Annotated in this window: 55 protein-coding genes (2 of these 55 cut by a window edge); 16 read left to right on the forward strand and 39 right to left on the reverse strand. The window is 69.9% G+C overall.

The annotated features are described in order from the left end of the window. A protein-coding gene (locus ABD235_RS09330; protein WP_344172052.1) for an MFS transporter crosses the window boundary here: on the reverse strand, positions 1-494 show its start. 928 nt of this gene lie to the left of the window's left edge; only the first 494 of its 1,422 coding nucleotides appear in the window; its start codon is at positions 492-494; its stop codon lies off the left edge, out of view. Between the two features lie 229 nt (positions 495-723). Between ABD235_RS09330 and ABD235_RS09335 the strand changes: the two genes are divergently transcribed. Then, a complete protein-coding gene (locus ABD235_RS09335; protein WP_344172057.1) occupies positions 724-1,182 on the forward strand; it encodes a PGPGW domain-containing protein in 459 nt (152 codons plus the stop codon). 4 nt (positions 1,183-1,186) lie between these two features. Here ABD235_RS09335 and ABD235_RS09340 read toward each other — a convergent pair whose 3' ends face one another. Further along, positions 1,187-1,633 (reverse strand): TetR/AcrR family transcriptional regulator, encoded by a 447-nt coding sequence (locus tag ABD235_RS09340; protein WP_344172059.1) that lies wholly within the window; start codon positions 1,631-1,633, stop codon positions 1,187-1,189. Between ABD235_RS09340 and ABD235_RS09345 the strand changes: the two genes are divergently transcribed. Then, positions 1,626-2,279: a DUF2867 domain-containing protein gene (locus tag ABD235_RS09345; protein WP_344172061.1), complete on the forward strand. Its 654-nt coding sequence runs from the start codon at positions 1,626-1,628 to the stop codon at positions 2,277-2,279. The genes ABD235_RS09340 and ABD235_RS09345 overlap by 8 nt on opposite strands. Here the strand turns inward: ABD235_RS09345 and ABD235_RS09350 are convergent. Beyond that, on the reverse strand, positions 2,198-3,133 hold the full coding sequence (locus ABD235_RS09350) for a helix-turn-helix transcriptional regulator (protein ID WP_344172063.1): 936 nt from the start codon (positions 3,131-3,133) through the stop codon (positions 2,198-2,200). The two genes, ABD235_RS09345 and ABD235_RS09350, sit on opposite strands and share 82 nt — an antisense overlap. A gap of 124 nt (positions 3,134-3,257) precedes the next feature. On the opposite strand from ABD235_RS09350, the gene ABD235_RS09355 reads away from it, so the two are divergent. The 4 genes from ABD235_RS09355 to ABD235_RS09370 are packed head-to-tail and all read left to right on the forward strand — an operon-like array spanning position 3,258 to position 9,180. Then, positions 3,258-6,047, forward strand: a complete 2,790-nt coding sequence (locus ABD235_RS09355) for a family 78 glycoside hydrolase catalytic domain (protein ID WP_344172065.1) — start codon at positions 3,258-3,260, stop codon at positions 6,045-6,047. Positions 6,048-6,070: 23 nt separating this feature from the next. Continuing rightward, positions 6,071-7,399 (forward strand): ABC transporter substrate-binding protein, encoded by a 1,329-nt coding sequence (locus tag ABD235_RS09360; RefSeq protein ID WP_344172067.1) that lies wholly within the window; start codon positions 6,071-6,073, stop codon positions 7,397-7,399. 6 nt (positions 7,400-7,405) lie between these two features. Next, positions 7,406-8,332: a carbohydrate ABC transporter permease gene (locus tag ABD235_RS09365; protein ID WP_344172069.1), complete on the forward strand. Its 927-nt coding sequence runs from the start codon at positions 7,406-7,408 to the stop codon at positions 8,330-8,332. Then, a complete protein-coding gene (locus tag ABD235_RS09370; protein ID WP_344172071.1) occupies positions 8,329-9,180 on the forward strand; it encodes a carbohydrate ABC transporter permease in 852 nt (283 codons plus the stop codon). The genes ABD235_RS09365 and ABD235_RS09370 overlap by 4 nt, the downstream gene beginning before the upstream one ends. Here the strand turns inward: ABD235_RS09370 and ABD235_RS09375 are convergent. The 9 genes from ABD235_RS09375 to ABD235_RS09415 are packed head-to-tail and all read right to left on the reverse strand — an operon-like array spanning position 9,177 to position 17,534. Further along, positions 9,177-9,815, reverse strand: coding sequence for a class I SAM-dependent methyltransferase (locus ABD235_RS09375; protein WP_344172073.1), 639 nt, complete (start codon positions 9,813-9,815; stop codon positions 9,177-9,179). The two genes, ABD235_RS09370 and ABD235_RS09375, sit on opposite strands and share 4 nt — an antisense overlap. Before the next feature lie 33 nt (positions 9,816-9,848). Continuing rightward, complete coding sequence (locus ABD235_RS09380) at positions 9,849-10,586, reverse strand: RraA family protein (RefSeq protein ID WP_344172075.1); 738 nt, start codon at positions 10,584-10,586, stop codon at positions 9,849-9,851. Between the two features lie 16 nt (positions 10,587-10,602). Further along, positions 10,603-11,568 (reverse strand): amidohydrolase family protein, encoded by a 966-nt coding sequence (locus ABD235_RS09385; RefSeq protein WP_344172077.1) that lies wholly within the window; start codon positions 11,566-11,568, stop codon positions 10,603-10,605. Next, the gene (locus ABD235_RS09390; RefSeq protein ID WP_344172079.1) at positions 11,565-12,338 is read right to left on the reverse strand and encodes an enoyl-CoA hydratase; all 774 of its coding nucleotides are present in this window, start codon (positions 12,336-12,338) and stop codon (positions 11,565-11,567) included. The genes ABD235_RS09385 and ABD235_RS09390 overlap by 4 nt, the downstream gene beginning before the upstream one ends. After that, positions 12,335-13,567: a CaiB/BaiF CoA transferase family protein gene (locus ABD235_RS09395; RefSeq protein WP_344172081.1), complete on the reverse strand. Its 1,233-nt coding sequence runs from the start codon at positions 13,565-13,567 to the stop codon at positions 12,335-12,337. Before ABD235_RS09395 ends, ABD235_RS09390 begins: the two co-directional genes overlap by 4 nt. Next, positions 13,567-14,901 carry an ABC transporter substrate-binding protein gene (locus ABD235_RS09400; protein WP_344172083.1) on the reverse strand — a complete coding sequence of 445 codons (1,335 nt, stop codon included), beginning with the start codon at positions 14,899-14,901 and terminating at the stop codon, positions 13,567-13,569. The genes ABD235_RS09395 and ABD235_RS09400 overlap by 1 nt, the downstream gene beginning before the upstream one ends. Positions 14,902-14,914: 13 nt before the next feature. Beyond that, positions 14,915-15,796: a carbohydrate ABC transporter permease gene (locus ABD235_RS09405; RefSeq protein WP_344172085.1), complete on the reverse strand. Its 882-nt coding sequence runs from the start codon at positions 15,794-15,796 to the stop codon at positions 14,915-14,917. Beyond that, on the reverse strand, positions 15,793-16,689 hold the full coding sequence (locus ABD235_RS09410) for a carbohydrate ABC transporter permease (protein ID WP_344172087.1): 897 nt from the start codon (positions 16,687-16,689) through the stop codon (positions 15,793-15,795). The genes ABD235_RS09405 and ABD235_RS09410 overlap by 4 nt, the downstream gene beginning before the upstream one ends. Beyond that, positions 16,686-17,534, reverse strand: a complete 849-nt coding sequence (locus tag ABD235_RS09415) for an NAD(P)-dependent oxidoreductase (protein WP_344172089.1) — start codon at positions 17,532-17,534, stop codon at positions 16,686-16,688. Before ABD235_RS09415 ends, ABD235_RS09410 begins: the two co-directional genes overlap by 4 nt. 94 nt (positions 17,535-17,628) lie before the next feature. Between ABD235_RS09415 and ABD235_RS09420 the strand changes: the two genes are divergently transcribed. After that, complete coding sequence (locus ABD235_RS09420; protein WP_344172091.1) at positions 17,629-18,315, forward strand: GntR family transcriptional regulator; 687 nt, start codon at positions 17,629-17,631, stop codon at positions 18,313-18,315. Here the strand turns inward: ABD235_RS09420 and ABD235_RS09425 are convergent. Beyond that, complete coding sequence (locus ABD235_RS09425) at positions 18,276-19,409, reverse strand: aminotransferase class V-fold PLP-dependent enzyme (RefSeq protein ID WP_344172093.1); 1,134 nt, start codon at positions 19,407-19,409, stop codon at positions 18,276-18,278. The genes ABD235_RS09420 and ABD235_RS09425 overlap by 40 nt on opposite strands. Before the next feature lie 26 nt (positions 19,410-19,435). Between ABD235_RS09425 and ABD235_RS09430 the strand changes: the two genes are divergently transcribed. Next, positions 19,436-20,188 carry a glycerophosphodiester phosphodiesterase family protein gene (locus ABD235_RS09430; protein ID WP_344172095.1) on the forward strand — a complete coding sequence of 251 codons (753 nt, stop codon included), beginning with the start codon at positions 19,436-19,438 and terminating at the stop codon, positions 20,186-20,188. Between the two features lie 54 nt (positions 20,189-20,242). Further along, entirely contained in the window at positions 20,243-21,616 is a 1,374-nt protein-coding gene (locus ABD235_RS09435) for an MFS transporter (protein WP_344172097.1), read from the forward strand. On the opposite strand, the gene ABD235_RS09440 is transcribed toward ABD235_RS09435, so the two are convergent. The 11 genes from ABD235_RS09440 to ABD235_RS09490 all read right to left on the reverse strand — a co-directional run bounded on the left by ABD235_RS09440 (position 21,613) and on the right by ABD235_RS09490 (position 33,643). Then, on the reverse strand, positions 21,613-23,016 hold the full coding sequence (locus tag ABD235_RS09440; RefSeq protein WP_344172099.1) for a polysaccharide lyase 6 family protein: 1,404 nt from the start codon (positions 23,014-23,016) through the stop codon (positions 21,613-21,615). The two genes, ABD235_RS09435 and ABD235_RS09440, sit on opposite strands and share 4 nt — an antisense overlap. Positions 23,017-23,026: 10 nt before the next feature. After that, positions 23,027-23,878: an AraC family transcriptional regulator gene (locus ABD235_RS09445; protein WP_344172101.1), complete on the reverse strand. Its 852-nt coding sequence runs from the start codon at positions 23,876-23,878 to the stop codon at positions 23,027-23,029. After that, positions 23,875-25,179 carry a polysaccharide lyase 6 family protein gene (locus ABD235_RS09450; protein ID WP_344172103.1) on the reverse strand — a complete coding sequence of 435 codons (1,305 nt, stop codon included), beginning with the start codon at positions 25,177-25,179 and terminating at the stop codon, positions 23,875-23,877. Before ABD235_RS09450 ends, ABD235_RS09445 begins: the two co-directional genes overlap by 4 nt. Positions 25,180-25,296: 117 nt before the next feature. Beyond that, positions 25,297-26,523, reverse strand: a complete 1,227-nt coding sequence (locus ABD235_RS09455; protein WP_344172105.1) for an alpha-L-fucosidase — start codon at positions 26,521-26,523, stop codon at positions 25,297-25,299. 5 nt (positions 26,524-26,528) lie between these two features. Continuing rightward, positions 26,529-27,395, reverse strand: coding sequence for a carbohydrate ABC transporter permease (locus ABD235_RS09460; RefSeq protein WP_344172107.1), 867 nt, complete (start codon positions 27,393-27,395; stop codon positions 26,529-26,531). Next, complete coding sequence (locus ABD235_RS09465) at positions 27,392-28,402, reverse strand: carbohydrate ABC transporter permease (RefSeq protein WP_344172109.1); 1,011 nt, start codon at positions 28,400-28,402, stop codon at positions 27,392-27,394. Before ABD235_RS09465 ends, ABD235_RS09460 begins: the two co-directional genes overlap by 4 nt. Next, on the reverse strand, positions 28,399-29,724 hold the full coding sequence (locus tag ABD235_RS09470) for a sugar ABC transporter substrate-binding protein (RefSeq protein WP_344172111.1): 1,326 nt from the start codon (positions 29,722-29,724) through the stop codon (positions 28,399-28,401). The genes ABD235_RS09465 and ABD235_RS09470 overlap by 4 nt, the downstream gene beginning before the upstream one ends. 100 nt (positions 29,725-29,824) lie before the next feature. Further along, positions 29,825-30,367 (reverse strand): DUF5666 domain-containing protein, encoded by a 543-nt coding sequence (locus ABD235_RS09475; protein ID WP_344172113.1) that lies wholly within the window; start codon positions 30,365-30,367, stop codon positions 29,825-29,827. A 12-nt stretch (positions 30,368-30,379) separates the two neighbouring features. Continuing rightward, entirely contained in the window at positions 30,380-31,609 is a 1,230-nt protein-coding gene (locus ABD235_RS09480) for an ABC transporter permease (protein WP_344172115.1), read from the reverse strand. Further along, positions 31,609-32,346: an ABC transporter ATP-binding protein gene (locus tag ABD235_RS09485; RefSeq protein WP_344172117.1), complete on the reverse strand. Its 738-nt coding sequence runs from the start codon at positions 32,344-32,346 to the stop codon at positions 31,609-31,611. Before ABD235_RS09485 ends, ABD235_RS09480 begins: the two co-directional genes overlap by 1 nt. After that, positions 32,336-33,643 (reverse strand): efflux RND transporter periplasmic adaptor subunit, encoded by a 1,308-nt coding sequence (locus ABD235_RS09490; protein ID WP_344172119.1) that lies wholly within the window; start codon positions 33,641-33,643, stop codon positions 32,336-32,338. The genes ABD235_RS09485 and ABD235_RS09490 overlap by 11 nt, the downstream gene beginning before the upstream one ends. Positions 33,644-33,881: 238 nt before the next feature. On the opposite strand from ABD235_RS09490, the gene ABD235_RS09495 reads away from it, so the two are divergent. Beyond that, complete coding sequence (locus tag ABD235_RS09495) at positions 33,882-34,268, forward strand: RNA polymerase-binding protein RbpA (RefSeq protein WP_344172121.1); 387 nt, start codon at positions 33,882-33,884, stop codon at positions 34,266-34,268. 154 nt (positions 34,269-34,422) lie between these two features. Here ABD235_RS09495 and ABD235_RS09500 read toward each other — a convergent pair whose 3' ends face one another. The 8 genes from ABD235_RS09500 to kdd all read right to left on the reverse strand — a co-directional run bounded on the left by ABD235_RS09500 (position 34,423) and on the right by kdd (position 42,782). Then, a complete protein-coding gene (locus ABD235_RS09500; protein ID WP_344172123.1) occupies positions 34,423-34,704 on the reverse strand; it encodes a hypothetical protein in 282 nt (93 codons plus the stop codon). Next, positions 34,701-35,252 carry an FxsA family protein gene (locus tag ABD235_RS09505; RefSeq protein ID WP_344172125.1) on the reverse strand — a complete coding sequence of 184 codons (552 nt, stop codon included), beginning with the start codon at positions 35,250-35,252 and terminating at the stop codon, positions 34,701-34,703. The genes ABD235_RS09500 and ABD235_RS09505 overlap by 4 nt, the downstream gene beginning before the upstream one ends. Before the next feature lie 33 nt (positions 35,253-35,285). Beyond that, complete coding sequence (gene lnt, locus ABD235_RS09510) at positions 35,286-36,851, reverse strand: apolipoprotein N-acyltransferase (RefSeq protein WP_344172127.1); 1,566 nt, start codon at positions 36,849-36,851, stop codon at positions 35,286-35,288. 566 nt (positions 36,852-37,417) lie between these two features. Further along, positions 37,418-37,807 carry a 3-aminobutyryl-CoA ammonia lyase gene (gene kal / locus ABD235_RS09515; RefSeq protein ID WP_344172129.1) on the reverse strand — a complete coding sequence of 130 codons (390 nt, stop codon included), beginning with the start codon at positions 37,805-37,807 and terminating at the stop codon, positions 37,418-37,420. Beyond that, on the reverse strand, positions 37,804-38,562 hold the full coding sequence (kamE, locus tag ABD235_RS09520) for a lysine 5,6-aminomutase subunit beta (protein WP_344172131.1): 759 nt from the start codon (positions 38,560-38,562) through the stop codon (positions 37,804-37,806). Before kamE ends, kal begins: the two co-directional genes overlap by 4 nt. Then, entirely contained in the window at positions 38,559-40,127 is a 1,569-nt protein-coding gene (gene kamD, locus ABD235_RS09525) for a lysine 5,6-aminomutase subunit alpha (protein WP_344172133.1), read from the reverse strand. The genes kamE and kamD overlap by 4 nt, the downstream gene beginning before the upstream one ends. Next, positions 40,124-41,725, reverse strand: a complete 1,602-nt coding sequence (locus tag ABD235_RS09530) for an amidohydrolase (protein WP_344172135.1) — start codon at positions 41,723-41,725, stop codon at positions 40,124-40,126. The genes kamD and ABD235_RS09530 overlap by 4 nt, the downstream gene beginning before the upstream one ends. Positions 41,726-41,729: 4 nt before the next feature. Next, on the reverse strand, positions 41,730-42,782 hold the full coding sequence (gene kdd / locus ABD235_RS09535; protein WP_344172137.1) for an L-erythro-3,5-diaminohexanoate dehydrogenase: 1,053 nt from the start codon (positions 42,780-42,782) through the stop codon (positions 41,730-41,732). 158 nt (positions 42,783-42,940) lie between these two features. Between kdd and ABD235_RS09540 the strand changes: the two genes are divergently transcribed. Next, positions 42,941-44,395, forward strand: a complete 1,455-nt coding sequence (locus ABD235_RS09540) for a KamA family radical SAM protein (RefSeq protein ID WP_344172139.1) — start codon at positions 42,941-42,943, stop codon at positions 44,393-44,395. Between the two features lie 108 nt (positions 44,396-44,503). Next, positions 44,504-45,130, forward strand: coding sequence for a class I SAM-dependent methyltransferase (locus tag ABD235_RS09545; RefSeq protein WP_344172141.1), 627 nt, complete (start codon positions 44,504-44,506; stop codon positions 45,128-45,130). Position 45,131: 1 nt separating this feature from the next. Here the strand turns inward: ABD235_RS09545 and ABD235_RS09550 are convergent, their stop codons facing one another. Next, a complete protein-coding gene (locus tag ABD235_RS09550; RefSeq protein WP_344172143.1) occupies positions 45,132-45,572 on the reverse strand; it encodes an Lrp/AsnC family transcriptional regulator in 441 nt (146 codons plus the stop codon). 71 nt (positions 45,573-45,643) lie between these two features. Between ABD235_RS09550 and ABD235_RS09555 the strand changes: the two genes are divergently transcribed. Both ABD235_RS09555 and ABD235_RS09560 read left to right on the forward strand, forming a co-directional pair. Continuing rightward, entirely contained in the window at positions 45,644-46,570 is a 927-nt protein-coding gene (locus tag ABD235_RS09555; RefSeq protein WP_344173697.1) for a 5'-3' exonuclease, read from the forward strand. 43 nt (positions 46,571-46,613) lie between these two features. Further along, the gene (locus ABD235_RS09560; protein ID WP_344172145.1) at positions 46,614-47,822 is read left to right on the forward strand and encodes a M20 metallopeptidase family protein; all 1,209 of its coding nucleotides are present in this window, start codon (positions 46,614-46,616) and stop codon (positions 47,820-47,822) included. A 101-nt stretch (positions 47,823-47,923) separates the two neighbouring features. On the opposite strand, the gene ABD235_RS09565 is transcribed toward ABD235_RS09560, so the two are convergent. Both ABD235_RS09565 and ABD235_RS09570 read right to left on the reverse strand, forming a co-directional pair. Then, a complete protein-coding gene (locus ABD235_RS09565; RefSeq protein ID WP_344172147.1) occupies positions 47,924-48,571 on the reverse strand; it encodes a response regulator transcription factor in 648 nt (215 codons plus the stop codon). After that, a complete protein-coding gene (locus ABD235_RS09570) occupies positions 48,564-50,618 on the reverse strand; it encodes a sensor histidine kinase (RefSeq protein ID WP_344172149.1) in 2,055 nt (684 codons plus the stop codon). The genes ABD235_RS09565 and ABD235_RS09570 overlap by 8 nt, the downstream gene beginning before the upstream one ends. A 173-nt stretch (positions 50,619-50,791) precedes the next feature. On the opposite strand from ABD235_RS09570, the gene ABD235_RS09575 reads away from it, so the two are divergent. Continuing rightward, positions 50,792-51,556 (forward strand): hypothetical protein, encoded by a 765-nt coding sequence (locus ABD235_RS09575; RefSeq protein WP_344172151.1) that lies wholly within the window; start codon positions 50,792-50,794, stop codon positions 51,554-51,556. On the opposite strand, the gene ABD235_RS09580 is transcribed toward ABD235_RS09575, so the two are convergent. Beyond that, a complete protein-coding gene (locus ABD235_RS09580; protein WP_344172153.1) occupies positions 51,484-51,867 on the reverse strand; it encodes an ArsR/SmtB family transcription factor in 384 nt (127 codons plus the stop codon). The genes ABD235_RS09575 and ABD235_RS09580 overlap by 73 nt on opposite strands. A 63-nt stretch (positions 51,868-51,930) precedes the next feature. On the opposite strand from ABD235_RS09580, the gene ABD235_RS09585 reads away from it, so the two are divergent. Beyond that, complete coding sequence (locus ABD235_RS09585) at positions 51,931-52,941, forward strand: zinc-dependent alcohol dehydrogenase family protein (RefSeq protein WP_344172155.1); 1,011 nt, start codon at positions 51,931-51,933, stop codon at positions 52,939-52,941. 9 nt (positions 52,942-52,950) lie between these two features. On the opposite strand, the gene ABD235_RS09590 is transcribed toward ABD235_RS09585, so the two are convergent. The 3 genes from ABD235_RS09590 to ABD235_RS09600 all read right to left on the reverse strand — a co-directional run. Beyond that, positions 52,951-53,895 (reverse strand): nucleoside hydrolase, encoded by a 945-nt coding sequence (locus ABD235_RS09590; protein ID WP_344172157.1) that lies wholly within the window; start codon positions 53,893-53,895, stop codon positions 52,951-52,953. Then, the gene (locus ABD235_RS09595) at positions 53,867-55,219 is read right to left on the reverse strand and encodes a hypothetical protein (RefSeq protein WP_344172159.1); all 1,353 of its coding nucleotides are present in this window, start codon (positions 55,217-55,219) and stop codon (positions 53,867-53,869) included. Before ABD235_RS09595 ends, ABD235_RS09590 begins: the two co-directional genes overlap by 29 nt. Positions 55,220-55,312: 93 nt before the next feature. Then, positions 55,313-56,738: the 3' portion of an ABC transporter ATP-binding protein gene (locus ABD235_RS09600; RefSeq protein ID WP_344172161.1), read on the reverse strand. Its footprint extends 668 nt past the window's final position; only the last 1,426 of its 2,094 coding nucleotides appear in the window; its start codon lies off the right edge, out of view; it ends in the stop codon at positions 55,313-55,315.

Here is a 56,738-nt window from a genome sequence, read left to right on the forward strand (position 1 = left end):
ACGCCGAGAGCGCTCGCTCGGCGGCGAGGGTCGGGAAACGCTTCGCGGACCAGCGCCATCGAGGCCGGCAGCATGACGGCCGCGGCGGCGCCCTGGGCGCAGCGGGCGGCGATCAGCCATCCGATGGTGGGCGCGGCCGCGCAGGCGGTGGAGGCCAGACCGAACCCGAGGATGCCGACCGCCAGGGACCTCTTCGCGCCCATCCGGTCCGAGAGGTTCCCGGCGAACAGCAGCAGGGCCGCGAACAGCAAGGTGTAGCCGTCGATCGTCCACTGCTGGCCGGTGGTTCCGCCGCCGAGCTCGGCCCTGATCCGGGACAGCGCGACGTTGACGATCGAGATGTCCAAGGTGATCAGGAAGAAACCCAGCGACGCGACCGCGAGCACGATGCGTGCGTGCGGGGCGTCGGGGACGGCGGTCGCAGGTGTTCGGTCCGGTGCTGGTGGTCCGCCGGTCCCGTGCGGGTGGCTGGACACTGCGCCGAGCTCGGGCAAAGCGCTCCTTCTCGCGTGCGGGCAGGTGGCGGGGTCGGGCCGCCAGCAGGAAGTCTGTCAAAGCTGTCCGGGACGAGGCAGGTACTGCAATTACCCCGTTGGGCACGCGGCGAGGGTTTCTGGCGGTGTGTGACGGAGTGCTGAGCGGTCGGTGACCGGGGTCGATTCAGGGCCGAGTCAGGGGTCGCAGATCCCGGGATGGGCCCTGTGCAGGACGTACATTTGGGATGTGGCCGAGCAGACCAGTCCGGACCGCACGGACGACAACATCACGCTGGACGCCCAGGACGACCGGTGGGAGTGGCGGCGGAAGATCCGTGCGAACCCGCGCAAGCACCTGATCTACCGGATCGGCGTGGGCGTCGTCGGTGGCATCCTGATCATCGCCGCTCCGCTCACCGGCTGGTTGCCGGGGCCGGGCGGGATTCCCTTGTTCATCGCGGGTCTGGCCGTCCTGGCCAGCGAGTTCGAGTGGGCCCAGCGCCTTCTCTACCGGGTGAAGGAGTGGGTCAAGGAGCTCACGGCCTGGACGGGCAAGCAGCCGGCCTGGCTGAAGGCCCTCGGTACGGCGGCGCTCTTCGTCTGCGTACTCGTTGCCATCTGGCTCTACCTGGCCGTGCTCGGCGTACCGGGCTGGCTGCCGGACTCGTGGGAGTCCTTCCTGCACACGATTCCGCTGCTGAAGTAGGCGCTCAGCGCAGGAGCCACTGCCTGGTCAGCTCGAGGACGTCCTTGCGACTGCGCCCGGGGTGCTCGGCGGCGATCAGCGGGCTTCCGATCCGCAGCGAGAAGACCAGCAGGCTGCGCACCTCGACGTCCTCCTCGTCGGCACAGAACTCGCCGAACAGGGCCCGCAAGTAGTCCATCCGGCGGTTGTCGACCCGCTTGAGCTGTACCGCGACCTGCTCGTCGCGGCGCGCCCACTCGCGAATCGCGAGGTCGGCCGCGGCACCGGTCATCAAGCCGTCGCCCGAGGCAACCAGTGTGAACAGCCGGTCCAGCTTGGTCCGCCCGTCACCGCCCGCGGTCTCGACCTGGTCGATCAGCGCCTCGGTCGTCTCGCGCTCCCAGGTGTCGAGGATCTCCGCGAGCAGCACGTCCCGGTTCTTGAAGAACCCGTAGAACCCGCCCTTGGTCACGCCGAGCACCTGCGCCAGCGGCTCGATCCGGACCGCCACCGCCCACACCGGCCTCCCCTGGCGCATCCACGAGATCGCGCCCGACTTCCAGCTCGAGGACGTCTGGGCCTTGCCCACTCCCGGCGGCCCCGACGACTTCGGCCGCCTGATGAGCCGCTTCACGGTGGCCGATCCCGACGCGCCGGCCCTGATGTCGTCGACGATCGGCCGGTTCCTGATGGCGCTGCGCTGGAAGCTCGGCGCCCTCCTCGGCTGGGACCGCGACAAGACCGGACTCGGCGCCCGCGTGCACACCTTGCGCGACCGTCTGCCCGCCGACCTGCTCGACGGTCCCCGCGGGCCGGAGCTCGAGGGCGTCCCGTTCCAGTCGGTCTTCCTCACCGACAACGAGTGGGCGGCCGAGATCGCCAACAGCACGGTCCACGCCGTCCTGCACCTCGGCTGGGTCGCCGATACGACCGTCGAAGGCGGCTACCGCGGCCAGATGGCCGTGCTGGTCAAGCCGAACGGCCGCCTCGGTACGGCGTACATGGCGCTGATCAAGCCGTTCCGCTACCTGTGGGTCTACCCCGACCTGCTCCGCACCATCGCCCGCGGCTGGGACGCGGGCTTCGGGAACGCCGCGTGGGTGAACCGCGCGCGGTAGCCCGAGGCGGTCAGCCCGTAGTGCAGCTTGAAGCGGCGGGCGAAGTAGTTCTGGTCCGGCCAGCCCACCGACTCCGCGATCCGGCTGATCGAGTGGTCGGTGTGCAGCAGGAGGTCCGCGGCCAGCTCGACGCGATGCCGCGACAGGTAGGCCATCGGCGGTAGCCCGGTCGACGACTTGAAGAGCCGGACCAGGTACCCGGGCACCAGGTGCAGTTCGTCGGCCAGCTCGGTCAGCGTCCACTGGTGCGCCGGCGCCGCCTCCAGCATCCGCATCGCGGTCAGTACGGCGGGATGTATCTGCGTCTCCCGGCCGACTACCCCGGTCGCCGCCACCGCGCGGGCCAGGCAGCTCAGGAACAACGACAGCCGCCCGACGATGTCGCCGCGGTGCAGGTGAACCGATTCATGTCGCAGCTCGCCGAGCCCCTGCAGGTGCCCGATCGCCTCGGCCAGGGTGACCCCGTCCAGATGCGTGGTCAGGATGCCGCGGCGCTGCGCGGAGAACGGCCCGGTCCACAGCAGGAACCCGAGCAGCGGATCCTCGCGCATCCAGGCCAGCTCACGCTGCATCAGGTCGGCCGAGAAGCAGCAGTTCCACAGCTCCAGGTCCACGCAGCCGTCGTACGCGTGCCAGACGCCGGGCCGGAGCAGGATCACGTCGCCCACTTCGAGTTCCTGCCGCCCGGCCAGGCTCTCGTGGTAGCCGGTGCCGCCGGTGATCACGGCGACCTCGAAGAAGCTGTGGGTGTGCACCGGATGGCCGGTCGGGTGCACGTACGGGCCGGCGTACGCGACGGCGCCGTCGACGAAGTGCAGCAGCGTGCGGGTGTTCCCGACCGGTGGATCCTCCATGCCTCAACCTAGGCGGCAAAGTGCGTTTTGTGCTAGGTCCGGTGCACTCCGTTCTATCGCCCGCGCGGCGACGGCCCCAAGATCGGACCTACCCAATGAATCGTTTCATCCCGTTTGGAGTGCCATGTCGCGATCCGCCGCACCGACACACCTCCGCTTCGACCACCACAGCACCACCGGTCCGGTCCTGGGCATCGGGACCGCCGCTCCCCGCCTGTCCTGGCAGACCCCCTCCGCCGACGCCGACTGGGCGCAGACAGCGTACGAGGTGGAGATCGTCCGGGGCGACGCGGCCCCGCGGACCCACGTCGTCGAGTCGGCCGATCAGGTCCTGGTCGCGTGGCCCGACGATCCGCTCGCGTCGCGGGAGCAGGCGACGGTCCGGGTCCGGGTCCGCGGTGTCGAGTGGAGCGACTGGAGCGAGCCGGCCGTCGTCGAGGTCGGACTGCTCAGCACCGACGACTGGTCCGCGCGCTTCGTCACCCCGCGCGAGATCGGCGACCACGACTCCCCCGCTCCCCTGGTCGCCGGCGAGTTCGACCTGCCGGAGGGCATCGTCAAGGCCCGGCTGTACGCCACGGCGCACGGCACCTACATCCCCACGCTGAACGGCGAGCGGGTCGGCGACCTGGAGCTGGCGCCGGGCTGGACGGCGTACCAGTTCCGCCTGCGCTACCAGACCTACGACGTGACCGACCTCGTCCGGTCCGGCACGAACCAGCTCGAGTTCCTGCTCGGCAACGGCTGGTACCGCGGGCGGCTCGGCTTCAAGAACCAGCACGCCCTGTACGGCGACCGCCTGGCCGTCCTCGCCCAGCTCGAGGTGACGACGGACTCCGGCGAGGTCGTGGTGATCGGCTCCGACGGTTCCTGGACCGCGCGGGAGAGCGCGATCACCGCCGACGACCTGTACGACGGCCAGTCGACGGACCTCCGGCTCACGCCGCAGGCGAAGACGCCGGTCGACGTGCTCGACGCCGATCTCGGGCTCCTGGTGGCGCCCGACGGTCCGCCGGTCCGGATCACCGACGTCCTCCCGGCCCGGGAGGTGACGACCTCTCCCGCGGGCAAGACCCTGGTGGACTTCGGGCAGAACGTCGTCGGCCGGGTCCGGCTCCGCGTCCGCGGCGGCGCGGCCGGAGACGAGATCGTGCTCCGGCACGCCGAGGTGCTGGAGCACGGCGAGCTGGGCGTCCGCCCGCTGCGCACGGCGAAGGCGACCGACACCTACGTGCTCGCCGGGCCCGACGAGGTGACGCTCGAGTCGGAGCTGACCTTCCACGGCTTCCGGTACGCCGAGGTGACCGGCGTCGCCGAGCTTGTTGCCGAGGACATCGAAGCCGTCGTCGTCGGCTCCGACCTGACCCGGACCGGCTGGTTCGAGTCGTCGAACGAGACGCTCGACCGGTTCCACGAGAACGTGGTCTGGGGCATGCGCGGCAACTTCCTCGACGTCCCGACCGACTGCCCGCAGCGCGACGAGCGGCTCGGCTGGACCGGCGACATCCAGGTGTTCTCGCCGACGGCGAGCTTCCTGTTCGACAGCGCCGGGTTCCTCACCAACTGGCTGGCCGACCTGGCCGCCGAGCAGCACAAGGACGGCTCGGTGCCGTACGTCATCCCCGACGTCCTGCGCGATCCCGGTCCGTCGACGGCGGCCTGGGGTGACGCGGCAACGATCGTCCCCTGGGTCGTGTACGAGCGGACCGGGGACACCGCGCTGCTCGCGCGGCAGCTGCCGAGCATGAAGGCGTGGGTCGACCGGATGGTCGACCTGGCCGGCGACAACCTGCTGTGGACCGGGGGGTTCCAGTTCGGCGACTGGCTCGACCCGACCGCGCCGCCGGACAACGCGTTCGCCGCCAAGGCCGACCCGGACGTGATCGCGACCGCGCACCTCGCGCGGTCGGCCGAGGTGGTCGCCCGGGCCGCCGAGGCCGTCGGCGACGCCGACCTGGCGCGCGAGTACGGCGAGCTGGCGGCCCGCGTACGACGAGCCTTCGCGGCGGAGTACACGACCGAGGGCGGCCGGGTCCTCAGCGACGCCACGACGACGTACGCGTTGGCTCTGCAGTGGGCGCTGCTGCCGACCGGCGAGCAGCGTCAGGGCGCGGCCGTACGGCTCGCCGACCTGGTCCGCGCCTCGGGTTTCCGGATCAGCACCGGGTTCGTCGGGACCCCGCTGATCGCCGACGCGCTGGCCGATACCGGACATCCAGACCTCGCGTACCGGCTCCTGCTGCAGACAGGGTGCCCGTCCTGGCTGTACGCAGTGACCATGGGCGCGACGACGGTGTGGGAACGCTGGGACAGCATGCTGCCCGACGGGAGCATCAACCCGGGCCAGATGACGTCGTTCAACCACTACGCGCTCGGCGCCGTCGCCGACTGGATGCACCGCCGGGTGGCCGGGCTCGCGCCGGGCGACCCGGGGTACCGCACGATCGTCGTCGACCCGTTGCCGACGGCCCGCCTCACCAAGGCGTCCGCGCGCCACCTCACGCCGTACGGCGAAGCGGCGGTCGGGTGGAGCCGCGCCGACGGGCAGCTGAAGCTCAGCGTCACCGTGCCGGTGGGGTCGACGGCAACGGTTCACGTGCCGGGGGCAACTGAAGCGGTCAGCGTCGGCCACGGCACGCACGAGTGGACCGCCGACGACCCGTACGCCGACGAGCCGGCGCTGCCTGCCGACGCCAGCATCCGCCAACTGATGGACCACGAGCCCAGCTGGCAGTCGCTCGTGGCCGTCGCCGTCGAGAAGGAGGTCGTCACCGACGACGCCGAGTTCGCCACCCGGCTCACCCGCTACCTCGACCAGCCCGCCGCCCAGCTCGTGGACGCCGTCGGCCCGCGGGGGTTCTCCCCCTCGGCCGAGGCGTTGCAGGCCGAGCTCGACCGACTGCTCAACCGCTGATGAACATCCCCTGGAGGTCACAGATGACGTTCCGACGACGCACCTCAGGACTGGCCGTGGTCGCGGCCTGCTCACTCGCGCTGGCCGCCTGCAGCGCGGGCAGCCTCGGCTCCAGCGACGACGCGGGCGGCTCCAGCTCGGTCTCCATCACCTACCTGGCCGGCAACCAGGAGCAGGACGTCAAGGAGGCCCAGCAGCTGATCAAGGACTTCAACGCCAAGAACCCGGACGTTACGGTGAAGCTGGAGAGCCGGCCGGGCGGCACGGAGGGCGACAACATCGTCAAGACCCGGCTGTCCACCGGCGACATGAGCGACGTATTCAGCTACAACACGGGTTCGCTGTTCCAGGCGATCGCCCCGCAGAAGAACCTGGTGCCGATCACCGACCAGCCCTACATCGGTGACGTCGACGAGAACTTCAAGAAGACCGTGACGGCCGGCGACCAGGTCTACGGCGCGCCCGCCGGCGGGTTCATGGCCGGGGCGGTGCTCTACAACATCCCGGTCTACACCAAGCTCGGGCTGAAGGTGCCGAAGACCTGGGCCGAGTTCATGGCCAACAACGCCAAGATCAAGGCCGCCGGCGGGGTCGCGCCGGTGATCCAGACCTACGGCGAGACCTGGACCTCGCAGCTGTTCGTGCTCGGCGACTTCCACAACGTCGCCGCCACCGAGAGCGACTTCGCCGACAAGTACACGAAGAACCAAGCGAAGTACGCGAGCTCGGCGCCGGCCAAGAAGGGCTTCGAGCACACCCAGCAGGTGCACGACGCGGGCTACCAGAACAAGGACTTCGCCTCCGCCAAGCTGCCCGACGGACTCCGGATGCTTGCCCAGGGCAAGGGTGCGCACTACCCGATCCTGACCGGCGTGGTGAACGACATGGTCGACCTCTACCCGGCCGCGGCCAAGGACGTCGGGCTGTTCGCGTTGCCTGGTGACGACGCGAGCACCAACGGCCTGACCGTGTGGACCCCGAACGGCGTCTACATCCCGAACACGACCACCGGTGAGAAGCTCGACGCGGCGAAGAAGTTCCTGGCCTTCATCGCCAGCCCCGACGGGTGCGCGTCGCTGGCCAAGGCCGGCGTCCCGACCGGCCCGTACGCCGTCAAGGGCTGCTCGCTGCCGGCCGACGTACCGCAGTCGATCAAGGACATGCAGCCGTACCTGGACAAGCCAGGCGGTTCCAGCCTGGCGCTGGAGTTCCTGTCGCCGGTCAAGGGTCCGTCGCTGGAGCAGATCACGGTCGAGGTCGGGTCGGGCATCCGCAAGGCCCAGGACGGCGCCGCCCGGTACGACGAGGACGTCAAGAAGCAGGCCCAGCAGCTCGGACTGGCTGGCTGGTGATGGCCCGTGGCAACCACCTCGGTCACCCCGCGCTCACGTAGCGCCGTGTCCCCGGCCGCCTCGGCGGCCGGGGGGAAGGTCTACTCGCCGTACTCCAACTGGTTCTACCTGCCGGCCGCCGTGATCTACGGCGTGCTGTTCGTGATCCCGACCTTCGCGTCGCTGTACTTCAGCCTGACCCGGTGGAGCCTGTTCGAGTCCAAGTTCATCGGGCTGGAGAACTTCCAGCTGTTCTTCCAGGAGCCGCAGCTGATCAAGGGCTTCACCAACACGCTGATCTTCGCCGTCGTCACGTCGGGGTCGAAGGTGGTGCTCGGGCTGCTGCTCGCCGTCCTGCTGACGTCCCGGATCGTCGGGCGCGGCTACCTGCGGTCGGTGGTGTTCTTCCCGGTGCTGGTCAGCACGATCGGCGTCGGGCTCACCTTCACCGTGCTGATGAACCCCGAGCGCGGCCTGATCAACGGCGCGCTCGAGGTGATCGGCATCAACGGCCCCGGCTGGCTGACCGACCCGAAGTGGGCGCTGCTGTCGGTCGCGCTGGTCGACGTCTGGAAGGGCGTCGGGCTCGCGACGCTGATCTACATCGCGGGCATCGTGTCGATCCCGCGGGAGTACATGGAGGCCGCGCGGGTCGACGGGGCGGGGGCGTTCGAGACGTTCCGGCGGATCGTGCTGCCGCTGTCGCGCCCGGCCACGGTGACCGTGATCATCTTGTCGCTGATCGGCGGCCTGCGGTCGTTCGACCTGATCTGGGCGATGACGCGCGGCGGGCCGGGGTTCACCTCGGACGTGATCGCGTCGGTGATCTACAAGCAGTACCAGGCCGGGTTCTACGGGCTGTCGACGGCGGGCAACGTCGTGCTGTTCGTCGTGGTCACCGCGGTGATCCTGCCGCTGTTCTGGTTCCTGAACCGCAAGGAGGTGGACATGTGAGTACGGCAGAGCTGGTCAACCACAAGCCGGGCCGCAACTACCTGCTCAGCGCGGTCGCGATCGTCGCGTCGTTCGTGGTGTTCGTGATCCCGTTCGTCTTCATCGTGCTGACCGCGGTCAAGGACCGGCAGCAGGCCTCGCTGCTGGACTTCTCCTGGCCGCACCAGTTCCAGTTCGTCCAGAACTTCGTCGCGGTGATCGAGGCGCGCGACTACATGCTGGTGATCGCGTTCATCAACTCGACCGTGCTCACCGTGGTCAGCGTCACCGCGATGGTGGTGCTGGCGGCGATGGTCGGGTTCGTGCTGCAGCGGCGCCGGTCGCGGTGGAACCCGTTCATCAACTTCATCGTGCTGTCGGGCCTGATCATCCCGCCGGCCGTCGTCCCGACGATCTGGGTGCTGCAGGGGCTGCAGCTGTTCCGGACGATGACCGGGCTGATCCTGATCGAGATCGCGTTCGGGCTGTCGTTCTGCATCCTGCTGTTCCGGGCGTTCGTCGCGACCATCCCCCGCGAGCTGGACGAGGCGGCGGTGATCGACGGCGCCGGTCCGCTGCGGCTGTTCTTCCGGGTGATCTTCCCGCTGCTGCGGTCGGTGATCGTGACGGTGGTCGTCGTGCAGTCGGTGAACGTGTTCAACGACTTCGTGAACCCGCTCTACTTCCTGCCCGGCGACCAGAACGCCACGGTCCAGCTGACCCTGTTCAACTTCCAGAGTCAGTTCAACACCCAGTACAACCTGCTGTTCATGAACATCCTGTTGATCACGGTGCCGCCGCTGATCATGTTCCTGTTCTTCAACCGCCAGATCGTCGCCGGGATGACGTCGGGCGCGGTGAAGGGCTAGGCGGGCTTCCGGTAGATCAAAAAGGCCTGGTCGGTCTTCTCCGGCGCGATCGCCGGACGGGTCAGCCGGGTCACCTCGGCGAAGCCGGCCGCGACCAGCAGTGCGTGGATCGCGGCCGGCTCGTAGGCGTAGACGTCGAGTTCGATCGGGTGACCGTAGCCCTCGGTCAGGTGGTAGATGCCGGTGCCCGCCTTGAAGCCGTAGAGGAACAGGCCGCCGGGCGCCAGTACGCGGTGGATCTCGGCGAACGCGGTCGGCAGGTCCTCGGCCGGGGTGTGGACGAGCGAGTAGAACGCCAGCGCGCCCGCCAGCCCGTTGTCCGCGATCGGCAGGTCGAGCAGCGAGCCGACGTCGAACTTGAGGTCCGGGTACTCGCCCCTGGCGAAGTCCACCATGGCCGGCGACAGGTCCAGCCCGAAGGCGTCCATGCCGAGCTCCGCCAGGTACGCCGTGACGTGGCCCGGTCCGCAGCCCAGGTCGCCCACCGGCCCGGCGTCACCGGCGGCCAGCAGGTCGCCGTACAGGGTGATGATCGCCCGGTGGTACGGGTCGTCGAACCGCGGCGCGACGAGCTGGTGGTAGTCGGCGGCGACGGTGTTGTAGGAGTTCCGGGTGCTCTCCAGGTACGAAGTCATGGCCCGGGACCCTAACCGTCGCCGCCGACAGTTTCACACGCCGTCGTAGTACCGCTCGATGGCCTCGTGGTCGACCGAGCTGTCGGGCTTCATGCCGAGCGCCTCGTACTTCTTCCGGCGGGCCCGCATGTCGGCGAGCAGGATCGCGCGGGCGTGCACCGCGACCTCCTCGGCGACCTCGGCCGGTACGACGATGACGCCGTCGTCGTCGCAGCCGATCATGTCGCCCGGGCTGACCTGGGTCCCGCCGCAGGCGATCGTGGACTGGGTCTCGACGACCTTGATCCGGCCCGGGATGATCGTCCGCCCGCGAGCGCGCGAGCAGATCGGCGTGCGCTGGGCGACGATCTCGGCGGTGTCGCGGCAGTACCCGTCGGTGACGATCCCGGCCGCGCCGTTCTGCACCGCGCCCATCCCGTTCTCCGAGCCCCAGAAGCCGACTTCCTTCCCGCCGCCGGCGTCCATCACCACCACGTGCCCCGGCGCGAGGTCGCCGGGCAGCTTCACGTTGCCGGTCTCCTCGAACCAGATCCGGTGCGCCTCGACGATGTCCTGGGTGCTGTCGAGCTTCCACATCGGCCGGTTCGAGGGCACCGCGCGGATCGTTGCCGCCGGCCCCCAGAACTTCATCCCCAGCCAGAGCGGGCGCACGTCCGGCGCCATCAGCCCGATGTCGAAGTACCCGATCCCGTCGAGCGCGTCGGCGACGTCCACCACCCGCAGGTGCTTGTACAAGCTGCTCAGATCGTTGGCGTTGGCTGTCTCGGTCACAGTCACTGGAAGCCTTTCAGTTGATCCGGTAGTAGTCGGCGGCCGTACCTCCGAGCACGGCCGCGAGTTCGTCCTGGTCCTGCACCACGTCCTCCAGCGCGGTCCGCAAGTTGGTCCACGCCTGTTCGTACGACGCCCGCAGCAGCACCACGGGCCAGTTGCTGGCCACCATCAGCCGGTGAGCGCCGAAGCACTCCACCACCCACGCGAGATACCGCCGCAGCTCCGGCCACTCGTCCAGCTCGGTCAGCAGATCGATCCCCAACGAGACCTTCATCCCCACCCGAGGACACCCCGCCAGCTCCCGCACGAGCCCCGCCCACGGCTCCCATCCCCCGCTGTCGACCGGAGGCCGCCCCAAGTGGTCCACCACAATCCGAAGGTCCGGCACGGCATCGGCTAACCCCAACACCGCCTTGGTCTGAGCCGCGGTCACCGGCACGACATCCCAGGCGATCTCCGCTTCGGCAAGCTCCCGAAACAGGTCCACGGTCGCCGCGTCGCCCAGCCAGCCGAGCGGATCCCGCCCCACCAAACACCGCACCCCGCTGAACTCCCCCGCAAACCGCCCCAGCCCGGCGGGCCAGGCGGGTGGGGTGTGGGGGTGGTGGAAGCGGCCGCCGCCCCCGGCGACGCTTCGCTCGCCGGAGATCCCCGGGCCGGCGCCCCGCACCTCACTTCGCTCGCCGGCGAGGGCTGCCACTCGGTCGATCTCCCGTCGCGCCGCCTCCGGGTCTGACAGCGGTAGCCAGCCGACGACCGCGCCGACGTACGGCGCTTCGGCGTACTGCAGCAGGCGGTCGTTCTCCGCTGGTTCGTCGACCGACTGGATGAGGACCGTGCGGTCGACGCCTGTGCGGGACAACTCGGCGGCCAGGTCTTCGGGGGTGTAGTCGCGGGCGATGGCGTCGTGGCGGTTGTCTCGCCACGGTTGGTCCTGGGCGGCGACCTGCCAGAAGTGGTGGTGCGCGTCGACGATCATCGGCCCTCCCACTCGACGTCCTCGTGGGCCAGGAACGCCTTGACGCCGGCCTGGAAGTCGCGGCTGGCGTAGACCTCGGACAGGATGTCCTCGCCGTCGGCGAAGGCGCCGTCGCGGAGTATGCGCCGGTCGAACTCCTTCAGCGACGCCAGGGTCAACGGTGCGTTCGAGCAGATCACCCGGAGCAGTGCCTCGACCCGCTCGTCCAGGTCCTCGCGCTCGATCACCTCGGTGACGAAGCCGGCGATCGCCGCCTCCGACGCCGGCATCAAACCCGCGGTCAGCAGGAGCGCCATCGTCCGGCCGGCGCCGAGGCGTTGCTGCAACCGCGCGATGACCAACGGCGGAAGCGTGTTGCCGAGGGTGCGCGCGACAGGAGCACCGAAGACGGCGTCCGGCGTAGCGACCACCAGGTCACAGCACGCCGCCAGCGCGAGCCCGGCACCAACGGCCGGCCCTTGAACCACGCCGACCACCGGCACGCGGATCCGCAGCAAGCTCGTCAGCACCGCGGCGATCCGCCGCTCGTACTCGACGCCCTGCTCCCCGGTCGTGAAGTCCGCGAACTGCCGGATGTCCGTCCCCGCGGCGAACGCCTTCCCGCCGGCGCCGCGCAGTACGACAACCCGGATCCCACGGTCCTCAGCGACGAGCGACTCGATGGACGACAACCCGTCGTACATCGGCCAGGTGATGGCATTACGCCGTTCGGGATTGGACAGCGTGAGCCGCAGAACGGGGCCGTCACGGTCGATCTCCAGTTTGCTCATTCGCCCAGCACCTCGGCCGTGTGCTCGCCGAGCAGCGGTGGGTGCCGGCGGATGCTTGCCGGCGTCCCGCTCAACCGCACCGGCGACCCGAGCACCCGCACCTTCCCCTCGACCGGATGGTCGATCTCCTGCACCATCCCCCGCGCCTGCACGTGCGGGTCCTCGTCCAGCACATAGGCGTAGTCCCGGATCGGCCCAGCCGGCACTCCGGCCTCCAGCAGCAGCGCCACCCACTCGTCGGTCGTCGCCGCGGCCAGCCGTTCCTCCAGTACGCCGGCCAGCTCGTCGCGGTGAGCCATCCGGTCGGTGTTCGTCAGGAATCGTTCGTCGGTGAGCAAGTCGGTGACCTCCAGAGCGGTACAGAGTCGTTGCCAAAGGCGCTCGTTGTTCGCCCCCAGCGTGAGGTGACCGTCCTTCGTCCGCAACGCCTGGTACGGCGCCGACATCCGGTTCGCCGAGCCGAGCGGCTGCGGCACCGTGCCCGTCGCCCAGTACTCGGTCGACTCCCACACCGACATCGCGAGCGCCGCCTCGAACAGCGACGTCTCGACGTACTGCCCGACCCCGGTCCGCTCCCGCGCGTGCACGGCCGAGACGATCCCGAAGGCGCAGAACAGCCCGGCTCCGAGGTCCCCGACCGGCAGCCCCGACTTCACCGGCTCGCCGCCGGGCGTGCCGGTGATGCTCATGACCCCCGACATCGCCTGCGCGATCAGGTCGTAGCCCGGGCGGTCGGCGTACGGGCCGGTCTGGCCGAAGCCGGAGACGCTGGCGTAGATCAGTCGCGGGTTCAACTCGGCGAGCGTCGCGTAGTCGACCCCGAGCCGCGCGGTCACGCCCGGCCGGAAGTTCTCCACGACGACGTCGGCGGTCTCGACCAGCCGCCGGAACGACGCCAGGTCGTTGGCCGCCTTCAGATCCAGTACGACGCTGCGCTTGTTCCGGTTCAGCGCCAGGAACGCCCGGCTGTCCTCGCCGTGCACCGCGTAACCCCACGACCGGCGGGTCTGGTCACCCGCAGCGGGGTTCTCGATCTTGATCACGTCGGCGCCCAGGTCGGCCAGCAGCATCGTGCAGAACGGCCCGGCCATCACCTGCGTCAGGTCGAGCACCCGCAACCCGTCGAGCGCACCCGCCGGCCCGGGACCGGCGGCGCCCGCCGACCCGGCACCCTCCGGCCCAGGTCCACCGGCTCCCGCCGTACCGGCGCTGCCCGCCGCGCCCGTCATCAGCCGCCCAGTCCGGCGTTCGCCTCGTTGAAGAACGAGTCGGCCGCCTGCTGCACGGTCTTCTTGCCGAACGCGATCTCCTCGTAGGCCCGGGTGAAGGCCTTCTCGAAGGTCGCCTGGTAGCCCGGCGGGTAGAGGATCGTCGGCGGCTTGTTCTCCGCGATCTTCGAGAACAGCTCCAGCTCGTGCTTCTTCAGCGCCGGCAGCGCCGGGTCGTCGATCTGGGCCTGCAGCACCTTGGTGTTGGTCGCGGCGCCGTTGTCGGACTTGAACACCTTGCCGGCCTCGAGGTCGTTGGTGAAGAAGTCGATGAACGCGGCGGCGGTCGGCACGTTGTCGCAGTTGGTCGGGATCGCGAAGCCGGAGCTGAACAGCGCGTTGCCCGGACCGCTGGGCCCCGACGGCATCGGCAGCGTGGTCAGCTTCTGACCGCCGGCCTTGCCGGCCAGCGTCGCCGAGGCCGGCGTCAGCGCGTTGCCCGGCATGCTGTCGGTCATCAGCCGGCCCTGCGCGATGAAGTTCTGCTCAGCACCCTCCGGCTCGTCGGCCTGGGTGTCGGCGCTCATCGTGACGCCCGACTTGCGCAGCTTCTCCCACATCTCCCAGTACTGGACCAGCGACTCCTTGCTGAAGCCGAGCTTGCCGTCGTCGGTGAACAGGTTCGTGCCGTTGGCCAGCTGGTAGGCGATGAAGTAGTTCGGCAACCCACCCCGCGCACCGGCCGCGAACACACCGTCCGGCAGCTTGCCCTTGGCCGACGCGATCCAGTCGGTGTACTGCTGCCAGTCGTAGCCTTCCTTCGGCAGCCCGATGCCGGCCTGCTGGGCGAGCGTCTCGTTCACGCCGACCGCGTCGTACGCCGCGCCGTACGGCAGGAAGTAGAGCTTGCCGTCCGGTCCGCGCCCGGTGTCGACGACCTCCTTGGGAATGTCGTCGACCTTGATCACGCCGGACTCGATCATCGGGTCGAGCGGCAGCAGCACCTTGCGCTTGGTGTAGTCGTTCAGCTGGCGACCCTGCAGCTGCATCACACAGGGCAGCGTCTTGCTCGACGCCTGGATGTTCAGCTTGTTGAAGTAGTTGCCGAAGTCGGCGTTCTGCCGGTCGATCGTCACGCCGGGGTGCGCCTTGACGAACAGGTCAGCGACCGCGTTCGTCTTGGCCGCCCGGTTCGCGCCGCCCCAGAAGGTGAGCTGCAGGCTGCCGGTGACGTCGCCCTTGCCGTCCTGCGCGCCCGCGTCGCCGCCGGCGGTGTCGCCGACCGACGTACCGTTGCACCCGGCAACCACCATCAGTGCGGCCGTGGCCAGCGCCGCCGTACGAATGCGTTTCATCGAAGTTCTCCAGTCACTTGAGGCCGGTGGTGGCGACGCCCTCGACCAGCAGCTTCTGCGCCCCCAGGAAGAAGCCGACGATCGGGGCCAGGGCGAGCGTGGACATCGCGAACAGCGAGCCGTACGCCGATTCGCCGGTGACGTCCAGGAACGAGTTGAGGCCGAGCGAGACCGTCCAGAGCTCGGGCCGGTTGAGGTAGAGCAGCGGCCCGAGGAAGTCGTTCCAGGTCGCGATGAACGTGAACAGCGCGGTGGTGCCGAGCGCCGGCAGGGCCAGCGGCACGATGATCCGGCTGAAGGTGCGCCAGTGCCCGCAGCCGTCGATCCGGGCCGCGTCGTCCAGCTCGCGCGGCAGCGTCCGGATGAACTGGACCATCAGGAAGATGAAGAACGCCTCGACGCCGAGCCACTTCGGGACGACCAGCGGCAGGTAGGTGTTCATCCAGGCCAGCTCGTTGAACAAGATGTACTGCGGCACCAAAGTGACGTGGTAGGGCAACAACATCGTGGCCAGCAGCACCCCGAACAGGATCCGCTTGAACGGGAACTCCAGCCGGGCGAACGCGTACGCCGTCAGCGAGCACGACACCAGGTTGCCGACGATCGACAGCGCGGTGATCGCGATCGAGTTCAGGAAGTAGCGCGAGAAGTTGAGCTGCCCGGCGCTCCAGCCGTTCTTGTAGTTGTCCAGCGTGTAGTTCTTCGAGAACAGCCCGAGGCTGTTCATCACCTCGGCCGACGGCCGGAACGACGCCGCGACCATCCACACGACCGGGTAGAGCATGACGATCAGTACGCCGATCAGCAGCGCGTGCCGCAGCAGGCCGATCACCAGCGGGTTGCGCGTCGCGCGCCGGCCGAACAACGGGCGGGCGCCGACCGTGACGGCCGTCATCGCTCGTCCCCGTAGTACACCCACCGCTTGGCGGTCAGGAACAGGAACCCGGTGAACAGGCCCAGGACGACGACCAGCGCCCAGGCCATCGCCGACGCGTAGCCCATCTTCAGCTCGGCGAATCCCTGCTGGTACAGGTACAGCGTGTAGAACAGCGTCGAGTCGGCCGGCCCACCCGATCCCCGGCTGACCACGAACGCCCCGGTGAACGCCTGGAACGCGTGGATCGTGTCGAGCAGCAGGTTGAAGAAGATCAGCGGCGTCATCAGCGGCAGCGTGACGCTGAAGAACCGGCGGACCGGCCCGGCGCCGTCGACCGCGGCCGCCTCGTGCAACTCGGCCGGGACCTGTCGCAAGCCGGCCAGGAAGATGATCATCGTCGCGCCGAACGCCCAGAGGTTCAGCGTCACGATCGTCCACAACGCCGTTTCGGGACTGCCGACCCAGCTGCCGTGGGTGATGCCGAACAGGGCGAGCACCTGGTTCACCAGGCCGGTGCTGCCGAACATCTGCCGCCAGAGCACCGCGATCGCGACGCTCGCGCCCATCAGCGACGGCAGGTAGAACAGCGCCCGGTAGCCGGAGAGGAACTTGATGCCCTTGTTCAGCAGCAGCGCCAGGATCATCGAGACGACCAGCAGCAGCGGGACCGACACCCCGACGTACAGGAGCGTCACCTTCACCGACGACAGGTAGCGCGGATCGGCGGTGAACATCCGGCGGAAGTTGTCGAGCCCGATCCACTGCGGCGCGCTGAGCAGGTCGTAGCTGGTGAACGCCAGGTACGCCGAGTACAGCATCGGCCCGATCGTCAGCAGCAGGATGCCGATCAGCCAGGGGCTCAGGAACAGGTAGGCCGTCAGCCCTTCACGGCCGGTCCGCGTGTTCTTCATGAGTCGCTCTTCCTGGCGTGCGTTTCCACCTGATCCGCCAGGTACTGGGCCAGCAGACCGGCCAACGGAACCTGGACGTCCGACTCCCGCGCGGCCGCCACGACGTCCCAGAGATCCTTGCTCCAGGGCCGGTTTCGCACGGGCGTGCCGGCCGCGTCGTAGGCCGCCGCGACTCTGTCGAAGAAGCCCCAGTTGCGCGTGATCCACGATTCACCGGTGCTCGTGGAGACAGCGTTCAGCACGGTCTGCTCCTGCACGCCGTACGCGCCGGCGAGCTCGAGCCCTTCCTGCACCCCGGCCAGCGCGGCGAACATCATCAACTGGTTCGCCAGCTTCACCGCCGCGCCGGCCCCGGCAGGCCCGACGTGGAGAACGCTCTCGGCGACCGAGCCGAGCACGGGCCGCGCTTGCTCCAGCACCTCGGCCCGGCCGCCGGCCATCACCGTGAGAGAACCGGACAGCGCTCTCTCCGCTCCCCCGCTGACCGGTACGTCGAGCAGCCCGATCTCGCGGACCTCCGCCTGCAGGGCGAGCCGCCGGGCGGTGGCCGGGAGGATCGTGCTGTGGACGAGGACGACCGATCCCGCCGCCAGGAGCGGGACCAGTTCGTCGAGGATCTCGGTGACGCTCTCGTCGTCCGGTACGGCCAGGGCGATCACGCCGCAGTCCGCCAGAGCACTCGGCCCATCCACGAACTCCGCGTCCAGGCCATCGGCCCGTCGTGGATCTTCGTCGTACACCTTCAGGGACCAGCCGTCGCGGTCCAGGGACTCTGCCATCGGCCGGCCCAGATTGCCCAGCCCGACGAACCCGATCTTCGTACTGCGGTTGATGTCTTGGGCCACGAACACGCCTCCAGTCCGTCCCGCCAGCCGTCTATGAACTATTGTCTACAATAGATAGTCGACGTCCACAAGATCTCGGGGAAGAATGACCGCCATGACAGAGCACCAACTGCAGTCGCCCAGCCTCGTGCAGCTCGCCGCCAACGCGATTCGCCGGATGATCCTGGCCGGAGAGCTGGCCGAGGGCGAGCGGCTGATCGAGGAGCGGCTCACCGAGCAGCTCGGGATCAGCCGTCCTCCCCTGCGGGAGGCGCTGCGGGTGCTGGAGCAGGAAGGGCTGATCGTCACCCGGCCGCGGCGCGGCTCGATGGTCGCCACGCTCACCGACCAGGACGTCTTCGAGATCCTCACGCTGCGCTCGGCGCTGGAGCGGTTGGCCGTCGAGCTAGGCGTTCCGGTCCAGGTGCCCGAGCGGCTCAAGGTCGCGCAGGACGCCTTGCTGGAGATGGAACGTTGCGCCGCCGCCGAGGACCGCGGCAGCCTGGTCCAGGCCGGCTACAAGTTCCACTCGTCGCTGGTCGCGCTCGCCGGTCACCGCCGGCTCGAGGAGGCCTACGCCTCCGTGCAGCAGCAGCTGCTGCTCTGCATGGCCCGCAACCTGTACGCCCGCGAACACTTCTACGAGGACCTGCACGAGCACGTCGCCCGGCACCGCAAGCTGCTCGACCTGGTCGAGGCCGGCGACCCGGCCGCCGTCCTGGCCGAGCTCGCGGTGCACGGGGAGCGCTCGTTCAACGAGATTCAGAACAACGTCGGCAGCCGCGAGGCCAGCAGCTCGTAGTCGCGCAGGCTGTTGTAGGCGTGGGCCGAGAGCCGCACGAAGGTCCGCTCGTCGAACCCGGTGAGCGTGATCTCGGCCTTCAGCTCCCGCGAGACCCGGATCTTGAACGCCTCGCCCGCGTCCGACGACTTCCGGCCGTTGAACGGGATCTCCACCAGCCGCATCGTCGCGGCCGGGTGCACGACGTCCGGCAGATCGGTGCCGAAGGCCTTCGCCAGGAGCTGCGCGCCGTGCTCGACCAGTGCCGTCAGCTGCGGCCGCCGGGCCGGCCAGTCCAGGTCGGCCAGCACGCGCAACGACTCGGGCGCCGCGATCCAGGCGGCGTAGTCGAAGGTGCCCTGCATGTCGAAGCGCTCAGGCAGGCGTTCGTCGTACTCCGACCAGGAGACGATCAGCGGCAGCGTGGCCGCGCGCCACTTCTCGGCGACGACGAGTCCGGCGGTCGCGCGCGGCGCGGCCGGCCACTTGTGGAAGTTGCCGGTCCAGAAGTCGGCGCCGTCCCCGGCCGGATCGTCCAGCAGCGCCGGCGCGTGGGCGCCGTCGACGATCACCGGGATGCCGTCGCAGGCCTCGACCAGCCGGGCGATCGGGAAGACCATCGCCGTGCCCGAGCTGATCTGGTCGACGATCAGCGCGGCCGTCCGCTCGTTCAGGGCGGCGCCGATCGCGGCGACGACGGAGTCGTCGTCGGCCTCCAGCGGCACCTCGACGACGACCACCTCGGCCCCGCGGGCGCGGGCGACGCGCTCGGCCGCGTACCGGACCGCGCCGTAGATGTGGTCGGTCAGCACGATCCGGCTGCCCGGCGGGATCGGGATGGCCGCGAGCGCGGCGGTCACGCCGGCGCTCGCGTTCGGCACCAGCGCAAAGCCGGCCGGGTCGGTGCCGAGGAACCGGGCCAGTTCCAGGCGGCTCGTGGTCAACCGGTCGGCGACCGAGCGGAACCAGAGCATCGGATTGGCCTCGGTCTCGGCCCGCAGCCTGGCCAGCAGCTCCTGGGTGCGGCGCGGAACAGCGCCGTACGAGCCGTGGTTCAGGTGCAGGACATCGGGATCGAGGGACCACAGGTCGGGGCGGGGGCTGAGATCCTTCACCGTCACCACGGTACATACTCTGGCGTGTGTACCCCTACCTCGACCACGAGGGGCCGATCCCGATGGCCCACCGCGGCGGTGCGTTGCACCCGGACAACCTCGGCTACGAGAACTCCCTGCGCGCCTTCGCGCACGCGGTGAAACTCGGGTACCGGTACCTCGAGACCGACCTGCACGCGACCAGCGACGGCGTCGTCGTCGCCTTCCACGACCACCGGCTCGACCGGGTCACCGACCGCACGGGCGTGATCTCCGAGCTGCCGTGGTCGGAGGTGAGCAAGGCGCGGATCAACGGGCACGAGCCGATCCCGCTGCTCACCGACGTGCTGGAGGAGTTCCCCGACGTCCGGCTCAACCTGGACGTCAAGGCCGACAACGGCGTTGCCCCGGCGGCCGCCGTACTGCGGGACGCGGGCGCGATCGACCGGGTCTGCGTGTCGTCGTTCTCGCAGGCGCGGGTGCAGCGGATCCGGCGCGAGCTCGGGCCGCGGCTGGCGACCGGCTTCGGGCAGCACGAGATCGCCCGGCTGCGGTTCGCGCCGTTCCGGCTCTCGTCGCCGGGCGCGTGCCTGCAGATCCCCGAGGTGTACGGGCGGCTGCGCGTGCTCACCCCTGGTCTGCTGCGCCGGGCGCATGCCCTCGGCAAGCAGGTGCACGTCTGGACGGTCGACGACCCGGCCGCGATGCACCGGCTGCTCGACGCGGGCGTCGACGGGATCATCACCGACCGCACCGACCTGCTGCGCGACGTCCTGGTCGAACGGGGTCAGTGGAGCTGAAAGTGTTACCGATCGGTCCTCCGAAGTACCTCTCGACCTGACACACTCCTGCGCATGGGATTCCTGTCGGCCCCGGCGGCCGTCGACAAGCGTGAGTACTGGGGCTTCAGCCTGTACGACTGGGCCAACTCCGGCTACGTGACGACCACCGGCACCGTGCTGTTCGCGCCGTACCTGACCTCCGTCGCCGAGCAGGCGGCCTGCGGCCGGGTCGGGACCACCGAGGACCCGTGCCACACCAACCTGCAGATCCTCGGCCTCGGCATCTCGCCGGGGTCGCTGGCCTTCTACGTCGTCACGGTCGCGACGCTCGTCTCGGCGCTGTTCCTGCCGATCGTCGGCGCGATCGCCGACCGGTCGCCGCGCAAGAAGCTGCTGATGTGCGGCTTCGCCTGGGCCGGTGCGATCGCGGCCAGCTCGATGGTCTTCGTGACCGACGGGCGGTGGGCGCTCGGCGCGTTGCTGCTGTTCATCGGGAACCTGTGTCTGGGCTCGTCGATGGTGGTCTACGACTCGATCCTGATCGACATCGCTTCCCCGGACGACCGCGACGACGTCTCCTCGCGCGCCTGGGCGTTCGGTTACCTCGGCGGGTTCATCCTGCTGGCGATCAACCTCGGCGTGGTCACCGCGCACGACACGCTCGGGATGAGCCAGGGCACCGCCGTCCGGCTGAGTCTGCTCAGCGCGGGGCTGTGGTGGGGGTTGTTCACGTTCATCCCGTTCGTCAAGCTGCGCAACCGGCCGCCGACCGGCGTCGTGGCGGTGCGCAGCGGGTCGATGATCCGGCAGAGCTTCGGGCAGCTCGGGGCGACGCTGCGGCACCTGCGGACGTACCCGATGACGCTGCTGTTCCTGGTCGCCTACCTGTTCTTCAACGACGGGATCCAGACCGTCATCTCGGTCTCCTCGACGTACGGCGAGAAGCAGCTCGGGTTCGAGACCCAGGTGCTGATCATGACGATCCTGCTGGTCCAGTTCGTCGCGTTCTTCGGCGCGATCGGCTTCGGCCGCTTCGCGCGCCGGTACGGGTCGCACCGCACCATCATGGGCGGGCTGGTGGTGTGGATGGCGATCGTGATCGCCGGGTTCACGCTGCCGGAGAAGCAGATCGTGCCGTTCCTGGCGATGGGCGTCGCGATCGGCATCGTGCTCGGCGGCACCCAGGCGCTGTCCCGGTCGGCGTTCAGCCAGCTGATCCCGAAGGGCCGCGAGGCCGAGTACTTCAGCCTGTACCAGGCCGGAGAACGAGGGACGTCGTGGCTCGGCACCCTCGTCTTCGGCCTGGTCCACCAACTGACCGGCTCTTACCGCCCGGCGATCGTCGCGCTCGGGCTGTTCTTCCTGATCGGCCTGGTGCTGCTCTCCCGCGTCGACATGCGCCGCGGCATCACCGAGGCCGGCAACACGCAGCCGGCGCTGGTCTAAGCAGCTCCCGGTCCCACATCACTTGCAGTGAGCGGGCGTCGTACGGGCTGGACGGTCGAGTACTCATCGGCACCGACGTCGTACGGCGCCGTGCGGGCCTGCCCGTCCAAGTCGTCACTCACCAGACTCGACGCACTGGCCGCGTTGATCGCCGCGCTCCCCGCTCCAAGTCGGTAAACCCCATCAGGTCCGGCGACCAACTTGGGGTCGGCGCGCTTGAAGCCCTTGAGGTTCCCCTCCGCCGCCGATCCCCAGACGATGTTGCCCGCCCACGTGATGCCCTGCTGGTACGGCATGTCCACCAGCGGTTCCCCGTCCCCGACCAGCAGGTTGTCCGCGATCCGGCAGCCGAGCGGCGGCAGCGTCCGCTGGCTCTCCCCGACGATCGCCTGGCCGTTGTTCCGCAGCGTGTTGAGCACGATCGTCACCCGGTCCGGTGCGTCGTTGCCCTTGCGCGAGTCGTCCGACTCGCCGTCGTAGTGGTCACGCACCGACCCGCTGCCGAGCACGATGCCGGCGCCGCTCACCCCACCGACGTAGTTGTTGACGATCAGGTGGTCGTTGCCGTAGATCCGGATCCCGTTGCTCCCGGCCAGCAAGTAGTTGCCCTCGACCCGGTTGTCGTTGCCCTGCCGCAGCACGATGCCGCCCAGGCTGCTCCGGATCGTGTTGTACCGGACGGTGTTCCCGGACGACTTCACCGAGATCGCCTCGGGATCGCCGTCGACCCGTTCGAACAGGTTGTACTCGACCGTCGCACCGGCATCGCTCAGCGCCCGGCTGCTGACCCCCAGCCGGATCGGCTCGCCCCCGTTGTCGCCGCTGAAGCTGTGGTCGCGGAAGTGGTTGCGCAGGATGTAGGTCCGCCGCGCCATCGCGGTCCCCGACGGCCCGTCGATCACCAGGTAGCAGCCGACCGTCGCCTTGTCGTGGAAGACGTTGCGGTCCACCTTCACGTCGTCGCTGCGGACGACGACCCAGTGCCCGGTCGACGCCGCCAGCGCGAAGTCGTTGCGGGTCAGCCGGATCCGCGGTGAGTTCGCCGGGATGTCGAGCGTCGAGCTCTGCCGGAACACGAACCCGCTGATCACGAGGTCGGAGGAGTTCGCGAAGACGATGCTGTGCGGGCCGGTGAGCGTCACCCCGCCGCGGCTCTCCGCCGTGACGGTGATCGGCGCCGTGCTGGTGCCGTGCCGGCCGCTGATCGTGATCGGCGATCCGGACGGTACGGCGTACGAGCCGTTCTTCAGGACGATCCGCGCGCCGGCGGTGGCGTTGTTGATCGCCTGCTGGAGCTCGGCGAGCGACGTGACGGTCGCGGTCGTGCCCGCGAACGCGTCGGTCGACCTGGACAGGACGAGGGCGGCGAGGCCGCCGGCCAAGAAGGTGCGACGTTCCATGATGGGGCTCCTAGCTGTGGGGGCGGTACAGCTTTCGGTACTCGCTCGGGGTGACCGAGCTGACCTGGCGGAAGACCTTCGAGAAGTACGACTGGTCCATGCCGACGGCGGCCGCGATCTCCTCCATCGGCCGTGAGGTCGAGGCGAGCTCGCGCTGGGCCCACTCGATCCGGGCCCGCTTGAGGTACTGCTTGGGCGACAGGCCGAACTCCGCCCGGAAGTACCGGATGAACGTCGGCTGGTCCTGCCCGAACCGGGAGGCCAGATCCTCGACAGTCAGCGGGCTGCCGAGGTTGGCCTGGATGTACTGCACGACGTCCGACTCGCTGGTCTGCTGCGGCGACAGCTGCACGGTCCCGGGCGGCGCGCTGTCCAGGTAGTGCGCGAACAGCGCGGTCAGCGCCGACCGCAGCCGCAGCGGAGTCGCGAGACCGGGCGGATCCCGGTCGGCCGCGCCGACCTGCTCGAACAGCGCGCCGGCTTCCTCGGGCGACTTGCTGCGGACGACGTACGGGAGGCTCAGCACCTCACCGATGTCCTTGTCGCCGATCAGCGCGGAGAAGTGCAGCCAGTGCTTGCGGTACGTGTTGTCGCTGATCGCCTCGTACGACACCGGCACCTCGGCCGGGAGGTAGCAGAGATCGCCGGGCTTCGGGTCGAGCACCTCGTCGCCGACGACGAGCCGGCCCTCGCCCTCGAGGATCAGGTAGAGCCGCGAGAACGGATCGGGCTGCAGCGGGCGCGCCCACTCGCGGTGCACCTTGGTGATCCGCGCCGCGACCACGAGGTCGAGGCGCAGCCGGTCGAGGTGCGTGCGGATCAGCTCGTCCTGCTGGGTGACGGTTGCGCGTGGGCTGTTCATGAGCTGTGCGGTCCGACCTCGGCTGCGGTCAGCGGGCTCCCCGCGGGGCGATGCTTCGAGTACTCGTCCGCGCCGACGTCCGCGCGTCCGTGCCGCTGGTCGCCGTCGAGGTCGGTCTCGACGCCGGGGTACCAGCGCGTGGCCGCGTCTCTGGCCGGACTGTGCTCGGTCAGTCGCCGTACGCCGTCCGCGCCCGCCGCCAGGCGGGGATCCTTGCGGGTCGCCGGTACGTTGCCGTCGGCGGCGGCTCCCCAGGTGAGATTGCCGGAGAAGTCGATCCCGTCCGGGTACGGCATGTTGATCAGCTGCCCTGTGTCGCCCATCAGGAGATTGTCCGTGATCGCGCAGTCCAGCGGCGGGAGGGTCCGGTGACTCTCCCCGACGATCGCCGAGTTGCAGTCGAGAACCGTGTTCAGCCCGATCCGGACCCGGTCGGGAGCGTCGTTGCCGCGCCGGGACTCCGCCGACTCACCGGCGAAGTGGTCCCGGACCGACCCGCTCCCGAGCACGATCCCCGCGCTCCCGATCCGTTCCAGGTAGTTGTTGACGATCAGGTGGTCGTTGCCGTAGATCCGGATGCCGTTGCTCCCGGCCAGCAGGTAGTTGCCCTCGACGCGGTTGTTGTTGCCGTGCCGCAGGACGATCCCGCCGGTGCTGTCGCGGATCGTGTTCCGCCGGATCACGTTCCCGGACGACTTCACCGAGATCGCCTCCGGGTCGCCGTTCGCGCGCCCGAACAGGTTCAGCTCGATCACCGCGCCGGCGTGCGACAGCGCGCGCGGGCTGACACCGAGCCGGATCGGCTCGCCGCCGTTGTCACCGGCGAACGTGTGGTCGCGGAAGTGGTTGCGCGCGACGTACACGCCCTGGGCCATCGAGCTGGTGCCGGCGCCTTCGATCCCGAGGTAGATCCCGAGCGTCGACTTGCCGTGCCACACGTTGCGGACGATCGTCGAGTGGTCCGCCCGGACCATCACCCAGTGCAGGCCCTCGAAATCGGCCAGCTGGAAGTCGTTGTGACTCAAGCGGATCCGTCGGCAGTCCGGCGGCAGCTCGAGCGTCGTCCGCTGCCGGAAGACGAAACCGCTGATGGTCAGGTCGGAGGACCCGGTCAGCACGAAGCTCTGCTCGCCGGTCAGCGTCACCCCGCCACACGACTCCGCCCGCACGGTGATCGGCCGCCGCCGGCTTCCGCGCTTGCCGGTGATCGCGATCGGCGAGGTCACGTCATAGGTGCCGTCAGCAAGTACGACGGTACTGCCGGGGACCGCACGGTCGATCGCCTGCTGAAAGTCCTCCAATGAACGAGTCAGTGTCTTGGGAGTGTTTGCAGCAAATGCTTCAGAAGGCATGGCAAGACCAGCTGCGGTCACACCGGTTGCGGTGAGGAAGGTTCTTCTCTTCATGGGTCCTCCTGTTCACAGGAACAGTTCGATGACGGGGACCGCGACCTCGGGGCGGCGGACGGGGAGTTCGAGCGTGAGCGTGCCGGGCGGCTGAGCACCGGGGCGGGTGTTCTCGGCCGTACGGGTCGGGTCCGGCACGACGAGCTGGATCTCGGACCCGTCCGACAGCAGCTGGGCGTACCGGACCTTCCCGGCCAGCCCTGGCAGATGGACGTGCTTGAACGGCCAGCTGAACAGATGCAGGTACAGCCGATCGCCGTTCTGCGTGTAGCGGCAGTCGGTCGGAGCGTCGTACGCCGAAGCACCGCACCCGCGGATCGACCGCTCGTGCAGGCGCATCCACTCCCCGATCGCAGCCAGCCGCGTCTCGGCCTCGGGATCGATCAGCCCGCGCCCGGTCGGGCCGACGTTCAGCAGCAGGTTGCCGTCCTTGGAGACCCCGTCGACGAGCATCCGGACCAGCAGCTCCGGCGACTTGTAGTCGACGTTGTCCCGGTCGTACCCCCAGCTCCCGTTCAGCGTCTGGCACGCCTCCCAGGCGACGCCCATCGGCCCGGACGGCTGGTACTGCTCGGGCGTCACGAAGTCCCCCGGCAACCCGGTCCGGTCGTTGACCAGGATGCCCGGCTGCAACTCCCGGACCATCGCCAGCAACTCCTCGGCGCCCCAGTCCTCCGCGCCCTTCCCACCCCAGGTGTTCGGGCGCCCGGCGTACGAGAAGTCGAAGAACAGGTAGTCGATCGTCCCGAAGCCGGTCAGCAGCTCACGCACCTGCCCGTGCAGGTACTCCCGGTAGACGGCGATGTCCCGCGGCCGCGGATCGGGCTCGTCGCGCTGCGGATGCAACCCGTCGATCGGGAACTCGGGATGGTGCCAGTCGATCAGCGAGTGGTAGAAGCCGACCTTCAGCCCCTCCGCCCGGCAGGCCGCCACGAACGGCTCGACCAGATCCCTCCCGTACGGCGTGTTCGTCACCTTGTAGTCGGTCAGCGCGCTGTCCCACAGGCAGAACCCGTCGTGGTGCTTGGTCGTCAGTACGACGTACCGCATGCCGGCCGCCTTCGCCGACCGCGCCCACGCGCGCGGGTCGTACAGGTCCGGGTCGAACCGGTCGAAGTACCGCTGGTACCGCTCGTCGGTCATCCGTTCCCGGTTCTTCACCCACTCGTGCCGGGCGGCCAGCGAGTACAGCCCCCAGTGCACGAACATCCCGAACCGGTCGTGGCGGAACCACTCCATCCCAGTCACCCTTTCAGCGCGCCCGAGGTGAGCCCTCGCGCGAACGACCGTTGGAAGAACAGGAACACCAGCACCGACGGCAGCAGCGCCAGCAAGGACGCGGCCAGGACGACGCCCGGCGTGACGACGGGGTCGATCCGCAACGTCCGGAGGGCCAGCGGCAGCGTGTACGCCGACGAGTCCGTTGCCACCAGCAACGGCAGCAGGTACTGGTCCCAGATCATCGTGAAACCGAACACCCCGATCACGCCCAGCGCCGGCTTGCACAGCGGCAGGATGATCTGGGCGAAGATCCGCAGCTCGCCGGCGCCGTCGATCCGGGCCGCCTCCTCCAGCTCGCGCGGCACGTCCTTCATGAACTCGGTCATCACCAGGATCGAGAACGCCCACGCGCCGAGCGGCACGATCATCCCCGCCAGCGTGCCCATCAGGTTCAGGTGCAGTAGCGGGAGGTCGCCCAGCACGAGGGTCAGCGGCAGCGCGAGGATTTCCTCGGGCAGCATCATCGTGGCCAGGATCGCGACCATCACCAGCGTCATCAGCGGGAACACCTTGCGGGCGAGCGCGTATCCCGCGAGCACCGAGACGGCGACCTGGAGCAGCAACCCGAAGCCGACGACGAAGAACGAGTTGAGCAGGTACCGCAGGACGCCGTGGTCGAAGGCGATCCGGAAGTTGTCCAGCGTCGGGCTGCGCGGGATCACGCTCAGCTGGGTCGGGTCGGACACGTGGTTGAACGAGCTGACCAGCAGCGCGAGCAGCGGGCCGGCGAAGACGACGAACAGGCCCGTGTAGACGACGACCTTGATCAGCTTCGCGCCGAGGCCGGTGCGTTCGGTGAGACCGAGGGCGGTCTCGGTGGCGGCGCTCATGCGGCTCTCCTTCGACGCAGCAGCTGGACGCAGACGGTCAGGACGAGCGTCGCGGCGAACAGCAGCACCGCGCCGGCCGAACCGACACCGAGGCGGTTCTGCTCGAGACCGAGCTTGTAGATGAGCGTCATCACGACCTCGGTGGAGCCGTTCGGGCCGCCGTTGGTGAGCAGGAAGACCTCGGTGAAACTCCGGAACCCGCGCACGGCCGCCAGCACGAACAGGATCGCGAACACCGACCGTAGCCCGGGCAGGGTCACGTGCAGGATCCGCTGCCGCGTGGACGCGCCGTCAACGGTCGCCGCCTCGTACAGGCCGCGGTCGATCCCGGCCAGCCCGGCGAGGAAGATCATCATGTCGTACGGCGCCCCGCGCCAGATCCCGGTCACGACGATCGAAGCCAGCGAGCTGTCCGGGTGGTTGATGAACCCCGACGGCCCGAGCCCGACCAGCCCGATCACCTGGTTCATCAGCCCGTCGGCGGTCGGGTGGTACATGATCCGCCACAACTCGGCCACCACCGCCAGCGGCACCACCACCGGCAGGAACGCCGCCGACCGGATGAAGCTCAATTTCCGGGTCTGCCCCTCCACCAGCAGAGCAAGCCCGAACCCCAGCACCATCGACCCGAACGTCTGCCCCACCGCCAGCACCACGGTGTTCCAGGCCGCCGACCGAAACCCCTCCGACCCCAGGATCTCGGAGTAGTTGGCCGCCCCCACCCACGTGTTCCCGAGGTAGGGCTTCACGTCCTGCACGGACATGGAGATCGCCTGAGCCATCGGAATGAACTTGAAGTAGAGAAAGAGGATCAGAGCGGGAGCCAGGAACACCCAAGGCACCCACCACCGGCCGCCGAGCGTGCCGCGCGCGGCGCCGCCGGGCCGGACCGTGCCGGGGCGCCCGCGAGCGCCGCGCCGGCGAAGCCGGCTGCGGTCCGGGGCGGCGCTGCCCCCCGCCCCCACTCCCCCGCCCACCACCTGTTGGGTTTCCTCTTGGACCGTCATGAGGCGGCGATGCCTTGCTGGGTGAGGGCCTCACCGAGTTTGCCGTCCAGCTTCTTCAGTTCCTCACCGACGTTCAGGCTGCAGTCGGCGATCAGTGCGTTGATGGTGTCGGCAGACGACTGTCGTACGGCGGTCCAGTTGGGGATGGAGGGGGCGTACCGACCGTGCGCCGCGTAGGCGTCGGCGTACACCTTCCACCGCGGATCGGGACGCACCGACGAGATGTCGACCGACTTGTTCACCGGGAGCTGCACGATGAACGCCTTCTCGCCGGCCATGCCCAGCTTCTGGCCCTCCGCCGAGATCGCGAAGCTCGCGAAGGCGTCCTGACCGGCCCGGTTGGCCGAGCCCGCCATCAGATAGACACTGCCGCCCTCGGCCAGCACCGTCGCGTCCTTCGGACCGGCCGGCATCGGCACGACCTCGTACTTGTCCTTGCCCAGCGCCGCGTCGAACCGCGGCAACAGGTACGGCCCGACGACGTACATCCCGGCGCGGCCCGCCTCGAACGTCTCGTTGGTCGGCGGCGTGTCCATCGTCGCCGCGCCCGGCTGCACGACCTTCGCCGTACAGGCCAGGTCGCGGAACCACGTCGTCGCCGCGACCGACTCCGGCGTACTCATGGTCGGCTTGTACTTCCCGTCGGGCTGCGCCGCGATGAAGTCACCACCACCGGCCCACAGGAAGTTCGAGAAGTACCACGACGCGTACCCACGCTTGGTCGACCCCGGAACGGCCAGCCCGGCCGTGTCCGCCTTGCCGTTCCCGTCCGGGTCTCGCGTCGTGAACGCCTTGGCCAGCTCCGCGAGCGCCGACCACGAGCCGGGCACCGGGAGCCCGACCTTCGCCCGCCAGTCCTTCCGGATCAGCAGCGCGCTGGCCTGCGCCGAGTACGGCACGCCGTACGTCTTCCCGTCCCCGGCGCGACCGGCCGCGAGCGCCGGCTCGAGCAACTGGTCGCTGCCCTTGATCGCCGCCAGGTCGACCTCGCGCACGATCCCCTGGCTGACCATCGTCCCGAGCTGCGACGAGTCGTTCAGGACGAGGTCCGGCAGGTCCTTCTGCGCCGCGCGCTGCGACAGCTTCGTCTCGAAGTCGTCGAAGATCGCGGTCACCGCGACCTTCTGCCCGCTCGCCGCCTCGAACGCCGCGGCGAGCTTCTTCATCCCCTTCTCGCCGTCGCCGCCGGGCGTGGTCCGGACCCACAGCTCCAGCGGAGCCTTCGGGTCCTGGGCCACCTCACCGGCGCCGGACGTCCCGCACGAGGCCACCACCAGGGCGGCCGTCACCCCCGCGGCGACGAGTCTCCATGAGCTGCGCATGCCACCTTCTCCTGTCGACGAAGAGGCGAATTTGTACTTTCTGCGCCTCATTTCGTCGCAAGATAGCGCTTTCCAAAGAAGCCCGTCAACGGCTCACCGGTCAGCGAGGGGACGGCGAGGCGTTCGGGCCACGCCCGAAACCGGCAACTCCGCCCTGCCGAACCGTCCGCGCGGTGAGCGTCCCGTCGGCCGTTTCCCCGCTCACGACCACCTGCTCCCCCGCCTTCAGATCCGCCGCCGAGCCCTTGCTGCTGATCTCGTACGACGTGTCGCCGGTCAGCTTCACCGTCACGTCGCCGTTCTGCGTCTTCACCACGAGCCGGCCGTCCGCCGCCGAGACGACCGTGCCGATGGCCGCGTTGCCGGCCCCCGGACCAGCACCCTGGCCGAAGCCTTGCCCTCCGCCTTGGCCGCGGAAGCCGCCGTACCCACCCGCACCACGGCCGGCCTGGGGCGCCGGACTGTCGGAGGCGAAGGCCGCGTGCAGCCCTGCTCCACCCGCCAGCCCGATCGCCAGGACGACGATCCCGCTCAGCACCGCCGTTGCCACCGGCAACTTCAGCGTCCGCTTCGGCTGCAACGCCGCCTCGACCTCCTGGTCGGACCCGATCTGCGCGAAGTCGTCGGGTGTCTGGTTGCTCATCAGGAACCTCTCTTACTCGTGCCGCAAGGCATCGATGGGACGGAGACCGGCCGCGCGGTGCGCCGGCATGCTGCCGAAGAAGAGCCCGACCGCCGCGGACACGCCGAAGGCGAGCGCGATCGACGACGGCACCAGGACCGGCCGAACGCCGGCCAGCTCGAACCGGCTGACCACCAGCGCCGCCGCGACCCCGACAGCGCCGCCGATCAGGCTGAGCAGCGTCGCCTCGATCAGGAACTGACCGAGGATCGCCCGCCGCCGCGCGCCGAGCGCCTTGCGGATCCCGATCTCCCGGGTCCGCTCCGTGACGGTGACCAGCATGATGTTGGTGACGCCGATCCCGCCGACCACCAGGCTGATCGCCGCCACCGTCGCGAGCAGCGCGGTGAACGTCGCGGCGGTGTCCTGGCTGGTCTGCAGGATCTGCGCCGAGTTCGTGATCCGGAACGGCGAGGTCTGGGTCGCCGGCACCTGGTGCCTCGCCGCGAGCAGTTGCGTCACCTCGGCCTGCGCAACGTCGACCCGGTCCTTGCTCGTCGCCTGCACGACGATCTGGTTCAGCGCGCCGTACCCGGCCTGGGTCGCTCGCAACGTGCTGATCGGTACGACGACCGCCGCGTTCGGATCGGCGAACCCGGTGCTGTCCTTGCTCGCCAGCACGCCCAGGACGACGAAGTCGACCGCGCCCAACTTGACCGTCTGGCCGACCGCCGCCGCGGGTCGCGTGAACAGTTCGCTCGCCGCGGTCTGGCCGAGCAGAACCACGCGAGCCGAGGTGTCGACGTCCTGCTGGGTGAACGCGCGGCCGATGCCGACCGGGGTGTTGGTCGCAGGCAAGTACTCCGGCGTCGTACCGATCATCTGGTTGACGGTGTAGCTGGTGTCGCCGTTGGTCGCCGTACCGGTGCTGGTCATCACGGGAGCGACCGCGGCGACGTCAGGCGCGAGACGGTCGTCGGCAAGCGCTTCGGCGTCGTCGGTCGTGAGCGCGTACTGCTGCGCGGACGGACCAGCCTGTCCGCGGGCGAAACCGCCGCCTCCGCCGGACGCCGAGACGGTCAGGAGATTGGTGCCCATGGCCTCCAGCCGGTCCTGCACCGCCCGGCCCGAACCGTTGCCGACCGCAACGAGCACGATGACGGCGCCGACGCCGATCGAGACGCCGAGCACGGTCAGCAGCGAGCGCAGCTTGTTGGCGCCGAGACCGCGCAGCGCGGCCCCGAACAGGTCGCGAGGGGACATCAGCGGGCCACCTCGTCGGCGACGGCGCGACCACGTCGGCCCTCGGCCGGTACCGGGCCGTCGGCCACGATTCGGCCGTCGGCCACTCGGATCAGCCGCCGGGCGCGCCGGGCGACCTCGTCCTCGTGGGTGATCACGATCACCGTCCGGCCCTCGGCGTTGAGCGCGTCGAACATGCCGAGCACCTCGTCGGTCGAGTGGGCGTCCAGGTTGCCGGTCGGTTCGTCGGCGAGCAAGATCCGCGGGCCGGTCGCGAGCGCGCGGGCGATCGCGACGCGTTGCTGCTGGCCGCCGGAGAGCTGGTTCGGGCGGTGGTCCTCGCGGTCGGCGAGGCCGACCAGCTCGAGCGCCCGTCGTGCTCGTGCACGTCGTTCGGAACGGCGGAGATGCGCGTAGGTGAGCGGCAGCTCGACGTTCGCCAGTGCGCTGGTGCGCGGGATCAGGTTGAACGACTGGAAGACGAAGCCGATCTTGCGGCTGCGGACGAGGGCCTGCTGGTCCTCGGACAGGCGCGCGACATTCGTCCCGTCGAGCCAGTACTCGCCACGACTGGGGACGTCGAGGCAGCCCAGGATGTTCATCAGCGTCGACTTGCCCGAGCCGGACGAGCCCATCACCGCGACGTACTCGCCGGCGCGCACCTGCAGGGAGACCCCGCGCAGCGCGTGCACGGCCGTCTCGCCCGCGCCGTACGTCTTCGAGACGTCCCGGATCTCGATCAGGGCGTCAGCGGCCACGGTTCACTCCCCCGCCCTGGCCGCCTTGCCCGAAGCCACCAGGTAGCTGTCCGCCCTGCCCCTGACCGACCGGGAACTGCCCGGTCCGGCCCTGCCCGGTCCGGCCCTGCCCGGCGCCGGTCGCCCCGATCGCACCCTGCAGCAGTTCGACCTGGTCGCCTTCGTCCAGGCCGGACTTGATCTCGGTGAAGCTTCCGCCCTGTACGCCGATCTGCACCTCGCGGCTGCTGCCGTCGGCCAGCGTCACCGTGTGCGTCGTACCGGACGTCACGACCGCCGTACTGGGCACGTAGAGGGCGTTGGACGCCTTCGCGGTCTGGACGGCGACGTTCGCCGTCTGCCCGATCCGCGCGCCGGCCGGGAGCTTGGCCAGGCTGAAGGTGGCCGAGTACGCGACGACGCCGTTGGTTGTCGTCGGCGTCGGCGAGACCGACACCAGCGTCGCCGTCAGCGTGGTCCCAGGATCGGCGTTGAGCGTGACGGTCGCGGACTGCTTGGCCTTGATCTTGACCGCGTCCGCCTCGGGGAACGCGGCGACCACCTGCAACGACTTCAGATCGGCAAGGTCGACGAACCCTGAGGTAGAGGTCGAGGCTGCCGCGGTGCCGGCAGTACCTGAACCTCCAGTGGAACCAGAGTTCGAGGCGTCGCCCCCGGCGACCGACCCGACCGAGCCGTTCAGCGCCGTGATCGTTCCCGCCATCGGTGCGCGCAAAGTGGTCGCGGTGAGCGCGTCCTGAGCAGCTTCCAGGTTCTGATCGGCTTGTTCTTTGTCAGCCTTCGCCCGGGCCAGCGCGGACTTGGCGTTGGTCACCACTACTTCAGGATTTTGCGTCTGCCCTTGACCGGTCGTCGGGGTTGCCGTTGCCTCTTCCGCATCCTCGGCCGCCTGCTCGGCGTCGTCCAGGGACTCCTGCGCGGCGTCCACCGAGTTGGCGGCGGCGATCTGGTTCTGTTCGGCGATGCGCACCTGGCGCTCGGCCGGTGCCGGGTCGATCTTGGCCAGGGCCGCGTTCTTCGCGACCACCTGACCCACCTTTACGTACACCGCGGTGACCGTCCCGGAGGTCGCGAACTGCGGCGACGCCGACTGCGAGCTCTGCAGGGTGCCGCTGGAGCTGACGCTCGCGACCACCTCCCCGCGGGCGACGGCGACGCTCGGGCGCGTCGTACCGGCCGCCTCCGACTCGTCCCGGAAGAACAGCAGGTAGGCGGTGACGGCGATGGCCACCACCACCGCCACCAGGGCCACGTTGAGCAGGCTGAGGCCACGGAGTTTGTGGCGTGGGAGGACCATGGACGCTGACGCTAGGGAGCGTTGCTGAGGAATGGATCGGGGCTTGCTGGCAACTGGCTGTGAATGCGGCTGCTCGTTTCAGAGTGTGGTACGGGACACACGCTCATCTGTGAACAGGTGATGACGCGGGGTCACGACGGGCTCGTCAGGTGCGTACCTCGGCCTCGGGCATGCCAAAATGGGAATGATCCGCACTGGCCGACCGTTGGTACGGATGACGAAATCTCGGAGGTTTGACATGTCTAATCGCGTTCTGCGTGGTTCGGGGCTGGGTGGGGTCAGCTTCGAGGACGACCGTGGTGTGGAGTTCGCGCCGCGCCAGATGATCACTTACGACTGCCCCCGCGGTCACGTGGTCGAGGTGACGATGGCGCACGACGCCGAGGTCCCCGCGATCTGGGAGTGCCCGCACTGCGGCAGCGAGGCCGCCCGTTCGACCGGTGAGAAGCCGGAGCCGAAGCAGGAGAAGCCCGCCCGGACGCACTGGGACATGCTGCGCGAGCGCCGGAGCATCTCCGAGCTCGAGGAGCTGCTCGCCGAGCGCGTCCAGCTGCTCCGCAACGGCGAGATCGGCCCGGCGCACCTGCACCGTGCCCGCAACACCACGGGCAAGCGCACCGCCTGACCCCACAGCACGTACGAACGGGCCGTTCCGCAGAGTCGCGGAACGGCCCGTTCGCTGTGTCCGGACACCCACCGCCGACGCCAACCCCGGACCCCCGACCGCCGGTCGGCGGCGTGCGGGTGCAGTTAGGGCGTGTCGGCGACCGTGACCTCCATCACTCGCCGGCCGGCTGCCTCCGGGAACCCCAGAGGTCACTCGCTACGATCCAGAACACCCGCCAGCCGAGCCCGACCACCACCGGCAGGACCGCGAAGACGACGAGCAGGACGACGGTCCACCATCGCGTCCACGGCGCAAGTTGCCCCTCGTCGGTCGCGAGCGCGATCACCTCGGTGAGCGACGCCGCGACGCAGAACATCGCGAGGCCGATCTCCCAGTCCCTGAGCTTCCTCAGCGGACGAGCGGGCGGTCCGGCCGCGTCCCGGCGGTCGCTCACTGGTCCTGGGGCCGGTCGGGGTCGATGACCTCGCCCTGGACGACGTCGTCGTTGCGGCGGCGCTGGGCCTCGGCCTGGTCGGCGGTCGGCGGGCGGTAGGAGCCGGGCATGAAGCCGGTGATCGGGTTGCCGCCGAGCTGGGCGACGATGCGCCGGCCGAGGAACGCCGACATCGCGCGGCGCGCCAGCGGGCGGGTGAACGGCAGTACGAAGAAGAACCCGACGACGTCGGTGGCGAAGCCCGGCGTGAGCAGCAGGGTGCCACCGATCAGCAGCAGTGCGGCGTCGGCCAGCTCCTTGCCGGGCATCCGGCCGGTGTCCAGCGACGACTTCAGCGCGGCGAACGCCCGCCGGCCCTCACGCTTGATCAGCCACGCGCCGAGCGCGCTCTCCACCAGCAGCAGGGCGACCGTGGGCCAGCCGCCGATCACCTGGCCGACCTGGATGATCACGTAGATCTCCACGATCGGCACCACCAGCAACGCCGCCGCGACGAACCAGGGCAGCCCTCGGGTCTTGCGCACGGGTTTACCGGACACGTTGCTCATGGTGCACCTCTCCTACCGCCCTCACCGATCGGGTCAGACCGGCACCTTCTCAGTGCTGGGGGTCGCGGCCGGAGGGGTGCCCGGATCCACCGGACGGTTCCGGCGGCGGGCGGCCAGGGCCAGCACTGCTCCCATGATCCCCAGGCCGGTCAAGATCCACTGCGGCCAGCCGCCCAGCCGGGTCGCCAGGGTCTGGCCGTCGCGGACCGGAACGGACGCGACGTACACGTCGGGCACGAACTGACCCGACTTGTGCTCGACCTTCCCGTCCGGCCGGACGACGCCCGAGATCCCCGACGTCGACGCGATCAGCACGGTCCGCCCGGTCTCGATCGCGCGCATCCGGGTGATCGCGAACTGCTGCTCCGGCTGCCCGGTCCCGCCGTACGTCGCGTTGTTGGTCTGCACCACCAGGACCTGGGCGCCGCCCTTGGCCAGGTCGGACACCACGTTGTCGTACGCGAGCTCGAAGCAGATCAGGTCGCCGTAGGTGACCCCGTTGATCGGCATCAGGCCGGGACCGACGCCCGGCGCGGTCTGCCGGCCGACCATCTCCAGGCGCTTGATGTACGGCAGCAACTGGTCGCGGAACGGGATGTACTCACCGAACGGCACCGGGTGCCGCTTCGCGTAGCGCTGACCCGGCCCGCTCGCCGGGTCCCAGACGATGCCGGTGGTCTGGCGCTCGTTGGGCCCCGGCCCCTCGGTCACCGCGCCGACCAGGATCGGGACGTTCACGGCCTTCACGGCCGCCTCGATGTCCGCCCGGGTCTCGGCGTCCTTGTACGGGTCGATGTCGGTCGAGTTCTCCGGCCAGATCACCAGGTCCGGCTTGACCTGCGTCCCGGCCTCGACCTGCCGCTGCAGGTCCAGCGTCGCGTTCAGGTGGTTCTTGGTGACGGTCCGGGCGCGGCCGAGGAACTCCAGCCCCTTGCCCGGCACGTTGCCCTGCACCATTGCCGCGGTGATCGTCTTGCCGTCGCCGTCGGTCGACAGCGTCATCAGCGAGCTGCCACCGACGATCGCGACGCCGGCGACCAGCGCGACGACGCGAAGACTCAGAGCGCTCTTGCGGCGCAGTACGGCGTACGCGAAGACGCCGAGCAGCGCGATCAGGAAGCTGAGCCCCGCGATCCCGACCAGCGAGGCGAGCCGGCCCAGCGGCGAGTCCGAGAACGCCCAGGCGAGCCGTCCCCACGGGAACCCGCCGAACGGCACCGAAGCGGTCGCGAACTCGGTCGCGACCCACAGGCACGGAATCCACAGCATCCACAGCTTGTGCTTGAGCGCCTGACTGGCCAGCGCGCCGAAGACGGCGTAGAAGAGGCCTTCGAGGATCGCCAGCGCGATCGCGGCGTCGCCGCCGATGACGCTGAGCCAGGGCACCAGGACGGCGTAGTACGTGATGCCGAAGCCGGCGCCGACCAGGATGCCGCCCTTCACCGAGACGCCGTTCAGCGCGGCCAGGAAGAGCGGTACGGCGGCGACGGCCAGCCAGGGGTGGTCGTGAGGTTCGAAGGCCAGACCCAGCAGGGCGCCGGCACCGACCGCCACCACGATCCTCGGCACCAGCCGTGCCAGAGCCTTCAACCGGTCCACTCGGGTCCCCTTCGCCTCACCGCCCGGCACCTGCCGGTGCGCACGACGGTACAACGTAGGAGCACCCCGAAGAGATCCGGTCGGTGACGCAGAGGTGTCGAAGTGGTGTTACGGCACCGACGCGGCTCGAAAGGCCACTGTCGGGCAGGAGAGAGGAAAGAGGCTCGGCCGCCCTTCGGACCAACCGGCGGACCGCTGGATGCGGGCCGCCCGGCTGTTGTCTACTGGGCGCCGAACCTCTTCCACCTCTGCCCCGCGGGGGGCTGTCCACCGGCGATCTCAGCCCCCGTCGACTCAAGCCTGGCACTGGCCTGGTCAGCGTCGCGGGATCATCCGGTGGCCGAACTCTGTGTGTCCGAACTGTGTGTGTCCGTTGGAGAAACGAACGTTGACGACTCCCAAAACGATGCTCGCTCGCAGCGGTGGTGTCAACCTCTGCGCCGCCTCCTTCAAGGCGTTGTAACACTTTCGGCTGTCCTCAAGGGGATAACGGCCCGCGGAAAGCGAAGTCACGTTACAGAGTGGTCTCGGCACGTAAGGTGATCGTTACCCAGGGCAACTAACTGTCACGCGACCGGGACAACGACCGTCCCGGTCGCCCTGGTGATCAACAGCGGCTCGGCCAGCACCTCGGCCGCCGACTCGGACTGGTCCGGCCGTCCCCGGCAGACCACGTACGCCGCGAAGTCGAGCTCGCGGCTGCGCGTACCGACCCGGGAGATCGTCGCCGTCACCTCGACCATGTCGCCGGCCCGCAAGGGCTGCACGAACTGGACATCGGAGTAGGAAGCGAACAATCCTTCATCTCCGTCGGCCACGATGCAGACCTCGGTCGCGACGTCGCCGAACAGGCCGAGCACGTACGCGCCGTCGACCAGGTGGCCCGCGTAGTGGGCGTGGCTGTACGGCACGTACCGGCGGTGGGTGACCGACAGACCGACCTCGGCCTTGCTCATGCGCTTCTCCTGTTCGGGGTGCGGGCTCGCTTCGTCACCAGGACGTCGACCAGGTAGCTGGCCACCTCGCCGGGCGTCGTACCGCGACCGAAGACCCGGTCGACGCCGAGCTCACCGGCCATCTGCTCGGTGAAACGGGGGCCGCCGGCAACCAGTACCGGGCGGGTCTCCTCGGAGTAGGCCTCGCGGAACGCGGCCGACATTTCCTTGGTGTTCAGGACGTGCGCCTCGCGCTGGGTGACCACCTGGGAGACCAGGATCGCGTCGGCCTTCTCGGCCTTGGCCCGCCGGACCAGCTCGGGTACGGCGACCTGGGCCCCGAGGTTGACCACCTTCAGCTCCCGGTAGTACTCCAGACCCTTCTCCCCCGCGAAGCCCTTGATGTTCATGATCGCGTCGATCCCGACGGTGTGCGCGTCGGTCCCGATGCAGGCGCCGACCACGGTCAGCCGGCGGCGCAGTCCCTTGCGGATGGCAAGGTTCGCGTCCTTCGGCGCCAGCAGCGGGTAGTCGCGCTCGATCACCTCGACCTTGCTGGTGTCGACCAGGTGGTTCACCGGGCCGTACACGACGAAGAAGGTGAAGTCCGGGCCCATCGGCTTGGCGTGCACGACCAGCGCGGGGTCCATGCCCATCTTGTTGGCCAGCTGCACCGCCGCGCCCTCGGCCCGCTTGTCGTGCGGGACCGGCAGCGTGAACGACATCTGCACCATCCCGTCGCCGGTGGTGTCGCCGTACGGCCTGATGATGCTCACTGCGCCTCCTCGAGCAGCTCGATCGCCGGGTTGTAGTACGCCGCCGACCGGCGGGCCACGCCGTCCAGGCCGCGACCGGCGTCCTGCGGGCGCTTCATCAGCCCGAAGGTGCCGTCACCGATGGCGTTCAGCAGACCCTCGTCGACGATCCGGTCCAGCAGGTCGATCGACTCGCCCAGCACCTGCCGGGCCCGGTTGGCGATGAAGCCGTCCGGGGCCGGGTGGAAGTCCTCGTGAAGGTTGCCTGCGGCACCCAACACGTACCGGACGTTCTGCAGCGCCAGGTCACGGTCGGAGATCCACGGCGTGACCACGGCCTCGGTCATCATCCCGACCAGCAGGATGCCCTGCCCGGTCATCGCGCCGACCAGGTTGAAGAACCCGTCCAGCAGGTAACCGCGGAACACGTCGCCGGTCATGTGCCGCGTCGGCGGCATCCACTTCAGCGGCGCGTCCGGGAACAGCTGCCGGGCCAGCATCGCGTGCGCGAGCTCCATCCGGAACGAGTCCGGGATCTCCGGGGTGATCTCGAACGCGTGCCCGAGCCCGAGCTGCCAGTCCTCGAGCCCGGCCTCCTTGGCGAAGTACTCGTTCAGCAGCTGCGACACCGTCACCGTGTGGGCGGCCTCGACGGCGTCCGCGGTGGTCAGGTAGTTGTCCTCGCCGGTGTTGATGATGATCCCCGCGCGGGCGTGGATCTGGCGGCTGAAGCGCTGGTCGACGAAGGTCCGGATCGGGTTGATGTCGCGGAACAGGATCCCGTACATCGAGTCGTTCAGCATCATGTCGAGCCGCTGCAGCCCGGCCAGCGTCGCGATCTCCGGCATGCACAACCCGGACGCGTAGTTGGTCAGCCGGATGTAGCGGCCGAGCTCGCGCGATGACTCGTCCAGCGCCGCGCGCATCAGCCGGAAGTTCTCCTGCGTCGCGTACGTGCCGGCGAAACCCTCGCGGGTCGCGCCCTCGGGCACGTAGTCGAGCAGCGACTGCCCGGTGGACCGGATCACCGCGATGATGTCGGCGCCGGCCCGCGCGGCCGCCTGGGCCTGCGGGATGTCCTCGTAGATGTCGCCGGTGGCAACGATCAGGTAGATCCACGGCCGCTGTTCGGGATCGCCGTGCCTGGCGATCAGCCGGTCCCGCTCGCGCCGCCGCGCGTCGACCTTCTTCAGCCCGCCGGCCGCGGCCTTCCGCGCCGCGGCACGAGCCCGTCCGGCGTCCCGCCCCTCCGGCAGCCGGAAGGTGACCGAGCCGGACGCCGCCTTCTGCGCCAGCACCGACAGGTCCTCGGCCTCGCCGCGGACCAGCGCGTCCCAGACCGGCAGCGCCAGCCCGTGCTCCAGGCCGACGTCGGCCCGCACGGTGTCGGCCAGCCGGTTCACCCACGGGATGCCCTCGGAGTCCGCACCGGCCAGGCCGGCCAGCCGCAGCACGGCCCGCTCGACCGAGACCGTGGTGTGCTGCTTGGCGATGTTCACGATCGGCTTGCCGGCCTTGCGCGCGAGGCTGCGCGCCTTCCGGACGGTGACCGGGTCGAGGTCGAGCTTCTTCACAGCACGGGTCACTGGGACCATCCTTCGGAGTCGAACACCAGCCGACCACCGACGGCGGTCCGCAGACAGCTCGGAACAACAGTTGGGTCACTGAGGTCGGGCAGCACCGGTACGCCGGCGCCCGGGTCGGTCGACCAGGCCGCGACCCGCGGGTCCGGCGTCTGGACAACCAGGTCGGCGTCGATCTCCCACACGGCGTACGTCGCCGCCGTACCAGGCGCGAGGACGCCCGCGTCGTCGATCCCGGCCGCCCGCCAACCACCCCGGGTGTGCGCCTGGAACGCGGCCCGCACAGTGATCCGCTCGGACTCGGTCCGATGGAACGCAGCTGCTCGCACCGCCTCCCAGCCACCGAGGGAGGTCACCGGTGCGTCCGACCCGAAGGCCAGGACGACGCCCGCCCGCTGCAGCGTGCCGAACGGGTTCATGCCCTCCCAGCGGTCGCCGACGCGCTCGGCGTACATGCCGTCCGGACCACCCCAGTGGCCGTCGAACATCGGCTGCACACTCGCCACGACGCCACACTTCGCCAGCGTCGCGACGACCGCCGCGTCCGGCATCTCGACGTGCTCCAGCCGGTGCCGCGCGGCCAGCAGGGCCGGGACGCCGACCTTCTCGGCCGCCAGCTCGAAGCCGCGGGCAATGTTGTCGAGGGCAAGGTCCCCGATGCAGTGGAAGCCCGCCTGGACACCCTTCTCGGTGCAGGCGATCACATGCTCGGCGATCTGCTCGGCCGTCAGGTACGCGTGCCCGCGGTGGTCCGCACGATCGGCGTACGGCGCTCGCAGCGCGGCCGTCCGCGAGCCCAGCGCACCGTCCGCGTTCAGGTCACCGGCGAGCCCGGCCAGCCCGTACTGCGTGACGTTGTCGAAGACCCCCGTCTCACCCCAGTACAAGGTTGCCGAGAGCCCCAATTCGTCCGCGGCCTGGCGGACCAGCGGGAGCTCCCAGACCGGGCCGATGTGCGGCGCCGCCATCTCGTGGAACGCGCCGATCCCCCGCTCGGCCATCGCCTTCACGGCCGCCCGCGCGTCGGCCAGCCGCTGGTCGGGGCCGACCAGCTCGCTCAACGCATCCCGTACGGCGTGGTGCGCGTCCCGCTCGACCCGCCCGCTGGCGTCGTACCCGGCCTGACCTTCCAGTCCCTTGACCGCGGCGGCCAGCGACGACGAGATGACGCCGGAGTGGCCGTCCACCCGGGACAGGTAGACCCGGCGGTCGCCACCGGCGCGGTCCAACTCCTCGGCCGTCGGCGGCCGGCCCTCGGGCCACTGCGTCTCGTCCCAGCCGGCGCCGTCGATCACGGCATCGGGGGCGAGGTTGCCGGCGTACGCCGCCAGCCGGTCGAGAGCCTCGGTCAGGCTGGTCGTCCCGACCAGGTCGAGACCGGTCAGCAGGGCGCCGGTCTGCGCGGTGTGGACGTGGGCGTCGACGAACGCGGGCGTGACGAGCTTGCCCTGGAGGTCGATCACCTCGTCCGCGCCGGTCGCGTACGACGAGGCGCTGCTGTCGTCGCCGAGCCAGGTGACCACGCCGTCGTCGAACGCGATCGCGGTCGCGTGGGGGTCGGCGGGTGAGTAGACGGAACCGTTCGTCAGAAGTGTGCGCACAGGGCTAATCCTGCCCCTCCGCCTTCAGCCGGCCTTCGAAGAGTCGCCGGACACCCGGCTCGGAGCGCAGCAGCTCGAGCGCGTAGTCGGCGTGACCGGGCACGTAGCCGTTGCCGACCAGCATCGTCACGTCGGCCGCCAGCCCTTCGGCGCCGAGCGCGGCGGCCGAGAACGAGGTCGCCATCGAGAAGAAGATCACCGTGCCGCCGGACGCGGTCGCGAGCACCGCGCCGTGCTCGCAGCCCGGTACGTCGACGCAGACCACGGTGATGTCCGCCGGTCCCCCGGACTCCTCGACCGCGGTCGCGAGCGCCACCGGGTCGCGAGCGTCCGCGAGCGCGACGACATCGGCCAGCCCGGCCGCCTCCAGCCGCTCGCGCTCGACCTCCACCGGCACGATGCCGATCGTCCGAGCAGCGCCCGAGCGGCGGGCCGCGGCCAGCGCCAGCGAGCCGGATTTCCCTGCGCCGCCAATTACTGACACGACAGGCTTTGTGCCTTTGTCGACATACTCACGGACCACGCGCGCGGTCAGCGCAGGCGCGCCGCAGACGTCCATCACGGCCAGGGACAGCTCCGGGACCAGGTCGTCGGGCAGCTTCGCGACGATCGACCGGGCGAACAAGATCGCGTGTCCCTCGGCCGGGACCTGCTCGCTGCGGCCGTCCCACCGGCGCAGCCCGTCGGTGATCCGCAGCGGGGTGAGCGTCAGCGAGACCAGCGTCGCGACCCGGTCCCCCGGCTTCACGCCGAGCGGCGACTCCGGGCCGACCTCGTCGACGACGCCGACCAGCATGCCGCCCGATCCGGTGACCGGGTTCTGCATCTTGCCGCGGGCCGCGACGATCTCCAGCACCGCACGCCGTACGGCCTCGCCGTCGTGCCCGTGCGCCTCGTCCAGCTGCCGGTACGACGCGGCGTCCAGGTTCAGCCGCTCGACCGAGATCCGGATCTCGTCCGGCCACAGCTCGGGGTGCGCGTCCAGCCGGGCCGCCGCCTGCGGCAGCACACCGGCCGGCTCGATCACGCGGTGCAGTCCGACGGGGCTCGACGACACGCTGCCTCCAAGGGTTCGCGACTCCGGATGAAGCCGGGCAAAATACTACTGATTTCCCGTCTGAGAGGAAATCTTGCGGCGTACTGTTGGATCTGCGGGATGTTCTATCGCTATCCTCACATAAGACCGCATCACCCATGGAGCCCCGGAGGACTTCTGTGACTGAGCTGATCAGCCCGGAGCTGACCGTCGCCGACGGCCAGCCGTACGCCTACGCCCGGACGGAGCTCGTCGAGCCCGACTGGACCCGGATGCCGGGCTTCAAGGACGTCACCGCCGAAGAGTGGCGGTCGGTGCAGTGGCAGCGTTCGCACTGCGTGAAGAACGTCAAGCAGCTGCGCGACGTGATGGGCGACCTGCTCGAGGAGCGCGTCTACGAGGACCTGACCCGCGACCAGGCCGAGCGCGCGACGATGTCGATGCTGCTCCCGCCGCAGATGCTGAACACGATCGTCCCGAACGGCGCGCCCGACTACACCGAGGCGTTCTACGCCGACCCGGTCCGGCGCTACATGCTGCCGATGTTCACCGATCGCCGGTCCGACTGGCCGTCGCACCCGCACGCCACGCGCGACTCGCTGCACGAGCACGAGATGTGGGCCACGGAGGGGTTGACCCACCGCTACCCGACGAAGGTCCTGGCCGAGGTGCTGCCCACCTGCCCGCAGTACTGCGGGCACTGCACCCGGATGGACCTGGTCGGCAACTCGACCCCGGTGATCGACAAGCTGAAGTTCACGATCAAGCCGCAGCAGCGCCTCGACGACATGCTCGACTACCTGCGCCGCAACCCCGGCGTCCGGGACGTCGTGGTCTCCGGCGGCGACGTGGCGAACATGCCCTGGCCGCGGCTGGAGGCATTCCTGACCAGCCTGCTGGAGATCGAGAACATCCGCGACATCCGGCTGGCCACCAAGGCGCTGATGGGGATGCCGCAGCACTGGCTGTCCGACGACGTGCGCGCCGGTGTCGAGCGGGTCGCGACGATCGCCCGGCAGCGCGGCGTGATGGTTGCCATGCACACCCATGTGAACGCCGCCCAGTCGGTCACGCCGCTGGTGGCCGAGGCGACGAAGGCGATGTTCGAGGCCGGGCTGCGCGACGTGCGCAACCAGGGCGTGCTGATGCGTGGCGTGAACGACTCCGTGCCGCAGCTGCTCGACCTGTGCTTCGCGCTGCTCGACGGCGCCACAATCACGCCGTACTACTTCTACATGTGCGACATGATCCCGTTCTCGGAGCACTGGCGGGTCTCGGTCAAGGACGCGCAGCACCTGCAGCACGGCATCCTCGGCTACCTGCCCGGCTTCGCCACGCCGCGGATCGTCTGCGACGTCCCGTACGTCGGCAAGCGCTGGGTGCACCAACTGTCGGAGTACGACGAGGTGCGCGGCATCTCGTACTGGAAGAAGAACTACCGGACCGGGATCGAGCAGCAGGACCCCGAGGCGCTGAACCGCACCTACGAGTACTACGACCCGATCGACACCCTGCCCACCGAGGGCCAGGACTGGTGGCGTACCCACGCCGGCGACTCGATCGAGGCGGCCAGCGCCCAGGCCGCCGCGTCCCGCGCCGCGGCCGAGTCGCAGAAGCTGCTGCCCATCATCTGATCGCGCAGCAACCCGATCGGCTTCCGCCGGTGCCGGCGCACAGGGGTCGGCGGCACCGGCGGAAGACTCCGAGTCAGGCCCGCTACGGGCAGCGACTAACCTGTCGCGGTGACTGAACACCTTGCCGCCACGAGGTCGTCGTACGACAACGTCGCGGACGCGTACCACGAGCTGGTGAAGGACCGGATGGCCGGGAACCCGCTCGAGCGCGCGATGCTGACGGCGTTCGCTGAACTGACCGGCGACCCGATCGTGGACCTGGGCTGCGGCGCCGGGCGGACGACCGGTTTCCTGAAGGCCGTCGGCTGCGACATCTCCGGGATCGACCTGTCGCCGAAGATGGTCGAGCTGGCGCGCAAGAACTACCCGGGCGTGACGTTCGAGGTCGGATCGATGACCGAGCTCGCGTTCAAGGACGGCGAACTCGGCGGCGTCCTGGCCTGGTACTCGACGTTCCACATCCCGCGCGAGGAGCTGCCCGGGCTGTTCACCGAGTTCGCGCGGGTGCTGCGGCCGGGCGGGCGCGTCCTGATCGGCACGCACTCCGGGCAGGACGAGACGCTGCAGCCGGAGAAGGCGTACGGCGTGGCCGTCAGCTACACGGCGTACCTGTACCGGCCTGAGCTTCTCGGGGAGATCCTCGCCGAGGCCGGCCTCACGGTCACGTCCCTGCTGACCGAGCCGGGCAGCACGCCGGGCCGCGGGTACGCGGCGATCATGGCGCAGAAGGCCTAGTTCACAGTGCCGGCGGGCGGCGTTCGTACGGCGTGCTGAGGACGATCGTGGTCGTCGTGGAGACGTTCGCGCGGGCCCGGATGGTGGCCAACAGGTCCTCCAGCGCGCCCGGGGACGCGACGCGAACGATGAGGACGTAGCTGGAGTCGCCGGCCACGGAGTAGCAGGACTCGATCTCGCGAACGTCGCGCAGGCGCTCCGGCGAGTCGTCGGGCTGCGACGGGTCGATCGGGCGGATCGAGATCAGCGCGGTCAGCGGGAGGTCGAGCGCGGTGTGGTCGATCGTTGCCGCGTACCCCAAGATGATGCCGCGCTGCTCCAGCCGCTTGACCCGCTGATGCACGGCCGACGTGGACAGGCCGGTCGCCTTGCCGAGGTCGGTGAAGCTCATCCGGCCGTCCGACGCCAGCAGCGCCACGATCTTGCGATCCAGGTCCTCCACGCTGGAGACCCTACTGCCCCGGGCCCCCGGCATGAAAGCATCACTCCATGGCTGAGACTCCCCAGCGCCTGATGCTGCTGGACACCGCGTCGCTGTACTTCCGGGCCTTCTTCGGCGTCCCCGACACGATGAAGGCCGCCGACGGGACGCCGACCAACGCGATCCGCGGGCTGCTCGACTTCATCGCGCGGCTGGTCGAGAACCACCGGCCGACCCACCTGGTCGCCTGCTGGGACGACAACTGGCGGCCGTCGTGGCGGGTCGAGCTGATCCCGTCGTACAAGGCCCAGCGGGTCGAGTACGTCGCCACCGGCGGCGAGCAGGTCGAGGACGTGCCGGACCGGCTGGAGGTGCAGGTGCCGTTCATCCGCGCCTGCCTGGACTCGCTCGGGATCGCCATCGCCGGTGCGCCCGACCACGAGGCCGACGACGTGATCGGCACGCTGTCGCACCGGGCGAAGATGCCGGTCGACGTGGTCACCGGCGACCGGGACCTGTTCCAGCTGATCGACGACGCCCGCGGCATCCGGGTCATCTACACCGCGGCCAAGGGCGTCGGCCGCGCCGAGGTGTACGACGAGAAGGCGCTGCTCGCCAAGTACGACATCCCGGCCAACCGGTACGCCGACTTCGCCACGCTGCGCGGCGACGCCTCCGACGGCCTGCCCGGCGTCAAGGGCATCGGTGAGAAGACCGCGGCGTCGCTCGTCACGGCGTACGGCGGTCTGGCGGAGATCCGCGCCGCCGCGGCCGACCCGTCGACCCCGATGTCGCCGTCGGTCAAGCGCAAGATCCTCGAGGCGAGCGACTACCTCGACGTGGCCCCCAAGGTCGTCGCCGTCGCGACCGACGCCCCGGTCAACCTGCACCACCCGGAGATGCCGACCGAGGTCGCCGACCCCCAGCGCTGGCTCGACCTGGTCGAGCTCCTGGAGCTCGGCAGCAGCGCCCAGCGGGTGATGCACGCCCTGAACGTCGGCCCGAAGGACGCCCTGTGAGCACACCGAGCCTGGACCCGATCGCACTCCTGGAGGACACCGAGTGACCAGCACGACCCGCGACCTCGCCGAGCGGTTCCGCCCCGAGATCGTCGCGCTGCGCCGCGCGCTGCACCAGGTCCCGGAGTACGACCTCGACCTGCCGAAGACCCAGGCGCTGGTGCTCGAGGCGCTCGTCGGCCTGGATCTCGAGATCACGCTCGGCAAGGAACTCTCCTCCGTCACCGCCGTACTGCGGGGCACCGCGCCGACCGACGGCGTCCGTCCGGTCGTGCTGCTCCGCGGCGACATGGACGCGCTCCCGGTGACCGAGCGGACCGACGTGCCGTTCAAGTCCCAGCACGCCGGCATGATGCATGCCTGCGGCCACGACCTGCACGTCGCCGGCCTGTTCGGCGCGGTGAAGATCCTGCACGCGATGCGCGACCAACTGGCCGGCGATGTGGTGTTCATGTTCCAGCCCGGCGAGGAGACGTCGGGCGGCGCGCCGATCATGATCCGCGAGGGCGTGCTGGAGGCCGCGGGTCGCCGGGCGGACTACGCGTACGGGCTGCACGTCGGATCCGCCGGTCAGCCGTTCGGGATGTGGAGCAGCAAGCCCGGCTCGTTCATGGCCGCGGCCGACCAGTTGCACGTCCGCGTCGTCGGCGCGGGCACGCACGGCTCGACGCCGTACCGGGGCAAGGACCCGATCCCGGTCGCCTGCGAGCTGGTCACCGCGCTGCAGACGATGATCACCCGGCAGTTCGACGTGTTCGACCCGGTCGTGCTCACCGTCGGGCGGATCGCCGGCGGCACGAAGGAGAACATCATCCCCGACGACGCGTTCTTCGACGCGACGGTGCGGACGTTCTCCGAACAGACGCGGGCCAAGGTGCAGAAGGCCTCGGTCCAGCTCGTCGAGTCGATCGCGGCCGCGCACGGCCTGACCGCCGAGGTCGAGTACCAGATCGGCTACCCGGTGACGGTCAACAACCCGGACGAGTACGCGTTCGCCCGGGACACGATCGTCGACCTGTTCGGCGCCGACCGCTTCCGCGAACGCGCCAACCCGCGCTGCGGCGCCGAGGACATGTCGTACGTGCTCAACGAGGTCCCCGGCGTCTACCTCAACCTCAGCGCCTGCGCGACCGCCGACCCGGAGGCGGCGGCCGACAACCACTCCCCCTTGGCCAACTTCGACGACGCGGTCGTCCCGGACGGTTCGGCGCTGCTCGCCGAGCTGGCCGTACGCCGGCTCGCGCTGGGCTGACCCGAGCAGCCCGGCGGCTCGGCCTGGGCTGACCCGGCCAGTCGGTCGGATCGCCCGGGGCCGACCGGGCCGGTCCGCCGGCTCGCGCTGGGCTGACCCCGTCAGCCCAGCCCGGCCGTGCGGGCATGGATGATCGCTTCCGCGCGGTCGGCGACGTGCAGCTTGGCGAAGATGTTCGACACGTTGTTGCGCACGGTCTTCGGGGACAGGTACAGCTCGGCGGCGATCTGCGGGTTCGACCGGCCGGCCGCAACCAGCGCGAGGATCTCCCGTTCGCGGACGGTCAGCTGCGGGAACGGGTCGGTCGCCGCCGGGACCGGCGTCCCGGCGAAGAACTCCGCGACCCGGCGGGCGACCGCCGGTCCGAAGATCGCCTCGCCCTGCGCGACCGCCGTGATCGCGCGCAGGATCTCGCCCTGGTTCGCGCCCTTGAGCAGGTAGCCACGCGCACCGGCCCGCATCGCCGCGAACAGCGTCTGGTCCTCCTCGGCCATCGTCAGCACGACGACACCGACGTGCGGGCTGTCGGCGGTGATCCGCCGGGTCGCCTCGATCCCGTCCAGGCGCGGCATCTGGACGTCCATCACCACCACGTCCGGCTGCAGCTCACGGGCCCGCTCGACGGCCTCGAGCCCGTCGCCCGCCGTACCGGCGACCTCGACGCCGGGCAGCGATCCGAGCAGGGCGGCCAGCCCGTCGCGGTACACAGGGTGGTCGTCGACGAGCATCACGCGGACCGACTCAGACATGCAGCACCTCCGGTACGGCGTCCAACGGCAGCTTCACCTCGACGACTGTCCCGCCGCCGACCGGAGAGGTCACGCTGCACACCCCACCGAGCTCGGCGGCGCGCTCGCGCAACGACAGCATCCCCACTCCAGCGCTGACCTCCTCGTCGATGCCGATCCCGTCGTCGGTGACCGACAGCTCCAGCACCGGGCCTGCCCCGACCCGCAGCCGGATGTCGCACCGCGACGCGGCCGCGTGCCGTGCCACGTTGGTCAGCGCCTCCGACGCGATCCGGTACGCCGCAACCTCGACTCCGGCGGGCAACGATCCCAGCGGCGGAGCGTCGACATGAACCCGCAGCCCGGCGAGCCGGAACCTCTCCGCCTGCTGCTCAATGGCACGGACGAGGCCGAGCTCGTCGAGCGCCGGAGGTCGGAGGTCGTGCACCAACTGCCGTACGTCGGCCAGCACCGCTGCCACGTCGGCCGTGGCCTGGTCAAGCATCCGGTCGGCATCGTCCGGCGCCGAGCGAGCTAGGTTCCGCGCCGTCTCGATCCTCAGAGCGACCGCCCCGAGCGTCGGCCCGAGGCTGTCGTGCAGGTCCCGCCGGATCCGTCGCCGTTCTTCCTCCCGCGCGGCGACCAGCCGGCTCCGCCCGCGCTGGAGCTCCGAGCTCAGCTCGCTCGCCCGGGCCGCGGCCGCCGCCTGGCGCGCCAGGTCGCCGAGCAGCCGTTGATCGCGCTCGGACAACCTGCTGCCGTCGCCGGGACAGAGCACCAACCGCCCGACCTGCTCACCGCGGTACCCGACCGGAAGCGCGATCGTCGGCCCGGTCTCCTGGCCGTGCTCGACGACCGCGCGCTGCCCGATCTCGACCCGCACGTACGGCAGCCGGAACGCCTCGGCGAGCGTTCGCGCCACGGCTCGCAGCTGCTCGTCCGGATCGGCCGCGGACTCCAGCCGTTCGGCCAACGTCGCCACAGTCGCGTACGGATCGTCCCGCGAGCCACGGACCAGTCGCCGTACGGCGCGCCACAGCCGGCTGCGCAGCGGCGCGTAGACAACAGCGACGACGGCGATCGCGGCCAGCGCGGCGTCCCGCTCCCCCAGCACGCCGCCCGCGACGGCGAACACCGCCAGGTCCACACCGACCACCAGCAGCGCCAGGACGCCGTACAGGAAGGTTGCCGGGAGCAACTGGTCGATGGCGTACAGGCGATGCTTGGTGACGGCGCCCACGACGGCGGCCGAGGTCAGCGCGATCGCGAGGCCGAAGAGGATCGCGGGGACGGCCGGCGGGTTCTCCAGCGGGATCAGCAACACGAACATGTCGACCAGCGCAGCCCACATCAGCCAGCGGATCTGCGCCCGCCGTTCGGCCTCGGCGGCGCGGTAGCGGTGCACGGTGACCGCGAACGGGACCACGAGGCTGACCAGGACCGCGGCGTACGCGAAGCGCAGCACCGGCTCCCACACGGCGTACGGAAGGCCGATGCTGAACGGGTCGAGGGTGAGCCGGGTGACTTCCGGCGGGAGCGCCGCGCCGTGGTACCGGATCATCACGTCGATCGGGACCACCACGAGCAGGAGCGGCAGCAGAGCGGTCAGGCCGAGGCTTGCGATCGACAGTCGACGCCACAGCCGCGCCTGCACCAGCCGGCCGTCGGGGAACAGCAGGATCAGCAGCGGCAGACCGAGCAGCAGCACGGCGCCGAAGCGCGAGTAGAACCAGTACGCCGCTGAGGCGCCCGGCAGCTGCGGCGAGATGTAGATCGCGTACGCCGCCCAGCTGGACGCGAAGCCGTCGATGATCCAGAGCAGCCCGTTGAGCGTCAGGACCCACGCGACGGGATGGCGCGGGAGCCGACGGAGCAGCAGGAGACCGGGCAGGGTCTGTGCGAGGCCGGACAGCACAGCGGACCAGCCGACGTCGAGCTCGGCCTCCGGCGGAACCCTGCCGTGGTTGGCGACGTCGAGGACGACCGTGGCGACAGCCAGGATCAGCGCGAGCGCGCACAGGCCGGCCGTCAGCCCGCCCACCCGTCGCGACTCCCCCACCTCGGTCACCGTTGCATTGTCACCCAACCGGTGTCCCGCCGTCGCGGGTCAGTTGTCCCGGGTGTGGACGGGACAACCGCGGGATCTTCGCGAGGACCGGCGTCCCTGCCATTCGGGGCGAGAGCCGCCGCAGAGTGGGCGAAGGGGGTGCGCAGCGTGCCCCAGGGGAGGAAGGAACCACCATGACCGAAACACCAGCCCGCACCGGTACGGCGCACGGCGCAGCCGGTACGACGGGAGCCCAAGGCGACGAATCGAGTGTCGGCGGCAGGGCGGGGGTCGGCGCCGCCAGTTGGGCGGGAGTCGACGCGGGCGGCCGGGCGGTCGGGGCCGACCTGGGCGCGGACGCGGGCCGGCCGGCGTTCGGCGTACGGCAGATCCGGCGGCTCGGGCTCGGACTGACCGCGGGGACGCTGACCTGGTGCGCGAGCATCTTCGCGTTCTCGACCGTCACCGAGGGCACGCCGGAACGGATCGGCGACCTCACCGGGCTCGCGTTCCAGCTCGGACTGTTCTGCCTGCTCACCGTCCAGTTCCGCACTCGCGCGACCGGCCTCACCCGCGCCGCTGTCCTGATGCTCAAGGTGGAGGCGGTCATCCTCGGGATCGCCGCCTTGTGGTCACTGCTGCACGGCGTCCTCCCGACGAGTCTTCAGGACGCCACCTGGCTGATGGTGCTCGACATCTGCTGGCCGCTCTCGATGATCGGCATGATGGTCATCGGCATCAAGCTCGCGATCGCCGGCCGCTGGCGCGGCCTGCTGCGCTGGTGGCCGCTGGTCGCCGAGAGCTGGGTCTTCGTGACGATCCCCGCCACCGTCGTCTTCGGCGACGCAGCGGCCCGCTGGGTCGGCGGCGGCCACCTGCTGATCGGCTACGCGACGCTCGGGGTTCTCTTGGCGCTCCGGCCGGACCTGGTCGTCGCCAAGGAGGCAGCGCCACGCTGACCCTCCGCGGCCACGATCGACTCGATCAGTCCGGGGAACACGCGGTCCACCTCGTCGCGCCGCAACGTGTTGAGCCGCGACGTACCGACGTAGTACTGACGGATCAGACCTGCCTCGCGCAGCACCTTGAAGTGGTGGGTCGCGGTCGACGTACTCACGGCGAGATCGAACCCGCCGCACTTGATGTCGTCGTCCGCGGCCGCCAGCTGGGTCAGGATGCTGCGGCGCACCGGGTCGACCAGCGCCTCCAGCACCTGCTGCAGCGAGATGTCCGCGAGTTCCGGGTGCGGTGGGATCCGAGCGTCGTTCACCGCTCCATAGTACGACAGTCATCATAGTTTGACAGCCATCAAACTTGCCGCTTCACTGATCGGGTGACGAGCGAACAGGCGACAGTCGTACGGTTCCACGAGCTCGGCGGCCCGGAAGTGCTGCAGGTGCGGCGGCATCCGGTCGGCGCGCCCGGCCCGGGCGAGGTGCGCGTCCGGATCGATGCCATCGGCATCAACCGCGCCGAGGCGCTGTTCCGCAGCGGGCACTACATCGAGCCGGTCCGGCGTTTCCCCGCCGGCCTCGGCTCCGAGGCGGCAGGCGAGATCGAGCTCGTCGGCCCGGGCGTCGCGGGGGTGCGCCCGGGCGACGCCGTCAGCGTCGTACCGGCGTTCTCCCAGAACGACTACCCGGTCTACGCCGACCGCGCGATCGTCCCCGCCGCCGCAGTGGTCCGCCGCCCCGATACCGTCGACGCGATCACCGGTGCGGCGACTTGGATGGCCTTCCTCACGGCGTACGGCGCCCTGGTCGAGGTCGGCGACATCCACCCCGGCGACACCATCCTGCTCAACGCCGCGTCCAGCAGCGTCGGCCTGGCCCTCATCCAGGTCGCCAACCACCTCGGTGTCCGCACGATCGCCCTCACCCGTACGGCGACCAAAGCCGCCGCGCTGGAGGCTCACGGCGCCACCCACGTGATCGTCACCGACACCGAGAACGTCCCCGACCGAGTCGCCACCCTCACCAACGGCCAAGGCGTCCGCATGGTCCTCGACGCCGTAGCCGGCCCCGGCATCACCCACCTGGCCCGCCTGGTCTCCCCCGAAGGCACGCTCCTCGTGTACGGCGCCCTCAGCGGCGAACCCACCCCGTACCCCGGCGTCGACCTCGGCCTCCCGGCGCTGAACGTCCGCTCGTTCACCATGCACGAAACCAGCCGGAACCCGATCCGCCTGTCCCGAGCCGAAGCCTTCATCACCGCCGGCCTCCGCACCGGCGCCTTCCGGCCCGTGATCGCCGCGACCTTCCCCCTCGACCAGGCCGCCGAAGCCCACGCCCGGTTGGAGGACCACACCCACGTGGGCAAGTACGTCCTCACCGTTCCCCGCTGAAGCCCCGCGTCAGGTGACCCGGGCTTCCAGCCATTCCATGAAGGACGCGTAGTCGGCGCTGATCGACAGCGCGATCTCGATGCCCTCGGCATCGACCTTCATCCGCGCGGCCGAGTCGACCGCCACCCGTTCCCGAACGAAGCGGACCCCAGGCCAGAACGTCGCGGCGGCGAGCGTCAGGGAATCGTGCTGCATCGAGGCCGGGTACCTGTCCATCCACCGGTCGAGGTGCGCCCGCAGGACCGAGGCCCACGGCGGGCTGCCCGGCGCCGCCCACTTCTGGTAGATCGCCGACCCGCGCCCGAGCTCCATCGCCGGGTTGAACGTCACCTCCGACACCACGAACGTCGGCACCGACAGTTCCAGCGCCGGCAGCATCCGATGCACCGCTGCCGGATCCATCCGGAAGTTGTGCTCGGCCCGGGACGGATCGCGGTAGTTGACCGCGCCGCCCATCTGCGTGACCACCATCTTCGCGACCAGCTCCGGCCGCGCCTCCTGCAACGCGGCGAGGTTCGACAACGGGCCCATCCCCACCCACCGCACCGGTCCCGGCGTCGAGCCACACACCGCCTCCACCGCTCCGGCCAGATCGTCACTCTGCTTCGGCACGTCCTGCGGAAACAACCCGTCCACGAAGTACAACGGGTCGTCCTGCAGTTCCGCCCCAGCCACCACCGGCACCTCCGGCCGCCCCGCCAGATCCAGCAGGTGCCGCACGAACCGCGCCCGCTCCCCGCCGTACTCGTCGCTGGTCAGCACCAACCCCAACTCCGGCACACTCCGGGCCGCCGCGACAATCGCCACCGAGTCGTCCGGGTCCCCGCCCGCGTCCGTGTCGACGATCATCGGCGCGAAGGCGACCGGATGCGGCCCGAGCGAAGGTGGCGGCCCACCGATCGAGTCGTCGAAGCCTTTCTCGCCCTCAAACAGGATCTCGTCCGTCCCCACCATCGCGAGCCACTCCTGGATCGGATCCTCGTCCTGGCTCGGATCCCGTTCCCCGTCGCGGCCCTCGCCCATCCGTACCTCCACCTGTCTGGATCCCGTTCAGGACATTCTGTACGAACACCCGCTTGTCGTCGTCGCTCGCGCAGTGGTCGTACCCGGCCCAGATCGCGGCCGTCCTCTGCTCCGGCCAGCGGGCCCGATCGAGCGCCCGGCCGAGCTGCTCGGCGTGCCGGAAGTCGGACCGGTGCACGAAGGCGTCCAGCATCTCCCGAAGCCCCGGGTCGGTGCTGCCTCCACTGATCCAGGCCCGGAGCTCGGAGCGGAATCGGTGGACGTCGGCTTCCAGACCTGCTCGGTGGTCTCCACCCGACTCGCGCACCGTCGCGGCGTTCCGAGCGCGGTCCGAGACCGCCCAGAGGTTCACGACCTTCACGCCCTCCCGTACCGGCAACGACCGGAGCCGCGTGGAGATTCGTCCTCTGCTCAATCCCAGCAGCAGGTCCGGCCGCTTCCGTTGGGCGGTCTGCACAGGGCCGTGGCGGCCGATCTTGACCGGACTCGTCCTCGGGCCGTCCAGCAACTCCTCGACCGCGTTGATCCCCAGCACGTGCGCGAACGTCCTCGACTCGTCGGCCGGCAACTCGTAGAACGGCCGTCCCTGCCGGGTCTCCCCGGCCCGCAGGTGCACCTCGTATCCCCGCTTGCTCCCCGGGTGCGGGTCGTCCGGCAGCTCGGCGAGAAACGCGTACCGGCCCTGGAACGTCGTTTCCGGGTAGACGGCCGCAAGAAGCTCCTGCACGGTCCCCTTGAAACTCGTGTCGAGCACCGTCACGCCACTGCCTGGCACGCCGACCGGCACTCCGCGGGACCGCAGATACTCGGTGAGTACCCGGAAACCGGCGACAGTGTCGGCGGGGTCCACCCGAGGCGCCACGCGCCGATAGGCACGAACCAGCGGGAAGTGGCCGCCCTGGCTCTCGAGATCCTGCAGAGCGTTCTCGGCCAGCGCGCGCGACACCACCACGTCCGAGACGTGCCGCCGATGAAAGTCCGGCAGGAGACCGCGCAGCGCGAGCGAGAGGCTGTGCCCGTCACGGCCGAGCGCAACCACCCGGTCGGTCCCCGAGCCGTTGGCGTCCGCCCGCAGGTCGGCCAGCATGTCGTCGGCGATCCGGACGGTCAGCGGCGCCTGGTACGCGTAAGTGACCCGGTAGGCGTCGTACAGGGTCTGGTAGTCGCAGCCGTCGGTGAGGCCGAGCCTGGCGCCTACCCGCCGGGCGGCCGCAATGCCTTGCCGGTGGGCGAGATCCGGCTCCTTCGTGGTCATGGACCAAGTACTTCACATCCGGCGGCGAGGCGTCGGGAGTTATCCACAGGAGCACGAGCAGGCGCCGCCCGAGTGGGCGGCGCCTGCTGGTGCTTACGGCGTGAAGGCCGACTCGTCCTCGTCGTCGGCGAGGAGTTGGGCTGTGGTGGGGACGGGCGGGACCGGCGTGGGAGCCGGGGCACCGGCCTCGTCGTGGTCGACCACGGCCGCGGTGAACTGGGCGTTGTAGAGGCGGGCGTAGGCGCCGTCGGCGACCAGGAGCTCCGTGTGGGTGCCCTGCTCGACGATGGAGCCGTTCTCCATCACCAGGATCAGGTCGGCGTCGCGGATGGTGGACAGGCGGTGGGCGATCACGAAGCTGGTGCGATCGGACCGCAGGGCTGCCATCGCGCGCTGGACCAGGACCTCGGTGCGGGTGTCGACCGAGCTGGTGGCCTCGTCGAGGATCAGCAGCTGCGGGTCGGCCAGGAACGCCCGGGCGATGGTGAGCAACTGCTTCTCACCGGCGCTGACGTTGCTGCCTTCCTCGTCGATCACCGTGTCGTAGCCGTCGGGGAGGCTGTGGACGAAGCGGTCGACGTACGTCGCCTTGGCCGCGGCCAGCATGTCCTCCTCGGTGGCGTTCAGGTTGCCGTACAGGATGTTGTCGCGGATCGTTCCGCCGAACAGCCAGGTGTCCTGCAGCACCATCCCGATCCGGGACCGCAGGTCGTGCCGGGTCAGTTCGGTGATGTCGACGCCGTCGAGCGTGATCCGGCCGCCGTTGAGCTCGTAGAACCGCATGATCAGGTTCACCAGCGTGGTCTTGCCGGCGCCGGTCGGGCCGACGATCGCGACCGTCATCCCGGGTTCGGCGACCAGCGACAGGTCGCTGATCAGCGGTTCGTCGGGCTTGTACGAGAACGACACGTGCTCGAACTCGACCCGCCCGTGCGCGTCGGTCACCTGCTCCGGCGTCGCGTCCTCCGGCACCTGCTCCTCGGCGTCCAGGACCTCGAAGACCCGCTCGGCCGAGGCGACTCCGGACTGCAGCAGGTTCGCCATCGAGGCGACCTGGGTGAGCGGCTGGGTGAACTGCCGCGAGTACTGGATGAACGCCTGGACGTCGCCCAGCGACATCGTGCCCGACGCCACCCGCAGACCACCGATCACGGCGATCACCACGTAGTTGACGTTCCCGATGAACATCATCGACGGCATGATCAGCCCGGAGATGAACTGTGCCCCGAACGAGGCCTGGTACAGCTCCTCGTTCTTGGTCGCGAAGCTCGCCTCGATCTCCTTCTGCCGGCCGAACACCTTGACCAGCTCGTGGCCGGTGAAGGCCTCCTCGATCTGCGCGTTCAGCGCGCCGGTGTGCCGCCACTGGGCGACGAACCGGGCCTGCGAGCGCTTCGCGATCACCGCGGTCAGGATCATCGAGATCGGGATCGTCACCAGCGCGATCAGCGCCAGCAACGGCGAGACCACGAACATCAGCGTGACCACGCCGATCACCGTCAGCAGCGACGTGAGCAGC

This window comes from Kribbella lupini (assembly GCF_039529595.1).
In the GTDB taxonomy this organism is placed as follows: Bacteria; Actinomycetota; Actinomycetes; order Propionibacteriales; family Kribbellaceae; genus Kribbella; species Kribbella lupini.

Coding starts and splice junctions, on each gene's coding strand:
- ABD235_RS09435 (WP_344172097.1), top strand. CDS start 20,243: ATGGGATTCCTGTCGGCCCCGGCGGCCGTCGACAAGCGTGAGTACTGG.
- kal (WP_344172129.1), bottom strand. CDS start 37,807: ATGAGCAAGGCCGAGGTCGGTCTGTCGGTCACCCACCGCCGGTACGTG.
- ABD235_RS09590 (WP_344172157.1), bottom strand. CDS start 53,895: ATGGTGGGGACGGACGAGATCCTGTTTGAGGGCGAGAAAGGCTTCGAC.
- ABD235_RS09565 (WP_344172147.1), bottom strand. CDS start 48,571: ATGTCTGAGTCGGTCCGCGTGATGCTCGTCGACGACCACCCTGTGTAC.
- ABD235_RS09405 (WP_344172085.1), bottom strand. CDS start 15,796: ATGACGGCCGTCACGGTCGGCGCCCGCCCGTTGTTCGGCCGGCGCGCG.
- ABD235_RS09480 (WP_344172115.1), bottom strand. CDS start 31,609: ATGTCCCCTCGCGACCTGTTCGGGGCCGCGCTGCGCGGTCTCGGCGCC.
- ABD235_RS09460 (WP_344172107.1), bottom strand. CDS start 27,395: ATGAGCGCCGCCACCGAGACCGCCCTCGGTCTCACCGAACGCACCGGC.
- ABD235_RS09490 (WP_344172119.1), bottom strand. CDS start 33,643: ATGGTCCTCCCACGCCACAAACTCCGTGGCCTCAGCCTGCTCAACGTG.
- ABD235_RS09420 (WP_344172091.1), top strand. CDS start 17,629: ATGACAGAGCACCAACTGCAGTCGCCCAGCCTCGTGCAGCTCGCCGCC.
- ABD235_RS09555 (WP_344173697.1), top strand. CDS start 45,644: ATGCTGCTGGACACCGCGTCGCTGTACTTCCGGGCCTTCTTCGGCGTC.
- ABD235_RS09395 (WP_344172081.1), bottom strand. CDS start 13,567: ATGACGGGCGCGGCGGGCAGCGCCGGTACGGCGGGAGCCGGTGGACCT.
- ABD235_RS09400 (WP_344172083.1), bottom strand. CDS start 14,901: ATGAAACGCATTCGTACGGCGGCGCTGGCCACGGCCGCACTGATGGTG.
- ABD235_RS09355 (WP_344172065.1), top strand. CDS start 3,258: ATGTCGCGATCCGCCGCACCGACACACCTCCGCTTCGACCACCACAGC.
- ABD235_RS09445 (WP_344172101.1), bottom strand. CDS start 23,878: ATGAACAGCCCACGCGCAACCGTCACCCAGCAGGACGAGCTGATCCGC.
- ABD235_RS09350 (WP_344172063.1), bottom strand. CDS start 3,133: ATGGAGGATCCACCGGTCGGGAACACCCGCACGCTGCTGCACTTCGTC.
- ABD235_RS09505 (WP_344172125.1), bottom strand. CDS start 35,252: ATGAGCAACGTGTCCGGTAAACCCGTGCGCAAGACCCGAGGGCTGCCC.
- ABD235_RS09410 (WP_344172087.1), bottom strand. CDS start 16,689: ATGAAGAACACGCGGACCGGCCGTGAAGGGCTGACGGCCTACCTGTTC.
- ABD235_RS09470 (WP_344172111.1), bottom strand. CDS start 29,724: ATGCGCAGCTCATGGAGACTCGTCGCCGCGGGGGTGACGGCCGCCCTG.
- ABD235_RS09440 (WP_344172099.1), bottom strand. CDS start 23,016: ATGGAACGTCGCACCTTCTTGGCCGGCGGCCTCGCCGCCCTCGTCCTG.
- ABD235_RS09595 (WP_344172159.1), bottom strand. CDS start 55,219: ATGACCACGAAGGAGCCGGATCTCGCCCACCGGCAAGGCATTGCGGCC.
- ABD235_RS09455 (WP_344172105.1), bottom strand. CDS start 26,523: ATGGAGTGGTTCCGCCACGACCGGTTCGGGATGTTCGTGCACTGGGGG.
- ABD235_RS09575 (WP_344172151.1), top strand. CDS start 50,792: ATGACCGAAACACCAGCCCGCACCGGTACGGCGCACGGCGCAGCCGGT.
- ABD235_RS09360 (WP_344172067.1), top strand. CDS start 6,071: ATGACGTTCCGACGACGCACCTCAGGACTGGCCGTGGTCGCGGCCTGC.
- ABD235_RS09375 (WP_344172073.1), bottom strand. CDS start 9,815: ATGACTTCGTACCTGGAGAGCACCCGGAACTCCTACAACACCGTCGCC.
- ABD235_RS09495 (WP_344172121.1), top strand. CDS start 33,882: ATGTCTAATCGCGTTCTGCGTGGTTCGGGGCTGGGTGGGGTCAGCTTC.
- ABD235_RS09465 (WP_344172109.1), bottom strand. CDS start 28,402: ATGACGGTCCAAGAGGAAACCCAACAGGTGGTGGGCGGGGGAGTGGGG.
- ABD235_RS09390 (WP_344172079.1), bottom strand. CDS start 12,338: ATGAGCAAACTGGAGATCGACCGTGACGGCCCCGTTCTGCGGCTCACG.
- ABD235_RS09475 (WP_344172113.1), bottom strand. CDS start 30,367: ATGAGCAACCAGACACCCGACGACTTCGCGCAGATCGGGTCCGACCAG.
- ABD235_RS09385 (WP_344172077.1), bottom strand. CDS start 11,568: ATGATCGTCGACGCGCACCACCACTTCTGGCAGGTCGCCGCCCAGGAC.